The sequence below is a fragment of the Collinsella sp. An2 genome, assembly GCF_002160065.1.
Taxonomy (GTDB): domain Bacteria; phylum Actinomycetota; class Coriobacteriia; order Coriobacteriales; family Coriobacteriaceae; genus Limicola.
On record NZ_NFJW01000009.1, the window covers coordinates 57,672 to 112,868 of the forward strand.

General features: G+C 58.7%; 46 protein-coding genes, 1 tRNA gene and 1 pseudogene (1 of these 48 cut by a window edge). 35 read left to right on the top strand and 13 right to left on the bottom strand.

Annotation, left to right across the window (positions count from 1 at the left end):
* Positions 1-1,287: the 3' portion of a phosphoenolpyruvate carboxykinase (ATP) gene (pckA, locus tag B5F33_RS07000; RefSeq protein ID WP_087411096.1), read on the top strand. The gene continues 306 nt to the left of window position 1, outside the view; only the last 1,287 of its 1,593 coding nucleotides appear in the window; its start codon lies off the left edge, out of view; its stop codon occupies positions 1,285-1,287.
* Positions 1,288-1,614: 327 nt separating this feature from the next.
* Positions 1,615-2,340 (top strand): B3/4 domain-containing protein, encoded by a 726-nt coding sequence (locus B5F33_RS07005; RefSeq protein WP_087411097.1) that lies wholly within the window; start codon positions 1,615-1,617, stop codon positions 2,338-2,340.
* Between the two features lie 80 nt (positions 2,341-2,420).
* Here the strand turns inward: B5F33_RS07005 and B5F33_RS07010 are convergent, their stop codons facing one another.
* The 6 genes from B5F33_RS07010 to treR all read right to left on the bottom strand — a co-directional run bounded on the left by B5F33_RS07010 (position 2,421) and on the right by treR (position 8,516).
* A complete protein-coding gene (locus tag B5F33_RS07010) occupies positions 2,421-2,639 on the bottom strand; it encodes a DUF6485 family protein (protein WP_087411098.1) in 219 nt (72 codons plus the stop codon).
* 66 nt (positions 2,640-2,705) lie between these two features.
* A complete protein-coding gene (locus tag B5F33_RS07015; protein WP_087411099.1) occupies positions 2,706-3,026 on the bottom strand; it encodes an MGMT family protein in 321 nt (106 codons plus the stop codon).
* 655 nt (positions 3,027-3,681) lie between these two features.
* Complete coding sequence (locus B5F33_RS07020; RefSeq protein WP_239284917.1) at positions 3,682-4,521, bottom strand: HAD family hydrolase; 840 nt, start codon at positions 4,519-4,521, stop codon at positions 3,682-3,684.
* Between the two features lie 135 nt (positions 4,522-4,656).
* Positions 4,657-5,706: a tryptophan--tRNA ligase gene (gene trpS / locus B5F33_RS07025; protein ID WP_087411138.1), complete on the bottom strand. Its 1,050-nt coding sequence runs from the start codon at positions 5,704-5,706 to the stop codon at positions 4,657-4,659.
* A gap of 112 nt (positions 5,707-5,818) precedes the next feature.
* A complete protein-coding gene (locus tag B5F33_RS07030; protein ID WP_087411100.1) occupies positions 5,819-7,060 on the bottom strand; it encodes an MraY family glycosyltransferase in 1,242 nt (413 codons plus the stop codon).
* Between the two features lie 733 nt (positions 7,061-7,793).
* Positions 7,794-8,516 carry a trehalose operon repressor gene (gene treR, locus B5F33_RS07035; RefSeq protein ID WP_087411101.1) on the bottom strand — a complete coding sequence of 241 codons (723 nt, stop codon included), beginning with the start codon at positions 8,514-8,516 and terminating at the stop codon, positions 7,794-7,796.
* A 334-nt stretch (positions 8,517-8,850) separates the two neighbouring features.
* Between treR and treP the strand changes: the two genes are divergently transcribed.
* Positions 8,851-10,851, top strand: coding sequence for a PTS system trehalose-specific EIIBC component (gene treP / locus B5F33_RS07040; protein WP_087411102.1), 2,001 nt, complete (start codon positions 8,851-8,853; stop codon positions 10,849-10,851).
* A gap of 206 nt (positions 10,852-11,057) precedes the next feature.
* A complete protein-coding gene (locus B5F33_RS07045) occupies positions 11,058-12,800 on the top strand; it encodes an alpha,alpha-phosphotrehalase (protein WP_239284919.1) in 1,743 nt (580 codons plus the stop codon).
* 307 nt (positions 12,801-13,107) lie between these two features.
* Here B5F33_RS07045 and B5F33_RS07050 read toward each other — a convergent pair.
* Positions 13,108-13,183 (bottom strand) — tRNA-Ala (locus B5F33_RS07050).
* Positions 13,184-13,458: 275 nt separating this feature from the next.
* Here B5F33_RS07050 and B5F33_RS07055 point away from each other — a divergent pair.
* From B5F33_RS07055 to B5F33_RS07065, 3 genes are read left to right on the top strand one after another with little or no spacing between them, the layout of a single operon-like run.
* Positions 13,459-13,986: a GNAT family N-acetyltransferase gene (locus B5F33_RS07055; protein WP_158095333.1), complete on the top strand. Its 528-nt coding sequence runs from the start codon at positions 13,459-13,461 to the stop codon at positions 13,984-13,986.
* Positions 13,986-14,990 (top strand): radical SAM protein, encoded by a 1,005-nt coding sequence (locus B5F33_RS07060; protein ID WP_087411104.1) that lies wholly within the window; start codon positions 13,986-13,988, stop codon positions 14,988-14,990. The genes B5F33_RS07055 and B5F33_RS07060 overlap by 1 nt, the downstream gene beginning before the upstream one ends.
* Positions 14,987-15,907, top strand: coding sequence for an ROK family protein (locus B5F33_RS07065; RefSeq protein WP_087411105.1), 921 nt, complete (start codon positions 14,987-14,989; stop codon positions 15,905-15,907). Before B5F33_RS07060 ends, B5F33_RS07065 begins: the two co-directional genes overlap by 4 nt.
* Positions 15,908-16,488: 581 nt before the next feature.
* Here B5F33_RS07065 and B5F33_RS07070 read toward each other — a convergent pair.
* The gene (locus tag B5F33_RS07070) at positions 16,489-17,580 is read right to left on the bottom strand and encodes a MupG family TIM beta-alpha barrel fold protein (RefSeq protein ID WP_087411106.1); all 1,092 of its coding nucleotides are present in this window, start codon (positions 17,578-17,580) and stop codon (positions 16,489-16,491) included.
* A 395-nt stretch (positions 17,581-17,975) separates the two neighbouring features.
* Between B5F33_RS07070 and B5F33_RS07075 the strand changes: the two genes are divergently transcribed.
* The 3 genes from B5F33_RS07075 (at position 17,976) to proB (ending at position 21,433) form a co-directional block, all read left to right on the top strand.
* Positions 17,976-18,479, top strand: coding sequence for a hypothetical protein (locus tag B5F33_RS07075; protein WP_087411107.1), 504 nt, complete (start codon positions 17,976-17,978; stop codon positions 18,477-18,479).
* A 104-nt stretch (positions 18,480-18,583) separates the two neighbouring features.
* Positions 18,584-20,104, top strand: coding sequence for a nicotinate phosphoribosyltransferase (locus tag B5F33_RS07080; protein ID WP_087411108.1), 1,521 nt, complete (start codon positions 18,584-18,586; stop codon positions 20,102-20,104).
* 165 nt (positions 20,105-20,269) lie between these two features.
* Positions 20,270-21,433, top strand: coding sequence for a glutamate 5-kinase (gene proB / locus B5F33_RS07085; RefSeq protein ID WP_087411109.1), 1,164 nt, complete (start codon positions 20,270-20,272; stop codon positions 21,431-21,433).
* Between the two features lie 279 nt (positions 21,434-21,712).
* Here the strand turns inward: proB and B5F33_RS10830 are convergent, their stop codons facing one another.
* Positions 21,713-22,072, bottom strand: a complete 360-nt coding sequence (locus B5F33_RS10830; RefSeq protein ID WP_143757960.1) for a hypothetical protein — start codon at positions 22,070-22,072, stop codon at positions 21,713-21,715.
* Positions 22,073-22,078: 6 nt separating this feature from the next.
* A complete protein-coding gene (locus B5F33_RS07090; protein ID WP_087411110.1) occupies positions 22,079-23,515 on the bottom strand; it encodes an alpha/beta fold hydrolase in 1,437 nt (478 codons plus the stop codon).
* Positions 23,516-23,853: 338 nt separating this feature from the next.
* Here B5F33_RS07090 and B5F33_RS07095 point away from each other — a divergent pair, with 338 nt between their 5' ends.
* Positions 23,854-25,149 (top strand): glutamate-5-semialdehyde dehydrogenase, encoded by a 1,296-nt coding sequence (locus tag B5F33_RS07095; RefSeq protein WP_087411111.1) that lies wholly within the window; start codon positions 23,854-23,856, stop codon positions 25,147-25,149.
* A gap of 140 nt (positions 25,150-25,289) precedes the next feature.
* Here B5F33_RS07095 and B5F33_RS07100 read toward each other — a convergent pair whose 3' ends face one another.
* From B5F33_RS07100 to B5F33_RS07110, 3 genes are all read right to left on the bottom strand, one after another.
* Positions 25,290-25,898, bottom strand: a complete 609-nt coding sequence (locus B5F33_RS07100; protein WP_087411140.1) for an HD domain-containing protein — start codon at positions 25,896-25,898, stop codon at positions 25,290-25,292.
* 109 nt (positions 25,899-26,007) lie between these two features.
* Positions 26,008-28,644 (bottom strand): S-layer homology domain-containing protein, encoded by a 2,637-nt coding sequence (locus B5F33_RS07105; protein WP_087411112.1) that lies wholly within the window; start codon positions 28,642-28,644, stop codon positions 26,008-26,010.
* Positions 28,645-28,902: 258 nt separating this feature from the next.
* On the bottom strand, positions 28,903-29,397 hold the full coding sequence (locus tag B5F33_RS07110) for a CarD family transcriptional regulator (RefSeq protein WP_087411113.1): 495 nt from the start codon (positions 29,395-29,397) through the stop codon (positions 28,903-28,905).
* A gap of 343 nt (positions 29,398-29,740) precedes the next feature.
* On the opposite strand from B5F33_RS07110, the gene B5F33_RS07115 reads away from it, so the two are divergent.
* From B5F33_RS07115 to B5F33_RS07220, 24 genes and pseudogenes are all read left to right on the top strand, one after another.
* Positions 29,741-30,394: a Wzz/FepE/Etk N-terminal domain-containing protein gene (locus tag B5F33_RS07115; protein ID WP_087411114.1), complete on the top strand. Its 654-nt coding sequence runs from the start codon at positions 29,741-29,743 to the stop codon at positions 30,392-30,394.
* 3 nt (positions 30,395-30,397) lie between these two features.
* The gene (locus B5F33_RS07120; protein ID WP_087411115.1) at positions 30,398-31,306 is read left to right on the top strand and encodes a CpsD/CapB family tyrosine-protein kinase; all 909 of its coding nucleotides are present in this window, start codon (positions 30,398-30,400) and stop codon (positions 31,304-31,306) included.
* A 109-nt stretch (positions 31,307-31,415) separates the two neighbouring features.
* Complete coding sequence (locus B5F33_RS07125) at positions 31,416-32,060, top strand: CpsB/CapC family capsule biosynthesis tyrosine phosphatase (protein WP_087411116.1); 645 nt, start codon at positions 31,416-31,418, stop codon at positions 32,058-32,060.
* 407 nt (positions 32,061-32,467) lie between these two features.
* Positions 32,468-33,028, top strand: coding sequence for an antiterminator LoaP (loaP, locus tag B5F33_RS07130; RefSeq protein ID WP_087411117.1), 561 nt, complete (start codon positions 32,468-32,470; stop codon positions 33,026-33,028).
* 150 nt (positions 33,029-33,178) lie between these two features.
* Complete coding sequence (locus B5F33_RS07135) at positions 33,179-33,868, top strand: sugar transferase (protein ID WP_204214453.1); 690 nt, start codon at positions 33,179-33,181, stop codon at positions 33,866-33,868.
* 4 nt (positions 33,869-33,872) lie between these two features.
* Positions 33,873-34,991: a glycosyltransferase family 4 protein gene (locus B5F33_RS07140; RefSeq protein WP_087411119.1), complete on the top strand. Its 1,119-nt coding sequence runs from the start codon at positions 33,873-33,875 to the stop codon at positions 34,989-34,991.
* Positions 34,992-36,272: a glycosyltransferase gene (locus B5F33_RS07145; RefSeq protein ID WP_087411120.1), complete on the top strand. Its 1,281-nt coding sequence runs from the start codon at positions 34,992-34,994 to the stop codon at positions 36,270-36,272.
* A gap of 3 nt (positions 36,273-36,275) precedes the next feature.
* Positions 36,276-37,421, top strand: a complete 1,146-nt coding sequence (locus B5F33_RS07150; protein ID WP_087411121.1) for a radical SAM protein — start codon at positions 36,276-36,278, stop codon at positions 37,419-37,421.
* Positions 37,422-37,461: 40 nt separating this feature from the next.
* On the top strand, positions 37,462-38,499 hold the full coding sequence (locus B5F33_RS07155; RefSeq protein ID WP_087411122.1) for an acyltransferase: 1,038 nt from the start codon (positions 37,462-37,464) through the stop codon (positions 38,497-38,499).
* Positions 38,500-38,512: 13 nt separating this feature from the next.
* The gene (locus B5F33_RS07160) at positions 38,513-39,628 is read left to right on the top strand and encodes a glycosyltransferase (RefSeq protein WP_239284922.1); all 1,116 of its coding nucleotides are present in this window, start codon (positions 38,513-38,515) and stop codon (positions 39,626-39,628) included.
* Positions 39,629-39,647: 19 nt separating this feature from the next.
* Positions 39,648-40,616 (top strand): DUF6625 family protein, encoded by a 969-nt coding sequence (locus B5F33_RS07165; RefSeq protein ID WP_087411124.1) that lies wholly within the window; start codon positions 39,648-39,650, stop codon positions 40,614-40,616.
* 6 nt (positions 40,617-40,622) lie between these two features.
* The gene (locus B5F33_RS11100; protein ID WP_087411125.1) at positions 40,623-41,204 is read left to right on the top strand and encodes an acyltransferase; all 582 of its coding nucleotides are present in this window, start codon (positions 40,623-40,625) and stop codon (positions 41,202-41,204) included.
* A 7-nt stretch (positions 41,205-41,211) separates the two neighbouring features.
* Positions 41,212-42,249 (top strand): acyltransferase, encoded by a 1,038-nt coding sequence (locus tag B5F33_RS07175; RefSeq protein ID WP_158095334.1) that lies wholly within the window; start codon positions 41,212-41,214, stop codon positions 42,247-42,249.
* Complete coding sequence (locus B5F33_RS07180) at positions 42,242-43,171, top strand: capsular polysaccharide synthesis protein (protein ID WP_087411127.1); 930 nt, start codon at positions 42,242-42,244, stop codon at positions 43,169-43,171. The genes B5F33_RS07175 and B5F33_RS07180 overlap by 8 nt, the downstream gene beginning before the upstream one ends.
* A 374-nt stretch (positions 43,172-43,545) precedes the next feature.
* Positions 43,546-44,415, top strand: coding sequence for an O-antigen ligase family protein (locus B5F33_RS07185; RefSeq protein WP_158095335.1), 870 nt, complete (start codon positions 43,546-43,548; stop codon positions 44,413-44,415).
* 105 nt (positions 44,416-44,520) lie between these two features.
* A complete protein-coding gene (locus B5F33_RS07190) occupies positions 44,521-45,927 on the top strand; it encodes a polysaccharide biosynthesis C-terminal domain-containing protein (protein ID WP_204214455.1) in 1,407 nt (468 codons plus the stop codon).
* Between the two features lie 68 nt (positions 45,928-45,995).
* Positions 45,996-47,012: a glycosyltransferase gene (locus B5F33_RS07195; RefSeq protein ID WP_087411130.1), complete on the top strand. Its 1,017-nt coding sequence runs from the start codon at positions 45,996-45,998 to the stop codon at positions 47,010-47,012.
* A 25-nt stretch (positions 47,013-47,037) separates the two neighbouring features.
* Positions 47,038-48,189 carry a polysaccharide pyruvyl transferase family protein gene (locus B5F33_RS07200; RefSeq protein ID WP_087411131.1) on the top strand — a complete coding sequence of 384 codons (1,152 nt, stop codon included), beginning with the start codon at positions 47,038-47,040 and terminating at the stop codon, positions 48,187-48,189.
* A gap of 17 nt (positions 48,190-48,206) precedes the next feature.
* Positions 48,207-48,353, top strand: a pseudogene (locus B5F33_RS11105) (4Fe-4S dicluster domain-containing protein); the annotation flags it as partial.
* A gap of 45 nt (positions 48,354-48,398) precedes the next feature.
* Positions 48,399-49,367, top strand: a complete 969-nt coding sequence (locus B5F33_RS07205) for a Coenzyme F420 hydrogenase/dehydrogenase, beta subunit C-terminal domain (protein ID WP_239284924.1) — start codon at positions 48,399-48,401, stop codon at positions 49,365-49,367.
* 169 nt (positions 49,368-49,536) lie between these two features.
* Positions 49,537-49,983, top strand: a complete 447-nt coding sequence (locus B5F33_RS11110) for a sugar phosphate nucleotidyltransferase (protein ID WP_343215923.1) — start codon at positions 49,537-49,539, stop codon at positions 49,981-49,983.
* Between the two features lie 9 nt (positions 49,984-49,992).
* Positions 49,993-50,451: a hypothetical protein gene (locus tag B5F33_RS11115; RefSeq protein WP_343215924.1), complete on the top strand. Its 459-nt coding sequence runs from the start codon at positions 49,993-49,995 to the stop codon at positions 50,449-50,451.
* 195 nt (positions 50,452-50,646) lie between these two features.
* On the top strand, positions 50,647-53,736 hold the full coding sequence (locus B5F33_RS07215; RefSeq protein WP_087411133.1) for a hypothetical protein: 3,090 nt from the start codon (positions 50,647-50,649) through the stop codon (positions 53,734-53,736).
* A gap of 150 nt (positions 53,737-53,886) precedes the next feature.
* Positions 53,887-54,471, top strand: a complete 585-nt coding sequence (locus B5F33_RS07220; RefSeq protein ID WP_158095336.1) for a GNAT family N-acetyltransferase — start codon at positions 53,887-53,889, stop codon at positions 54,469-54,471.
* The last annotated feature ends 726 nt before the right edge of the window (positions 54,472-55,197 follow it).

A 55,197-nucleotide genomic window follows, 5' to 3' on the forward strand; every position in this document is an offset into this window, starting at 1 on the left:
CACCTGTTCGTGGTGCGTGGCTTCGCGGGCGCCGACCGCCAGTTTGCCCGCAAGGTCATGGTCGTGTGCGAGCGCGCGCATCAGGCGCTGTTCATCTCGCAGATGCTCGTGCGCCCCTCGGCCGATGAGCTCGAGGTCTTCGGCCGCCCGGACATCATGGTCTTCGCCGCGCCCACCTATGTGTGCTCGCGCGACCGCGACGGCGTGGAGCCTGCGGCCGTCATCCTGGACATGGAGGGCAAGAAGATCGTCGTCGCCGGCACCGGCTATTGCGGCGAGATCAAGAAGGCCATCTTCACCATGATGAACTACCTGCTGCCCATCGAGGACGGCGTGCTGCCCATGCACTGCTCGGCCAACATGGATCCGCGCACCGGCAAGACGGCCATCCTCTTCGGCCTGTCGGGCACCGGCAAGACCACGCTCTCGGCCGATCCCGAGCGTCTGCTCATCGGTGACGACGAGCACGGCTGGAGCCCGCGCGGCGTCTTCAACATCGAGGGCGGCTGCTACGCCAAGACCATCGACCTCACGCGCGAGCGCGAGCCCGACATCTATGATGCCATCCGCTTTGGCAGCGTGTCCGAGAACGTGAAGCTCAACCGCAAGACGCGCGAGCCCATCTACTCCGATAGCTCTATCACCGAGAACGGCCGTGCCGCCTATCCGCTGAGCCACATCCAGCGCGTGGTCGAGTCGGGCACCGGCGAGACGCCGTCGGTGGTGCTCTTCCTTACTGCCGACGCCTACGGAGTGCTGCCGCCCATCTCCAAGCTCGATCGCGAGCAGGCCATGTTCCATTTCCTGACCGGCTACACCGCCAAGGTCGCCGGCACGGAGCTGGGCATCAAGGAGCCGCAGCCCACGTTCTCGGCGCTGTTTGGCGAGCCGTTCATGCCGCTTGACCATATGGTCTATGCCTACCTGCTGGGCGAGAAGATCACGCAGAACAAGACGCGCGTGTATCTGGTCAACACCGGCTGGACCGGCGGTCCCTATGGCGTCGGTCACCGCATCGCGCTCTATCATACCCGTGCGCTTGTGAAGGCTGCCATGAACGGCGAGCTCGATGTGGCCGGGTATCGCCATGACGACGTGTTCGACGTCGATGTGCCGCTCGATTGCCCCAACGTTCCGGCGAAGATTCTGAACCCGCGCGACACTTGGGAGGATGGCGAGGCCTACGACAAGGCCGCGGCCGACCTCGCGCGCAAGTTCAAGGAGAACTTCGACAAGCGGTATCCGGGCGTCGACCTGAACAGCATGACCCGTCCGCGCCATCGCTGATCGGCGGTTTAGGCGACGTTTGTAGGGCGTTCGGTCGCCGCCGACAGGACGGTTCTGCCGCTTCAGACTGGGCGGCGACGTTGTGTTGTGTTCTGTGAAGGGCGGCCCTTCGGGGTCGCCCGTTTCTTGACACCGGAATCACGCCGGGTATGATGAACCTAACATTTTTGCCCCCTTCCCCGGATGGGGGCGGCGCACGCGCGCACGTGCCGACACCGTAGGGCATTGAAGGTGGTCGGCATGTGGGCGCGTTTTTCGTAAGGGTCTAAACGGCGGTGCGGGGGTCTGCGTCGTCGCAGCCTCCGGATACGAAGGGACGGTTGGCACATGAAGAAGTTCGTGGCAGAGGATTCGTTTTGGCAGCTCTTTCCGCAGGCGGCAATTGGCATCGTGGTCGCCGAGGGCATGAAGCCGGCAAGCGAGGTGCCTGCCGAGGACTCCGCCCAGATTGAGAAGCTGCTCGATCGCGCGAACGTGCTTGCTGAGCGCCATCTCACAAGCGATACGATTTCCGAGAACGCGCCCGTGAAGGCGTGGCGCGAGGCCTATCGCGCCTTCAAGACCAAGAAGGGCGCCCGTTGCTCTATCGAGAATCTGCTGAAGCGTGTCCTCAAGGGCAAGCCGGTGGGAACCATCACCCCGTCGGTCGACATCTACAACGCCATCTCGCTCAAATACGCGCTGCCCGTGGGCGGCGAGGACATCGATGCGTTCCAGGGCGACCTGCGCCTGGGGATCACCGAGGGCGGCGACGCGTTCTTGCCGCTTGGCGAGCAGGAGACCGACGACCCCACGCTTCCAGGCGAGCTGTGCTATCGCGACGACGCCGGCGCCGTGTGCCGCTGCTGGAACTGGCGAGATGGTGTGCGCACCGCCCTTACCGACGACTCGCGCAACGCGTTTTTGGCCATCGAATGCGTCGAGCCCGAGCGGGTGGGGGATTGCCAGGCTGCCATCGATGAGCTTGCCGAGCTCGTGGAGCGCTACCTGGGCGCGTCCATTGCGGTGAAGCAGCTGGTGACCTCCGACAATCGCGAGATCGAGATCGCCTAGGCGTTGGAAGTCGGGCGGCCCTGTGCAACACGTGCGCGGGCCGCCCGACTTTGATACTTCGTGTTTGTTGTTGGCGCGTTCTAGCGCTCCTTGAGCACGTGTGCGGCAAAGCCTTGGTACGTCCAGTCCTGCTCGTCTCCGGGCAGGAGGTCCGCCTCCGAGACGTCGCGGAAGAAGCAGGTGGGAATCTCGTGCTCCTTCAGGCATTTCGCTACGCAGAGCGTGCAGCCCTTGTCGTGGTTGACCGGATTGAACGGGCAGTCGTGGTCGGTGCAGGTGCAAAACGGTGCAGTTGCCATACGTTCCTCTTTTCGGCTCGTAGGGGATAGGGGTGTGCGGGGCGTGCTTCGCCGGGTGTGTTCGCGCTAGAGCCCGGCGGGCCAGCGGCAGGCTGCTAGGTCCACGTGGGTATCGTCCACAAAGGGGACACCCTCGTTTTCCAGAAGGGTGCGCTGGGCTTCGGATCCGCCGAAGGCAAACCCGTCCGTGATGCGACCATCGGCAAATACGACGCGGTGACAGGGCACGATGCCGGGTCGGGGGTTGCTATGCAGGGCGAATCCGACGAAACGCGCCTTGCGTGGCTCACCTACAAGGCGCGCCACCTGGCCGTAGGTCGCAACCATTCCTTCGGGAATCTGTTCGACCACGTCGTAGACGCGTTCAAAGAATCCGGTATTCTTCATGGGCCCCTCCTCGTAGCTCTCATTGTAGCAAGGCGTATTGAACGGGCAGGCGGTCTTGTATGTGCGGCGTCGTGTTTTATGGTGGCTCTGGTTCTCTAGCTGCCGTATTGCTATCGGATGGCCGCTGCCCACGATGGGCGCCTTGTGTCCCGTACGATCTTCAACGGGCCTCAAAGTGGTAAGCCAAGGCTAACTTATGGAGGAGCTATGGAGGGGTCAATTCTCGTCGCCGATAGCGTGGTTGTTTACTATAGTTAACTCAGCGACGGAGAAGACTCCAGGCGATGAAATAAGTCGACTCCGCCGAGTTTGATTCGCATCCCTCCCCTCTGTGCGATCAACGGTGCTATCAAGGAAGCGGCCCGTCACCTGTGTGGCGGGTCGCTTCCTGTTGCGACGAAACTGAGCGTTGGCGATTGCGTATTTCGCCGAAGCTCAGTTTTGCTTCAAAATCGAGGCCTATTCTGGGGCATTACTGAGCGTTGACGATGCGTCGGTGAGTATTCGCGAGGAAGATGGCCGGACGGAGGCAGGTCTGGGGGAGAAGGACCGGACGGAGACGGGTCTGGGGGAGGCAGCCCGGACGAAGGCCCGTCGAGACACGCGTTCTGTCCTGCAGGGGATGCGTATGGCAGGGGATGCGTATGGCCGAAACCTATGCCGTGTGCTGGGGCTCTATGACGCGGCGGACCAGCTCGGGGAAGGCGCCGTCGCGGCCCGAGGTTTCAAGCACCAGGTCGCAGAGGGGGCGCACGTCGTCGGTGACGTTGGCCACGCCTACGCCGAGTCCGGCCATCTCGATCATGGCCTGGTCGTTGGCGGAATCTCCCACGCCGATCGTATCGGCGACGTCGATGCCAAGCAGCTGTGCCAGGTGCACAAGACCGGTGCCCTTGTTGACGCCGGCAGGGACGAATTCGACGTAGCGCTGTGAGGAATAGGTGATATCCACCAAGGCGGGGTCAAGCTGCGGGCGCAGATCGGCGCCCAGTCGCTTCACGGCTTCGAAGTCGCTGTTCATATAGAGGATTTTCACCAGCTCCTCGTCGCCCACGAAATCGAGGCTGCTGGTCGAGTCGTCGAGCTGAATCACGCCGGTGATGTTGCGCACATAGGTGGCCTCTTCGGGCGGCAGGAACTGTGTGAAGATCTTTCCGCTTGGGGTGTAGATGTGCATGGCCAGGCGATGCTCCACGCCATAGCGGTACAGGAACTCGACCGAGTCGCGGTCCATCGTGGTGCTGAGCACGGGATTAGGGTCGCCATAGCGGTTGATGAAGCCTCCGTTGTACGAGATGACATAGGAACCTTCCAGAAGCGACTGGTCGATGTCCGCAAAGTTGGACATGATGGACTGGTACGGACGCCCCGAGCTGGGCACGAAGAGTACGCCGAGCTCGCGCATGCGGCGCAGCGCCTCCACGTTGGCCGCGGGGATGAGATGGTCGTCGTCGAGGAACGTCTCGTCCATGTCGCTAGCAACAAGCTTATACACGGCAATCCTTTCAACGTGGCGGGCGGCAACGGAGTTCTGCGCACTGCCTGTTGCCGCCCGGTGGTTTCACCTTGGGAGCGATACTGCCTGCAACCTATGGGAGCAGGCTGCTGTTCCGGTAGGGCTATCGAAGCGCTAGTACACCATGCCCATGGCCTCGCGCACTTCGGAGAGCGTCTTCTCGGCGATCTCGTTGGCGCGGCGATTGCCCTCGTGGAGCACGTCCTTCACGTAGTCGAGGTCCTGCTCAAACTGGTGACGACGCTCGCGGATGGGCTCGAAGTAGCTGTTTACGGCCTCGGTTACGTACTTCTTGAGCTGTCCGGAGCCGCCCATGCCGATCTCCTCGGCGATCTCCTCGGGCGCGCGGCCGGTGCAGATGGCGGCCGTAGACAGCAGGCCCGACACGCCGGGGCGGTTCTCGGGGTCGAACGTGATCATGCGCTCGGAGTCGGTCTGGCTCTTCTTGATGCGCTTGGCGGTCTCCTCGGCGGTCATGGAAATCGAGATGGCGTTGCCGTAGCTCTTGCTCATCTTGCGGCCGTCAAGGCCCGGCAGCAGCGGGGTCTCGGACAAAAGGGCGTCGACCTCGGGGAACACCTTGCCGTAGCGGTTGTTGAAGCGACGGGCGATGAGGCGCGTGAGTTCGATATGCGGCAGCTGGTCGCGGCCCACAGGCACCACGTTGCCCTTGCAGAAGAGGATGTCGCAGGCCTGGTGCACCGGATAGGTGAGCAGAAGCCCGGTGAGCTCGTGGCCGGATGCCTCCATCTCGGCCTTCACCGTGGGGTTGCGCTGCAGCTCGGCCTCGCTCACGAGTGAGAGGAACGGCAGCATGAGCTGGTTGCACGCGGGCACCGCGGAGTGCGCGTAGATCATGGTCTTGTCCGGGTCGATGCCGCAGGCCAGGTAGTCCATGACCATGTTGTAGACGTTGTCCTGGATGTGCTCGGTGGTGTCGCGGTCGGTGATGACCTGGTAGTCGGCGATGAGGATATTGGTGTTGACGCCCATGTCTTGAAGCTCGACGCGTCCCTTGATCGTGCCGAAGTAGTGACCCAGGTGCAAGCGCCCCGTGGGGCGGTCGCCGGTGAGCATGGTGTAGTTCTCGGGGTGCTGCGCAAGGTCGGCGCGAATCTGGTCGCTGCGCTTCTGGGCGGTCTCATAGCTGCGTTCGTTCGGCATGGAACTCTCCTTGGTCGTCGCTGTCGGGAAATGGATGAAGATGGTGTCGCGCACGTGCGCGGCGAAAAGCTCAAGAGGACGGGGGGTCACGAAGCTCCCCTCCGGCATCGCGTCACTTCTTCAGATGGCGCGGCGTGTGGCCGTCTTTGGCATGGGGGTGGGGGAGATGCTCGCGACGCCATCGCTCATGCTCCTGGCGGTCCTCCTCGACTGCCTCGATGAAGCCCGTGTCGTCGGGCGTGACGATCTCGTCCTCGTGCGTCTTGGGATTGTAGTGATGACGCAGCACCGGCTCGAAGAGGTGCAAGCGAATGGCGAAGGCCGCCGAGCAGGCAAGCAGCACCAGGAAGATCACCACGCGCAGCTCGATGCCCACCTGGTTGATGGCGGCGGCGCCGAGCGATAGCAGGATGCACCATGCATAGATGAGCAACACCGCCTGGCGCTGGTCGTAGCCCTCCTGGATAAGGCGGTGATGGATATGCCCCTTGTCCGCCTGGCCGATGCTCACGTGGGCGCGCATGCGGCGGATGATGGCCGAGAACGTGTCGATGATGGGCACGCCGGCCACGATGAGCGGGATGATGAGCGAGGTGAGGGCCGCCGTACGCGAGACGTTGAGCAGCGAAATGGTGGCAAGCGCGAAGCCAAGCAGCAGCGCTCCCGAGTCGCCGAGGAAAATCGATGCCGGGTGAAAGTTGTAGCGCAGAAACGCCAGGCAGCAGCCTACAAGCGCAATGGCGAGCGCGGCGGCGTCAACCCGGCCGGCCAGGATGGCGAAGGAGAACATCGAGATCGCGGCGATGGCGGAGATACCGGTTGCAAGGCCGTCGAGACCGTCCACGAGGTTGATGATGTTGCTGTACGCCACCAGATAGAGGACCGTGATGGGGTAGGCCGCCCAGCCAAGCTGGATATAGCCGGAATCAAAGGGGTCGACGATGTTGTGGATCACCATGCCGCTCGCGACGGCGCAGATGGCGGCGACGATTTGACCGGCAAGTTTCGCCTTCGGTCGCAGCTGCACCACGTCGTCGATTGCGCCGGTGAGGAAGATGAGCAGGAACGACACGCCAAGCAGGGGATAGTTGATGGTCATGCTGGGGTGGGGAACAAGCACCGGCGGCCAACCCCAGTACCAGGTGCCCAGAAGCTGGACGATGAGCGCCACGGCGAGTCCTGCCAGGACCGCGACGCCTCCCATGCGCGGGATGGGCTTGGTGTTGATGCGGCGCTTCGAAGGGTAGTCGACCGCGTCGAGCTTGATGGCCAGAAGCCTCACCGGGGGGACCAGGATATAGGTGGTCACAAAGGCGGCAAGCGCGATACATATGTAAGGCAGATAGTGCTGCATGTGTAAGAACCGCCGTCTAGGGTCGAGGACATCGTGGAGTCGTCTGCCGCCCAGAACATGAGGGCGCGGCATACGACGCATACATCATACTCGACCGGCCTGCTTCGGCGGAGCGCATCCACCCGTCACCACCCGGACACCACGGTCTGCGGATGTGCGGCATGCGTTCTCGGCAAGGGGCAAAGCATCTGCCCGATAGGAAAAACATATTGATTTACATGCGGAAACTGTCAAAAGGCAAAGTCACGTGTACGCGTTCATCATCCGACAGGCTTCGGCATAAGTCAAGACTGGTAAATGAATTCGCGCGGTTTATGATAAAGATGTTCCGCCCCCTGCGGAGCAACTGGGTGAACCGTCGCGTTTTTCTAGGGAGCCCACACAGTCGCGTTCAGTACAGGTATCCTTCGTTGTTAAGGACGCTGGAAGAGGCGATGAGGGCACCCACCTTGTAGAGGTGGGTTCATTTACGTGAAGCAGGGGGCGGTTTTTCTATGCGCAGGCTCCGTTGCGCAAGCTGAGCGGATTCCTGCGCATGGTCCTTTGACCTCAACGAAATATGCCTGGCCGTCGCGCGTGCTTGAGCGTCGCGCAAATCTCGGCGCACGCGGGTCCGGCCCGTCCGCAAATCTCGGCGCACGCGGGTCCGGCCCGACGCACAGGGCGCTCTCGGAAAGGGCGCTTGTGACCTTGCCCCACGCATCCGCCGTGCGCGGGGTCATGATCGGCGCTGCTAAACGGCGCTGCGCACAGCGGTGTCGTGGAAGCAGAAGGTGTCGGGCCGGTGCCTCGACGTGGTGTATTCGAACATGAGCCCCTTGCTGTCGAAGGTCTGGCTCGTCATGACGGCCAGATAGTCAAAGCCATCGATGTCCAGCAGCTCGCGGTCATGCTCGCAGGCCCGCTCGACGGTGATGGTGCGCTTGCTTGTGGCGACGACGATGCCTAGCTCGCCCTCCAGATAGTCGTAGATGGAGCCCTCGGCGATCTCTTTGGTAAGCCCCGGCACGCTTTGCGCCAAAAAGTAGCTTCTATCCAGGATGAGGGCGCGTCCGTCCAGCACACGCACGCGCTCGACGGTGATGAGGTCCGCACCGAGGGGGTGGCCCGTCGCAAGGGAGATGCGCTCGTCGGCGACGATGTGGCCGAAGTCGGTGACGCGGGTCTGCGCGGAAAGGTGGTTGCGCTCCGCCGTCTCACGGAACGATTCGATGCCGCCCACCTCGAAGGTCGCGCGCTCCCTTGGGCGCCAGATGACGCGCACGCCTTTGCCGTGAACGGGCTGGACGTAGCCTTTCTCCTTCAGGATGGAGAGCGCCCGGCGGATGGTGTTGTGCGAGCAGTCAAACGCCTGCGTGAGGACGCTCTCAGAGGGGAGCAGCGACTGATACGGGTAGACCCCGTTTTCGATATTTGAGCGAATGTCTTGGTAGATGCTATCGTAGCGGGCCTTCATAGAACTCCTTGTCGTCATGTCGGGCAACGCGCGCGGCAGGCGCTGGAAGGCCTAGATTCGCCGTGCCGGCGGACGCGCCCCGTATCTGTGTGCTGGTATGTATGTACCACAGGTATTATGAATCTAGAACAACTTATTTGAATAAGTTACCGTTTAGCGGCGTTTCCCGACCGTTCGGCGGGCGCCCGTGGGTTCAGCAACTTATTTGAATAAGTTTGAGCCATACTATGGGCAACTTATTCAAATAAGTTGCCCGGACGACGACGCGGGGGTCATCGCGGACGTGGGACGGCCTCCGTCCGGGCACAGGTGGCTACATAAGGAGGTAGCTGGCATGGCAAAGTACACGGAGGACGCGGGCAAGCTCCTCGACCTCGTGGGCGGCAAGGAGAACATCTCCGCAGTCACCCACTGCATGACGCGCATGCGCTTCGTGCTGGTCGATGAGAGCAAGGCCGACGTCAAGGCCATCGAGGACCTTCCCAGCGCGAAGGGCACCTTCACGCAGGCCGGTCAGTTTCAGGTGATCATCGGCAACGACGTCGCCGACTTCTATCAGGAGTTCACCAAGGTCTCCGGCATTGAGGGTGTCTCCAAGGAGGCCGCGAAGGCCGCGGCGGGCGCCAACCAGAACCCGCTACAGCGCGCCATGGGCGTGCTGGGCGAGATCTTCGCCCCGCTCATCCCCGCGCTCATCTGCGGCGGCTTGATCCTGGGCTTCCGCAACATCATCGGCGAGGTCAACTTCTTCGACGCCTCGGGCGCCTTCGACCTTGAGCACGGCACCCAGTCCATCGCCGACATGTGGACGTTCTGGAACGGCATGTACAACTTCCTGTGGGTCATCGGCGAGGCCGTGTTCCACATGCTGCCCGTGGGTATCTGCTGGTCGGTCACCCGCAAGATGGGCACCACGCCTATCCTGGGCATCATCCTGGGCCTGACGCTCGTCTCGCCGCAGCTGCTCAACGGCTTCAGCGTCGCTACGGCCACGCCGGAGGATATCGCCGCGCACACCTACGACTTCGGCTTCTACTCGTTTGTGGGCACGGGCTACCAGGGCCAGGTCATCGCCGCCCTCATGGCTGCCTTCGTGCTCGTGTGGCTCGAGAAGTTCTTCACCAAGGTCACGCCCGAGGTCGTGCGCATGATCGTGGTGCCGTTCATGTCCCTCGTGCCGGCCGTCTTCATCGCACACCTCGTCGTCGGTCCCATCGGTTGGGCCATCGGCAACGCCATCGCCGATGTGGTGAACTGGGGTCTCTCGTCCGACTTCCGCGTGGTCTTTGCCGCCCTGTTCGGCGCACTCTACGCTCCGCTCGTCATGACCGGCCTGCATCACATGACCAACGCCATCGACACCCAGCTGGTGAACAACCTCGGCTACACCACCCTGTGGCCCATGATCGCGCTCTCCAACATCGCTCAGGGCTCTGCCGTGCTTGCCATGATCGTGCTCCAGAAGAAAAACGAGCGCGCACAGCAGGTCAACATCCCCGCATGCGTGTCGTGCTACCTGGGCGTTACCGAGCCTGCGCTCTTCGGTGTGAATCTGAAGTACAAGTTCCCGCTGCTCTGTGGCATGGTGGGGTCCGCGGTCGCGGCCATGGTCTGCACCGGGCTTTCCGTCAAGGCGCTGTCCATCGGCGTGGGCGGTATTCCCGGCATCCTGTCGATCATGTTCAACTACTGGGGCATCTTCGCCGTGTGCATGCTCATCGCCATCGTGATCCCCTTCGTGCTGACCCTCTTTGTGGGCGGCCGCCAGCTCTCCGCCGAGGACCGCGGCCTGGTCGCGCTTGAGGCCGCTGGCTCCACGTCCGCTGCCGCCTCCACCGCTCAGGCCTCCGCGCCTGCCGCCGCTGCCGCTGGCCCGGGCGAGCTCGTTTCGCCGGTCACCGGCGCCGTGAAGCCCATCGATGAGATGCCCGACCCAGTCTTCTCCAGCAAGTGCATGGGCGATGGCCTCTGCATAGAGCCTGCCCCCGAGGCCGATACCGTGGTCGCGCCGGCCGACGCCACCGTGACCGTGACCATGCCTGCCTCCAACCACGCCGTGGGCCTCACGCTCGACAACGGCATGGAGCTGCTGATCCACGTGGGCATCGACACCGTGGACATGGGCGGAGACGGCTTTGCCTGCTACGTGAGCCAGGGCGAGCGCGTCAAGGCCGGCCAGAAGCTGCTGAGCTTCTCGCAGGATAAGATCCTCGCTGCCGGGCACCCCACCGCCACCGCCTTCGTGGTGTCTGCCACGGGTAGCGCGTCGGATGTGAGCTTCTCGAGCGGTATGGACGCTCAGGCTGGCTCCACCACGGTGGTCTCTTATAAGTAAGGTTTGGCCCGGGCGCCCGCGTCCTTGAGTCGCGGGCACCCGGCACGCCGTGTCCCGGCGGCACCGACGATACCGGCGGACTCTGTGCCGGCGGGCTATGCTGTACTTTGACGTGTATTTCAACGCGCGCCGCGGCGTCGCCGACACGGGGGCGGCGTCGTGGCGACATCGCATATTCCACCAATCTCGAAAGGAAGCGAGAAACGATGTCCCAGACCATGACCAGGCACGACCTTGGATCCGCCGTGGTCTATCAGATCTACATCAAGAGTTTCTGCGACAGTGACGGCGACGGCATCGGAGACCTGCGTGGTATCGAGAGCAAGCTCGACTATCTGCAGCGTCTGGGTGTGGACTACCTCTGGATCACCCCGTTTTTCCCCTCGCCGCAGCGCGACAACGGCTATGACGTTTCCGACTACTGCGCCATCGATTCGGTGTATGGCACGATGGACGATTTCGACCGGCTCGTGGCCAAGGCGGATGCGCGCGGCATGGGAATCATGCTGGACATGGTGCTCTGCCATACCTCTCGCGACCATGCGTGGTTCCAGCGGGCACTTGCCGGCGACGAGCGTTACCAGCGCTATTACATTCTGCGCGACGGACGGGGCAGCACGGGCGCCGGCGACCCCGGAGAGCCGCCCACCAACTGGCAGTGTGCCTTCGGAGGCAGCGCCTGGGAGTGGGAGCCGCGTCTGGGCAAGTGGTACCTGCATCTGCACGATGTGAGCCAGCCCGACCTCGATTGGACCAACCCCGAGGTGCGCGAGCAGTTGGCGAACGTCGTGCGCTTCTGGAAGGACCGCGGCGTGCGCGGCTTCCGCTTCGATGTCATCAACCTCATCTCGAAGCCTGAGGTGTTCGAGGACGACACGGAGGGCTTGGGACGCCGTCTGTTTGCCGACGGTCCCCATGTGCACGAGTACCTGCGCGAGCTTGTGGATCGCGCGGGTATCGACGGCATGATCACGGTGGGCGAGATGGCCTCGACCGACCTTGCCAACTGCGTGCGCTACACGCGCCCCGACGACCACGAGCTTGCCATGGCGTTCAGCTTCCACCATCTGAAGGTGGACTATCGCAACGGGAACAAGTGGGAGCTTGCCGACCCTGACATCCCACGGCTTCGGCAGATCTTCCGCGAGTGGCAGGAGGGCATGCAGGCCGGCGGAGGCTGGAACGCGCTCTTCTGGAACAACCACGACCAGCCGCGCGCCATCTCGCGCTTTGGCGGCCGCGGTGGCGCCGGGCTGCCGGACAGCAGCTGGGAGAAGGTGGGCAAGATGCTTGGCATCTGCACCCACTTCATGCAGGGCACGCCCTATATCTATCAGGGCGAGGAGCTGGGCATGACGAATCCCGGCTACGCATCGATCGATGAATACCGCGACGTCGAGAGCAAGAACTACTACCGCATCATGCTCGATGCGGGCAAGAGCCCTGCCGAGGCGTTGCGCGTGGTAAACGAGCGCTCGCGCGACGACGGCCGAACGCCCATGCAGTGGGGCTCGGCGGCTCACGGCGGCTTCACCACCGGCGAGCCCTGGATCGGCGTGGCGCCCAACTACACGCGCGTGAACGCCGAGGTCGAAGAGGGCGTCGAGGGGTCGATGCTCGAGTTCTATCGCAAGCTGGTGCGTTTGCGCAAGCAGCTGCTGGCGGTGTCCGACGGCGCAGTCCGTTTTGTCGAGGTGGGGGAGGGCGCACCGAAGGTGATTGCCTACTTGCGCGAGCTTGAGGATGCTCCCGAGGGCCAGCCGCGGCGTCTGCTGGTGCTGTGCTCCTTCGATGACGAGCCGTGCCGGGTCTGCCTTTCCGGTGCGGACGTGAGCCTGGAAGATGCGGAGCGGTTGCTGGGCAACTACGATGACGCGCCGACGGTCGACGCGGCTTCGGGTGCGGTGGCCCTGCGGCCCTTCGAGGCGCTGGTGGTCGCGCTTGCATAGGCGTGCGCGCGCGTGGGGGCGGACGAGCCACGCCGCCGCCACCGAGTTTACGGGCTCGAACGCTCCACGTGCCGTCCCTGCGCGACCTGCGCGTAAAGAAACCCTGCGCACGGCCTGCGCGTAAAGAAACTGAGCCTCGGCGACTGTATGTTTCGCAGAGGCTCAGTTTTGTTTCAGAATAGGGGCCGATTCCGGGGAATTACTGAGCGTTGACAAAGCGTCAGCCGACGGCCTCCCATGTTCCCCATGTAGCATCATTACCAAAAACGGGTCCGCAGCAATGCTGCAGACCCGTCACGGATGCTTGTGGTGGAGACGAAGGGAATCGAACCCTCGGCCTCTGCCATGCGACGGCAGCGCTCTCCCAGCTGAGCTACGTCCCCAAGCAGAGATACATATTACCAGCCCACGAACGCCTGTCAACGGAAAATCTTTTCACTCGCGACTTAGCCACAAACGCTGGCACCCCATGTAGAATGGGCGACAGGCGGGTGACTCCCTGAACGCAGGGCGCTGCCCATGTCCAGCCTAAAGATGCGTGATACGTGCTCGCAGGGTGCGTTTGTTGATAGGGGATTGCTGCTTCATGTTGATTTGTCCGGTATCGCCAGATTGCCTTGTGCACATAGAGGCGCTGTATCGAAGCGTCGCTGAGGAGATGCGTGGCACGGCACACGACGTGTGGTGGGAGTTTGGCGTGCATCCGACGCACGATGGTTTGACGGCATCGCTGCAGGCAGGAAATCTCTTCGTGGCGTATGAGGACGATCGTGGGACATCCTCGCGCGGCGCGGGTTCGCAGCCCGGTGATGCGGCGGCGTCCGCATCGCGGCCCATAGGCGCTTTTGTACTCGACGGGCGCCAGGGAAAGGACTATGCGGTCGCGCCGTGGGGCGTTGATGCTCCCTCGGAACACGTCGCCGTGCTGCATCTGCTTGCGGTTGCCCCCTATGCCCGGGGTCGCGGCGTGGCGCGCGCCCTTCTAAGCGCGGCTGCAGCGGAGGCACGCGTCCGCGGGGCTTGGACGCTCAGGCTCGATGTGTTTGACAACAACGCTCCGGCAATCGCGAGCTATACGGCTTTCGGTTTTGCCGACCGAGGCGTGTTTGACATCGAGGTGGGAGGCGGCCTCAGGCACGCGTCGCATCTCATGGAGCTTGACCTGCGTGAAGGGGAAGACGCTTGATGGAAACTCGAACTAAGCGGGAGGCGGGCGCGCTGCTCTCTCCGTCATCGCTGGGGTCGTGCGAGCTGTGCCCGCGCCGCTGCCGTGCGGATCGCCTGGCAGGGGCTCGCGGCATCTGCGGTGCCGACGGAACGCTTCGTCTGGCGCGCGCCGCGCTGCACTTCTGGGAGGAGCCGCCCATCTCGGGCGAGGCGGGGTCGGGCACCATATTCTTCTCAGGATGCCCACTCAAGTGTGTGTACTGCCAGAACCACGAGATCTCGACGGGAAACTTCGGTATCGAGGTTCCGCCGGAGCGCCTCGTAGAGATCATGCTGGAGCTGCAGGACCAGGGGGCACTCAATATCAATCTGGTCACGGCGACTCACTATGCGCATCTGCTGCCGCAGGCACTCGACGACGCCCGCCGGCGCGGGCTGAGCATTCCGATCGTCTACAACACGAGCGGCTACGAGCGCGTCGAGGCGGTCCGAGAGCTCGGCGACCTCGTGGACATTTGGCTCACCGACTTCAAATACGGCGACGCCGCACTTGGCCGCGCGCTTTCCCATGTGCCCGACTATCCCGAGGTCGCGGAGTCGACGCTTGTAGAGATGTCGCGGCAGCTCGCGCGACGGGGCGGCCCGGCGTCGCGCCCCGATGGCACATGGACGCGCGGCATCATCGTGCGCCATCTGGTGCTGCCCGGTCATGTCGACGATTCGTGCCGGGTGCTCGACCGAATTTGGAACGCGGTGGGCGATGTCCCCATCTCGGTCATGAACCAGTACACGCCAAACGCGCGGATGCGCACCCAGGGCGGCGAGCTCGCCCGCGCGATTACGGACGAGGAGTACGAGCAGGTTCTCGACCACGCGGACGACCTGGGTTTCACCCAGATGTTCTGGCAGGAAGGCGGGGCCGTGGACGAGAGTTTTACCCCGCCCTTTGATACGACCGGCGTGCTGGTGCGCGCGGATGCCTGCAGCAACGCTGCCGGCGTGCGGGAAGGAGGGCTGCAATGAGGCTTGCGGTCTTTGATGTTGGCGGTACGGCCATCAAACATGCTGTCATGGAAGGCGCGGGTGCTCCCGAGGATCTATCACAGCTGGGCGAGGTCCCTACGCCCAACGGGCTGACGGAGAGTCAGGAGGCCTTCCTGGGCGTGCTCGAGGGCATCCTGGCACAGATGGGTCCGGTCGAGGGCATCGCGTTCTCGCTTCCCGGGGTCATCGATGTGGAGCGCAAGTACCTGCATACCGGTGGCGCCCTCATGTACAACTACGACGTTGACGCAACGGTATGGGAGCAGCGTTTTGGGCTTCCCATCGAGGTCGAGAACGATGCGCGCTGCTCGACCATGGCGGAGCTTACCGTGGGAAACCTCCAAGGTGTGACCAACGGCGTCGTGCTTACTTTTGGAACGGGCATCGGTGGCGGGGCGGTCGTGAACGGGGAGGTCTTCAAGGGGTCTCATCTCTATGCCGGCGAGGCCTCCCTCATGTATTCGCGCATGCCGCACAAGGACAGTCCTCTGCGCGACGACGGTGCGTTTTCGACCGACTGCTCGACGCACGGGCTGTGCCGTCGCGTTGCCGATGCAAAGGGCATTGAGAGCTGCAACGGACGCGAGGTCTTCGCGTTGATCGAGCAGGGCGATACGGTTGCCACCGACGTCTTTCGCGATGTGTGCGACGGCATTGCCATGCAGATCCATAACATTCAGTGCTGGATTGACCCGGAGCGCATTTGCCTGGGAGGCGGCGTGAGCAAGAATCCGCTGTTCGTCGAGGGTGTTCGCGCGGCGATTAAGCGCTTTAATGCCGAGCTCAACTACCCGTTTCCCTCCGTTGAGATCTTGCCGTGCCGCTTCTTCAACGAGGCCAACCTCATCGGCGCCTGTCAGCACTACTTGCACATGCAGCGGCGGCGTGCGGCGTAGGGGATGATGGGACACGGACGCTGGCGTCGTGTTGTTTCGGGCGGCGGAGGTAGCGTGCTACTCGGGCGATGATTGCTGCTTCTGTCCGTCGTGTTTCGGGTGCCGGCTTCATTGCTTGTTGGTTGTCGCTCTGCTCCGCCGCGTGCCGGGTGCTGACTGTCGTCCCGCTCCGCCGCGTGCCGTGTGCTGGCTGTTGTCCCGCTCCGCCGTGTGCCGTTCGACGGCCGGCGTCCTGCTCTGCCGCGCGCCGGGCCGTTGCCGCCTTTTCGTTCCGCCGCGTGCCGCGCTGTTGCCGAGCGATTTTAGTCCAGCAACTACCATTGACTATGTTTAGGCCCAAAATCGGCGCTTATCTTAGTCAAAAGTAGTTGCTAGACACAGTTTCGGTGGAGCCGGTCGAGGCGAGTGGGATAACGGGGCGAGCGAGACGGTCAAAGCGGACAAGCTGGCTATATCAGGCGGGCCGGCCGAGGTGAGCGAGGCAGGCTGGCCGAGGCGATCGAGGCAGCCGTGTCGAGCGAGCCGGTCACGCAGGCTCGGGGCTTGCCGAACGCCACCAGCTCGTCCGCTCGCGCATGGTCCTAGGGCCGGATAAACCCGAAAGGATGCTCCGGCGCAATGTAGTCCAGCAGGAAGAGCTCCTCGGCGGGAATACGCCCGACCACGTTGCGGGTCCCGTCGTTTTCGAAGTCGCGCAGCGCCACCTCGAGCTCGCCGCGGTAATGGGCCATGTTGTCGTTGGGAATCAGGACATCGCCCCGATGGAAGACCGTGTCAGGCCAAGGGCGCGGCGCGATGCTGCGCTCCTTGAATGCCAGCCGCGACCACGAGGAACGCAGCATGTATGCCGAGGCATCGCCGCGCGTGGTGTGGTCAAAGCCCCAGATAACCTCGCGCTCGATATCGGTGACGTCGGGCACAAGGTCGATGCGCATGGTCACGCGCGTGGTGTCGACGGCCGCAAGCGCCGCGAGCTCGTCGTCGCTTGCAAAGCAGTTGCCCACGATGACATCGTCGACAAGTCCCGATGCGAGCAGGTGGCGGGCCTGCAGGTCGATCGGTCGCCTGCGGTCATCCTCGCACGTGGGCAGGCCGGCGAAGACGGGCCACGGGCCAAAGGTATTCTCTTCGCGGCTGGACACAAACGCTGCCAGCGTGAGGCCGAGGCGCTTGTATTGGGCATTGCGGGCCTGGAACACCTCCTCCGAGAGGCCTGTATAGGGCTCGGGGAAGAAGTTGTGGCAGACGGTCATGGCGCGCGGGTCGGCTCCGCGCTCGATTAGCAGGTCAAGTGCCAGGTTGCAGCTCGCATTGAACTCGACCTGGATGCCCTGGGGGTTTCGGGTGATTATGATGTCGCCCTGGTCGCCGAAGTGCCCGTCCAGCCGGATGATGTCCACGCCCATATGCGCGAAGGGGGAGAGGTCGAACGGCGTGGCTCCTAGACGCTCAAAGACGTCTTCGTTGGTGTCGACGGCAACGGTAAATCCCAGGTCATGGGCCGTGCTAACAAACGATCCAAACTCCTCGATCGTCTCGTCGGCGTTTCGCTTTACCGAAAGCAGGCAGGTGAAGATGCGGCTGAAGCCGTGCTGCGCCGCGCGCTCCATGTATGCTCGGTCCTGTTGGGGGTTGGAGTGCTCGGGGTACAGCGAGATTCCCAGCCGGTGCATATGACGTCCTTTCGTTGTCATGGTGCCGATTGCCGCGTGAATCTTTTGAGCCTGCTTGTTGGTTCGCGCGGATAAAGTCGGCGTGTTATTTGGCTGTTCCCATTCTCGCACGGCAGACGAGGGGTCGGCATATAAAAGCGCGATACATTTCTATAAAGACATGGATTATGAGAAATCAAAACCGGGATGCATTTCATCACGCCTTCGCGCCGTACGGCTGGCGCGCCGGCTGTAGGGCCGCGTGTGCATGGCCTCGCTTGCCGCAAAGTCGTGACGGCCCGCGCGCCGCCGTCCACGAAGCCAAGCGGGACGGGCGGCCAGCAAGAGTTGCGGGTATACTGCAAAGAACGCCATGACGCGGCCGATGCCGCTTGGATCGAAAAGAGGTTCCCATCGTGGCAGATCAAGATACTCCGCTCACGGAGGCCGAGCGCGCCGAGCTCGAACAGCTGCGCGCCGAGAAGGCCCGTCGTGAGCGTGCGGAGCTCGAGCAGCTGCGCGCCGAGCAAGCCGAGTCCGATGCGGCGAAGGCCGCGACCATCGATGATTCGCGTTCGACCCCCGCGGCTCCTGCGCCTACGTCTTCCGAGGCGACTGCCGACAAGTCGGCGACAACCCAAGCGGACGCTTCGAGCGTGCAGGCCGAAACGCCCGCTCGCCCGTCGGCGAGCGAAGCCACTCGCCCCGCGTCGCAGCCTTCGGCATCTTCCGCTCAGGCCGCCGGCACGCAGGAGCGGCCGCGCACGTTTGGCGAGCGCATGGTGCTTTCGGAGGGCGAGGACGAAGACGGCGTGCCTTCGATGCCGCCCGCCCAGAAGCTCATCATCGCCATCGCGCTGCTGGCGTTTGTTTGCGGCGCCGTCTACGTCGCGCTGGTCAACACCGGCGTGCTTGGATAACGGGACGCGCCGAGCCGATGCCATAGCGGCTCGGAACACCCCGCGAGGTCGGGGCCTTGGTGACCGACCTCGATGCGATGCTCGCATGCGAAAGGAAGGTTTACATGGCACTGACAGACCCCACGCGCCCCACCGACGTGGCGCTTTTGACCGACCTCTACGAGCTCACCATGGCTCAGGGCCTTTGGGAAAACGGCAAGCTTGATGAGATGGACTGCTTTACGGCGTTCTACCGCGACCATCCCTTCGGAAGCGCCTTTGCGGTCATGTGCGGCACCGCCGACCTTGCCGACCTCGTTGAGAACCTGCGGTTTGAGGACGAGGACATCGACTACCTGGCCTCGCTCGAGGCGCCTGCAGGTGGCGCCATGTTCAAGCCGGGCTTTCTTGAGTACCTGCGCAAGTTCCGCGCACACGTGAACATCGACGCCGTGCCCGAGGGCGAGCTCGTCTTCCCGCGCGAGCCCATGGTGCGCGTGACCGGACCCGCGCTTGAGTGCCAGATGCTCGAGACGGCGCTTCTCAACACCATCGGCTTCCAAACGCTCGTCGCCACAAAGACCGCGCGCGTGGTCCAGGCAGCAGAAGGTCGGCCCGTCGCAGAGTTCGGCCTGCGCCGCGCACAGGGGCCCGACGGCGGCATGGCCGTTGCCCGCGCGAGCTATGTGGCAGGCTGCTCGTCGACCTCCAACGTGCTGGCGGGGCGCAAGTACGGCATCCCGGTCTTTGGCACGCATGCGCACAGCTGGGTCATGAGCTTCGACTCGGAACTCGAGGCGTTTCGTGCGTTTGCGCGCAGCATGCCCAACAACTGCACGCTGCTCATCGACACCTACGATGTGCGCGAGGGCGTGGAGAACGCCATCACGGTGGCACACGAGATGGAGGCGCGCGGCGAGCGGCTTGCGGCCATTCGTATCGATTCCGGCGACCTGGCGAAGCTCTCGGCCTACGTGCGCGCCCGGTTTGACGAGGAGAATCTGCCGTACGTGAAGATCTCGGTGTCGAATGACCTGGACGAATACACCATTCAGTCGCTGCTGGACCAGGGCGCGCCGATCGATTCCTTTGGCGTGGGCACCAAGCTTGCCACCTGCTACGATCAGCCGGCGCTGGGCTGCGTGTACAAGCTCGCTGCACGGCGCGACCCCGGCGATGAAGCCTGGACACCCGTGGTGAAGCTTTCCGAGCAGCCCTATAAGCGCACGATTCCCGGCGTGCAGCAGGTGCGCCGCTATATGGACGACGCCGGCAGCCCCGTGTGCGACATGATCTACGACGAGGCGTATCTTGAGGGCGAGGGAGGAGAGCGCGGCGGCACGCTTGTTGCGGTGAACGACGCCGCTCTGGTAACGAGCGTGTCCGGCATGGCCTATCGCGAGTTGCTTGAGCCCGTGGTACGCGATGGCGCCGCTGTCGCCCCACGCGAGCCGCTCGAGCAGGCGCGGGCGCGCTGCAGCGCCGCCCTGTCGGCGCTCGATCCCGAGTACAAGCGCTTCCTGTATCCGCAGTCCTACGTGGTTGGCATGGAGAGCGGCCTTGCCCATGTGCGCGACGAGCTCGTGCGCGAGCGCATGGTGGCGACGGGTTCGAGCATGCCTTGGAAGGCCCCGCGCAAGCGGTAGGGTTGCACACATTGCCGGAGTCGCACCCGGGAGCTCCTACATACAGGAAACGACATCGCACATCGCCGTCCGTGCACCCCGTTGCACGGACGGCGATGGGGTATGATGGGGCGGCACGTTTTCGCCCGGCAATTCGTCGGGCGAGTCGATTATTCAGGAGACCGCATGCCCGCCGAGTTCGCTACCTCTGCCACGACGTCCACCGCCACCACACCGACCAAGACCATGGTCGTGAAGATTGGGTCGTCGACGCTTGTGGGCGCTGACGGCGCACTTCGCCGCCAGTTTATAGCGGACCTCGCACGCCAGGCCGCCGAGTTGCGCCGGCTGGGTTGGAACTTGGTTGTGGTGAGCTCGGGCGCCATCGCTTGCGGGGCGCCGCTGTTGGGATTCGAGCGCCGTCCGCAGGATATGCCGAGCCTACAGGCGTGTGCCTCGGTGGGGCAGTGCGTTCTCTCGGCCGTCTACGACGAGGAGTTTCGTGCGGCCGACCTGCTTACCTCGCTGGTGCTGCTTACCCGGCACGATACGGCGCGCCGCAATTCCTACCTTCACGCACGCGACGCCCTGACGCGCCTTGTGAGCCTGGGCGTGGTGCCGGTGGTAAACGAAAACGACACGGTAACGGTTGACGAGATCCGCTTCGGCGATAACGATACCTTGGCCGCGCTTGTGGCCTGCTTGGTGTCTGCCGACCTGTGCGTAACGCTTTCCGACATCGATGGCCTGTATACCGCCAATCCCGCGCTGGACCCCGAGGCCCAGTTCATTCCGCGCGTGGATAAGATCGATGCATCGATCATTGGCGCGGCAGGGGATTCCACCACGGCCGTGGGCACGGGCGGCATGATTACCAAGATCCGCGCGAGTCGCATCCTCATGACCGCGGGTATCGAGAGCGTGATTTGCTCGGGCGAAGCTGAGACTCCGCTGGTGCGTTTGGCGCGCGGCGAACAGGTGGGCACGTGTTTCGTGCCGCCTGCGGACCGGTTGGACATCGCTCCGCGCAAGCTCTGGATCGCGCTCGGCGACGCGGCGCGTGGACGTCTGGTGGTCGACGAGGGGGCCGCACGGGCGATTGTGCGGCATGGTTCGTCGTTGCTGCCCGTTGGCGTTGCGTCTGTGGACGGGGACTTTGTCACAGGGGACATCCTGGATATCTGTGACCCTTCCGGCTTTGTAATTGCTCGCGGTCAGGCCGAGGCGCCAAGCGACGAGCTCAAGCTTGCTGCAGGGCGTCACCAGGATGAGATTGCGCAAAACCGTCTGCTGGCAGCGCTTGCCGGTAAGCCCGCGGTGCATCGGGACAACATGATCGTGTTTGCGTAAGGGCCTTTGCGGGCGGCCGTGATTCTGGTTGGGCCGAATCAGTTGCGTCGCATGGCGTTGAGCCGTGTTGTGCGAGCGGAATCCCGTTGCTCGGGCCTGCCTGTGCGGCTGGCCGGTGCGGTGGCGGCCGTTACGCATGGCGCGGTTGTCGTTTGGCGGTGCAAATGAGGGGTTGCTTATACTTAAAAATCATCGTGGTGGTCAAAAAGGTCACTGAGGTAGTTTTTTCGACGGCTATACATTGCCTCGGAGAGCAGTTTGAAGGTATTTGAGGCGCTTTTACAGCCTGTTTGGAGGCAAAAGGAAGGTCTGTAAAAGCTCCAATACCGTTCGGGAAGCTCGTTTTGACTTTTCAAAAACTACCTCAGTGGCCTTTTTGACCACCGCTTTGAAAATCAACGTTTGAGCGCCCTGAAACAGTGTATAAAACTGGCTGTTTCGAAGCTGAAATTGCATACTCCATTGTTGATGTGTCAGCCGGCATTCAAAAGTGCAATAGAGCAATTGATTCGACTGCCGCAGCGCTTGATTTTCGCTTGTGCTGTCGCCGCCAACGGCTGTAGAGGGCTCACGGCCTCGTCGGACCATGCCTGACGAGGCCGTGAGCTGTGGGGATTGCTGGATGCGGCGTTGCTCCAAGCTCCCTTACTGCCTTAGCGTCAGCTCCAGGTCGCCGCGGTTTAGAGCCTCCTCGAAAAGATGACGGAACACGACGTCGCCATGCAGGCCGTCGTGCTCAAACTCATTGGTGACCCACGCATGGCTCGCGCCGACGCGACTCAGGGTGTCAAGCTGCAGACCGGAGTCGACATACATATCGTCGAAATAGACTGCGGCCTGGAGCGGAACCTCGTTTGTTGCCAGGCGCGCCGGGTCGTAGACAGGGTCGAATTCGGTGTCCTCCATAAGCAGATTGACGGCTGCGGAGAAGGGTTTGAGTTCGGGCATCTGCTCAAACATCCAGGGGAAACAGGCCTCACCGGTAAACATGGGCGGGCGCGCGGAGGTGTCGAAGTCTGGACGGGAGGCCTTTTCGCGTTCGGCCGCCCACCGGATGGGGCGCGTTGTGCCGTCGGCGTAGATGAACTCCTGGAGCGTCCAATAGAGCGGATTCTGGGCTGTGGTCGTGCGCTCGAGCACGCTCATGAGGAAACCGTCCGAAAGCTCGCATCCGGCGGTGTCGTCCGCCGGCACCAATCCATCGTTCAACTCGAAAGCGTGGTCGAAGAGCCAGTGCATGCGCTCGAAGCTTGGCTTCATGCCAAAGTCGCTGCCCAAGAGCTGCAGGCGCTCCACGGTCATGGGGCTACCATCGGGGAGGGACACGTCACCTGCGGCAAGGCGGTCGGCGACGGCGGCCACGCGCTCCACATCGCCGGGATAGCGGCGGTAGTACTGCTGCGTTTTGGTCACCATGCGCGGAAACGTGTGCGCATAGACCTCGTCGGCGCTGGCGGGTACGTGAGGGATGCCTCCCGTGGTAAACGATGCCGCCACACCTGTGGGATAGCTCGACAGGTACGAGAGCGTCAGGAATCCGCCGTAGCTCTGTCCCAGCGTGACCCACGGCTTGCCGCCGAACTCCGTCAGGCGCAGGTATTCGAAGTCGCGCACGATGGACGGGGCAAGGAAGCGCTTAAGATAGTCCGCTTGTGCACGTGCCACATCCACGCCGGCAGCTTTGGCGGCCTGTGCAAGTGTGGTCATGGTCTTGCCGCTTACCCGGCTTGAGCGGCCGGTGCCGCGCTGATCGGGCAAGACCACGCGGAAGTGTTTGATAGTCTCGGCCACCCAGCCGTCACTTGTGGAGGAGGTGAGACGCGGGCCTTCGCCACCGGGTCCGCCCTGCAGAAAGACGAGCAGCGGCAGGTCGTCGTGCACGCGCTCGGGTGCACACACGACGCGGTAGAAGAGCTTGATGGACTCCGACACGCCGGGCAGGGGGTCGGGGAACGCGCCACGGCGCATATTCATCCCGAGCGCCAAAAGCGCCGGCTCGAGCCCGCGCCAGTCCAGCGGGACGTCGATCGAGTGGTCCTCAACGTAGAGACCGGGAACGTAATAGCTGGCAAGTTTGGTCATGAGTCCTCCTTCGGCTCCGCCCTGTGTGGTGCGTTGCAGATTGATTGCAGTCTACAGAGTACACTCACTTCGAGGTTATGTTGGTGAACGGGGCCTTGATGCCAGTCCTTAAGCATGTTCTTCGGGATTATTGTGAGGATGTTCCGAGAGGTCGGATGGCTCGGGGGAACAGCAGCGTTTCGTTGTCGCGCCCCATGTGTGACAGTTTCCCAGGCGCCGCTGTCATGTTCTGCCGCTCACGACGGTGAACAGTCGAGGACACACGCGCTGCGCCGGCTCTTTCGTGGACGTTCGTATACTATATCGATAACCATGAGAGCGCACCGAAGGGAAGCACCATGCCTCGCGATATCCAAGACATCCAGCAGTACGTAACCGAGCTTGCGCAGGCGGCAAAGGAGGCCTCGCGTCCTTTGGGGTTTGCGAGCAACGAGGAGCGCGTGGGCGCCGTGCGTGCCATGGCCCAGGCGCTGCGTGCGCATGCGGACGAAATCGTAGCGGCCAACGCCGAGGACATGGATGCGGCGCGCGAGAAAGGCACGAGCGAGGGCCTGCTCGATCGCCTGCTGCTTACGCCTGAGCGTGTCGAGGGTATGGCTTCTGGGCTCGAGGCACTTTGTGACTTGCCCGACCCGGTGGGGCGCGTGCTGGAGCGCAGGACCATCGACTGCGGGCTCGACCTACAGAAGGTGAGCGTGCCGCTTGGCCTGGTTGCCATGGTGTACGAGGCGAGGCCCAATGTGACCTCCGACGCTGCGGGCATCTGCATCCGGACGGGCAACGCCTGCATTCTGCGCGGCGGGTCTATGGCCCAGCGCTCGTGCGTGGCGATTGCGCATGTGCTCTCCCAAGCGGTCGCTTCCTGCGGGTTCCCACCCGAGGCCGTGACCATCATCGAGACCACGGACCGCGCCGCGACGGGCGCACTCATGAGCCTGCGAGGCATCGTCGACGTGCTGATTCCGCGTGGCGGCGCCGGGCTCATCCAGCGTTGCGTGCGCGAGGCACAGGTCCCTGTGATCGAGACGGGCACCGGCAACTGCCACATCTATGTGCATGAGAGCGCGGACTTCGACAAGGCGGAGCCGATCATCATCAACGCCAAGACGCAGCGCGTGGGCGTGTGCAACGCGGCGGAATCGCTGCTGGTTGATCAGTCGGTGGCTCCGGCGTTGTTGGCGAGGATTCTGCCCGTGCTTCATGAACATGGCGTGCTCGTGCACGGCGACGCCACGACGTGTGAGGTTGCTGCTGCTTCTGGGCTCGCTGCGGGAACCGATGTTATTCCTGCCACCGAAGAGGACTGGGGCCGCGAGTATCTGGCCCTCGAGATGAGCGTGAAGTGCGTCTCGGGCCTGGACGAGGCGATCGCGCATATCAACCACTACGGCACGGGACATTCCGAGGCCATCGTCGCCGAGGACAAAGAGGCGTGCGAGCGCTTCCTGCGCGAGGTCGATGCTTCGGCCGTGTATGCCAACGCGAGCACGCGCTTCACCGATGGCGGAGAGTTTGGCCTGGGCGCAGAGATCGGCATTTCCACGCAGAAGCTGCATGCCCGTGGGCCCTTCGCTGCAGAGGCGCTGACCACCTACAAGTACGAGATTCGCGGCGAAGGTCAGGTGCGCCCCTAAACAGCCGGAAGCACAGCATCCGCAAGCACGACATGAGGCCGCCACACGGTTCACGCACGAACCGTGTGGCGGCCTTGCTGGTTTAGGGTCGCAGCGGATTGCTCCAATTCGCCGCGGTTGTGGGCTGTAGCGAGAAAGCCCTATGCCTCGTCTTTTCCAAAGGTGTCACGATCGGGGGCGAAAGACTGCATGGCCTCGATGGTGCGAGCAAACAGCTCGTCGAGCTCCCAGCCGAGCATCTCGGCTCCCTTGCGAATGACGTCGCGATTCACGCCGGCAGCGAAGCGCTTGTCCTTGAATTTCTTTTTGAGCGACTTCACGTTGAAGTCCATGACGCTCTTGGAGGGGCGCATGACCACGGCGGCGCCGATGAGCCCGGTGAGCTCCTCGGTGGCGAAGAGGATCTTTTCCATCTGCAGCTCGGGCTTGGGCAGCTCGGGATTGAAGTCGCTCGTGTGACTCTGAATGGCACGGATGAGCTCGGGCGTTCCGCCGGCCTCCTCGATAAGCGGGGCGGCGTAGATGGTGTGGTTTGCAGGATCGTCGGAATGCTCTTCCCAGTCCAGGTCGTGCAGCAGGCCCACGATGCCCCAGAATTCCTCGTTCTCGGGGTCGAATTCGCGAGCGAAATACCTCATGACCTGCTCGACGGTCTCGCCATGCTCAATATGGAACGGGTCTTTGTTGTGCGCGGTCAGAAGTTCGAAGGCTGCCTCGCGCGTCATGCCGGCGGAAAGGGTGTCTGCCATGATGTTCTCCCTCGGGGTCGCTGCGGATACATAGAAGGCTGTGCCGCAGCCTTGGAGCCACGGCACAGCGGTGTTCGTTTTATGATACCCAGATGTCGGTGTTCGGCATCTACGAGATGCGCATGAGCACCGTTGCCGCCTGGGCACGAGTGAGGCCCTGCAGCGGCATGAGCTCGCCCGTCTGGTCGTTGCCCATGAACACGCCGGCCTCGACTGCCCATTGCATGGCGCTTGTCGCCCAGGAGTCCGTCTCAAGACCGTCCGGGAAGGTGCTCAAATCGCCGGTGCCGGCAGGCTCGCCCTGCATGCGCCACAGTACGACGGCCATCTGCTCGCGGGAAATGGTCACGTCGGGGGCGAAGAGCGCCTGCCCGTCATAGCCCGAGAAGATGCCCTGGTCCGTGGCCCATGCGACTGCCTTGGCATACCAGGCGCCCTTGTCGCAGTCGGTATAGCGGTCGAGGGCGTCGGTGCTCCAGTCCGGCTCTCCCGCCATCTTGTAGAAGACGGCGGCAACCTGTGCGCGGCTGAGCGGGTCGTCGGGGCCAAACGTGGGCTGGGCGGTATGGTCGTACCCGGTCATATAGCCCTGGCCGATCGCCCAGTCGACGGGGTCGTGATACCACAGCGCCGTGTTGACGTCCCAATAGGCGTGGCTGGGGCAGAGCTCACCTCCGTTGCAGGAGACCTTGTAGTGGCCGGTCTCTTCGTCAAGCGTGGCCTTGAGGCCTTCCGCCAGGTTGGAGTGGTCGATGGAGTCGTCTTCGGCAACGATGTACTCGCCGGCATAGAGGTTGCGCTTGAGCATGACCGAGTAGGTGCCGTCGTTGACCTTCACGACGAAGGTCTTTGGCACAAAATCGATGGGACTCGCGGTGTAGGTGCCGCCGTAGACGCGCAGGTAGGCGCTTGCCGCGGCGCCGTCGGCCTGGGCGAAGGGCGCGGCGTCGCCGGTACGGAAGTAGCCATTGTTCACCTGGACGGTGCCAGCGCGACCGCTCCAGACGGCGTGTGCGCCGCCCGAGAACGTGCCGCGCTCGATGAGAAGGTACGCCGGTGCCCGTGTGGAGCCGCTATCGTTTTCAATCAGGTTGGCCGAGGCGTCGGCAAGCGTGATTGCGGCGTTGGTGCCGATGGTGAGCTCACCCTTGTTTTCGATGAGGGGCTCGGCGTTGCTGGGCGCGGTGCCGGTCGCGGCGGCGCGGGTTATGGTTCCGCCGTCGAAGGCGATGATGCCGGTACCCTCGTTGACGATCGCGGCATGCCCCGCGTTCGGGGAGACGATCGATCCAACGCGGCCGCTGTCGGTAATGGAGAGTGCGCCACGGTTGGTGATTGTGGTGCCCGTCTGCCCTGTGATGCTGTGGCCCGCAAGGTCGAGGTCGAGGACCGCGCCGGCGGGAACCGTGACGTCCTCGGTGACGTCGGTGGTCAGCGCTACGGAGTCGCCGTCGGATTCGGCGGCGGCGTTGCTCACCGAGTAGTAGTAGCGGTCGTGCTCGCCTTTGGCGGGAGCGCCCTTGAGAGGCGTGGCCACGCTTTCGGCGAAGGTGTTGTTGCGCGCGGTAAGGGCACCGCATGTGGGCGCTACAAGCTCGATGCCCACATTGGAGGCAAAGGAGAGGCCGTCGACCGTAACGGTGCCGTTGGGGCGCGCATCGGTGTCGCCCAGACGAACGCCTGCCTGGCCGGCGACGGTTGCCGCGGCGCCGGTGGCCTTGGAGATAGTGACGCCTGTCGCGTTGGTAACGCGTACGCCGACGATGTTCGAGGTCGCGGCGTCGAGACCCGCCGCGTTCGCGACGGTCATGGCGCTGATGGAAAGACCGTTGACGCCCTGGCCGCCGCCTGCAGACGCATCTCCCGTAACGTCGACGAGGCGGTAGGCATAGCGTTGGGCCTCAGCCCCTGCCGTCGCGGCGCCGGAAGCCGCCTCAACCGAAAGCGTGCACGAGGACACGGTGAGGTCGTTGACCACCTGGGAGCCGCCCATCACCTGAATGCCGGTCCAGGTATAGGCCTGGCCCGTCGAAGCATCTGCGCTGGTAAGAGCAGACATATGGAACGTGGTGTTCGACACGGAGACGCGATCGGAGTCGCCCTCGACGCGAATGCCCGTACGCGCCTCGGCGTTGCTGGGATAGGACGTGCCGTCCGACGCTCCGCCCGTGAACGTGAAGGTGCAGCCGGAAACCTTTACGTTGGAAGAGTCCTTTACGACCAGGCTGGTGAACGCGGCCTGAGCGGTGTCTCCGGCCTGGCCCTGGCGCACGAAGGCGATGCCGCTGATCGAGCTGCCGTCGGCGTCGTTGAGCGTGAACGTGCCCGCTAGCGTGGCGGGAGCCTGGGCGTCCGACTCGAACGCGAGGGCCTTGCCGGATACGGTGATGTTTTCGGTATTGGGGGAGGACGAGCCGACGATTACGATCGTGTCGCCGTTTTTGGCCGCATCAACGGCGGCCTGCACCGTTTCGTACGCCGTGCCGTTCAGACGCGCGGCGACGGCAGCGGGTTGAGGATCGCTGGGGGCATCGGTGTCGCCCGGCGTTTGGTCTGCCGGCGCGCTGGGAGCCTCGGCGCTGCCCGTCGAGCCCGATGCGTCTGCCTGCTCGCTGTCCTCTGCCGCCGTCTCGATGCGTGCGTCTGCAACATCGTTCAGCGCGAACGCCGCCGGCGTGCCCAGGGCCAGGGTAGAGGTAGCCAGGGCAAGTGCCACGGTCCTCCAAGGAGCCTTTCTCAATCTCATCGAAGCACCTCTCAATCCGTCCCTCGCGGGACACGACCGAGGCGGTAAAAGACATCACGCCCCGGCCGGGAACCAGCTCTTTCACTGATGACTATTGTATATGTGCGCGCGGACACAGACGCTCTCGCTGTGCCGTGAAATGCAAAAGGCCGGCGCACATGCACCGGCCTTGCTGTCATTGGTGTCGAGGGGCTCCCGTTAGGCGCTTCCATGGCTTCCGGGTATCAGCTCTATCTGTGGAGCCCGAACCCTTGAGGGTTAGTTCTCGCTTATACCGTTCGCTTCGGCGAAGATCTTCTCGACGTCCTCTTCGCTGACCTCGAGTGCGACGGCAAGCTCCTCCACCGAACGGCGATGCGCTTCTTTGAGAACGCGGCTGTAATAGCTGCTGGGCTTCTTGTCGTGGGCCTGGGCCTCGGCGATGCGATGGCGCATGGTCTTTGCCACGCGCACGGTTTCGGGGACACCCTGCTTGAGCTGCTGCTTAAAATACGATTCCTCAAGCGAGCTGTTGCGCTCTGTAAACGGGTCGCACTCTATGGCGTCGTAATGATCGATGACATCCTGCGCAACTTCGCGCGACACGGTGGGATGCAGCCGGCTGGACTGCGAAACGGGGTACATCATGCGCGTTTTGGCATGCCCCTGCTTACATTCAAGAACGATCATGGGCGCGGGGCCGTTGTCATCGTATCCGGTGACGGTGCAAACTCCCTGCCCGGGATGGATTACGTGCTCTCCAATTTCAAACATGCTATCTCCCAACTCATAAGCCATGTATGTAAGAATACCACGATTACGTGGTGTTTTGTTGGCTTGTCAACAAAAAATGACCACGTGAGGACACATTTAGGAAGGCTGTTTTGGGGCCTTGTGGCGCGAAGGCTGCTGGCCGAGAACGAACTTGCGCCGTCCTCTGTGGGTAAATAGCGTGGACGCGCTCGCAGTTAGAAATAATGTCGTAGGGGGGATATAATGGCGCGTGGATTCATTGAGATGCGATGGCCGGCTGCTTCCATAGGGGAGCGCGAGCAGTCTCGAGTTTCGCGCTTGGGCTGATTAACGCGCCGTCGCCGTGTGGTACGGGGGATTCTGCATGACGCTCCTAGAGCTGCTCGATTTGCTGAAGCATCACCTCAAGCTGGTCGTGTTTCTGCCCATCTTCTTCGCGCTTGCCGTCGGCGCCTATGCCTATCTCTTTATGGCGAACACCTATACCGCAAGCGTCAGCATGTACGTGCTCACGCCGCTTGCGGGCGATAACAACTCGCTCAACACCGAGCTTTCCGCGAGCCAGCTGCTTGCCAACGACGTCGCCACGCTCATTCAGAGCGAGCGCGTCACCGCGGATGCCGCCCACTCGCTGGGGCTCGACAGCCTAGATGGGTTCAATATCTCGGTTACAAGTGAGACCACGACGCGTGTCATCACCTGCTCTGTCACGGGCACGGACCCTCGCGCCGCGGCGGACGTCGCCAACGCCATTGCCGCCTCGGTGTCCGACGTGGCACAGGAGGTCATGGACGTGCAGAGCGTCAACGTGATCGACGAGGCCGCGGTGCCTGCGGCTCCCAGCGGTCCCAACCGCCCGCTCTATGTGGCAGTGGGCCTTATGGCGGGGCTGTTCGCCGCGGTAGCCATCGTGGTGCTGCGCGACATGCTCGATACGCGCGTGCGTCCCGACGAGCTGCAGGACCTGCTGGGCGTGCCGGTCATCGGCCGCATTCCGCTCATCAAGGAAGGAAAGTAAGCCATGCCGCGCAAACGCAACCACAGAAACGACGAGGTGGCGCTGCAGAACGCCGTGAAGACGCTGCTGGCCAACATCCGGTTTGCCAGTGTGGATGAGCCGGTCTCGTCCATTGTGGTCACCTCTTCGGTGCCAAACGAAGGCAAGACCACGGTGTCGATCAGCCTTGCGAAGGCGATTGCCACGAGCGGGCGCGACGTGCTGCTGGTGGAGGCCGACATGCGCCGTCGCTCGCTTGGAGGCAAGTTGGGCGTGCATTCTCGTCAGGGACTCTATGCGGTGTTGGCGGGGGACTGTTCGCTCGAAGCCGCCGTTGCAGACACGGACGTGCCCGACATGTATTTTCTGGACGCCGAGCCGAATATTCCCAACCCGGCCGACATCTTGGCCTCGCACCGCTTCCGGCGGTTTGTAAAAGAGGTCAACTCTCGATACGACTACGTGATCTTCGATACGCCGCCGGTGGGAACGTTTGTGGACGCCGCGGTGATTGCCGCCGTGGCAGACGCGACGATTCTGGTGGTGCGCGAGCGCTATGTGAAGCGCAACGAGCTGCTCGGTGCCTTCGAGCAGCTTCAAAAAGCCGAGGCGAACGTGATCGGAACCGTGGTGAACGGCTGCGAGCCCGCTTCCGGCGACTACTACTATGCGTACTACAACGACAACGGCGAGCGCGTGGATGTGAAGAGCGAGCAGGCCATGACAAGTCGTGTGCCTGCGGCGAAGGCGTCGCCTCGTCCTGCTGGGGTGCGCGCTCAGTCTGTTCATGGCGCGCAGGCGCCGAGCCCGGCGACGGGAGGTGCTGCCGGGGTGGCTCCGACCGCTCCGGCGGGTCGCTCCGGGGTCATTCCACCCGATACCACGGCTGCTATGATCAGCGGCTTCCGCTCGGGCGGGGTCAGGACGGAGTAGGCACGGCTTGTGGGCGGTGTCCGTCATCCAGCCCGGGCTTGACTCTCGCGACGGTGGGTTGCGCTCGACCGCGTGGCCAGCTGCCGGGCATCAGAAATCGAGGTGAGTTATGCGCGACATGCACTGCCATATTCTTCCCGGGGTAGACGATGGCGCGCGGAACATCACCGAGAGCTGCCAGATGCTTTTCGCTGCGCGGCAGGCTGGAGTGACCGAGGTGGTGTGCACGCCGCATTGCCGTGACCCGTACTTCGACTTCGACCGCATGTGGCAGGCATACTATGAACTCAAGCAACATGCGCGCGACGTTTCTGTGCGTATGGGTTTCGAGGTCAACCATACCAAGCTTATGGAGCTGGGAATGGATTGGGCCGACCGGCTGCATTTTGAGGGTTCCAACGAGTTTTTGCTTGAGCTATCGTCGCGCTGTACGCGCGATGACTTTCAGACCTACGAGCGCACGATCTTCGAGCTGCAGGGACGCGGGTTCGAGGTGATCATTGCGCACCCTGAGCGATACCGTGCGATTCAGAAGGACCCAAGCATTGCCGAAGATTTGGTGCGCATGGGCTGCAGGCTGCAGGCATCGGCAGATTTTGTAGCCGGGGGACGGCTGGGCAAGGAGAAGCGCCCCGCCAAGCGCCTCTTTGCCAGAGGGCTCTATAGCTACATTGCAAGCGATGCGCATCGGGTGCAGCACTATGACTATCTGGAGCGTGCCGTGCGCCTGTATGGGCGTGACTTGGAGGGATAGCTGGCCTGCGAGCGGTTCTGTCAGGCGCCCTGCATCAGCGAATTGTTGTGAGAATGAAAACGATTGTGTCCCCCATGCAAGATATGTGTGGGGGACAACTTTATTTTGAATCACTGAGCTATAATTGCATTCGCTGTGGGAGGGGGTACATAACCTAACCTCTGTAGTTAGCGCTGTATGAGGCAGGTGCTTTCCCTTTCGACGGCGTCGCTCGCCTTGAACTATGCGGGACGAGCGAGAACATACCTTCGATTGCAAGGCAGCGCCACGTGTGAGTCTTGATGTGTTGGAGGGAATGCATACGCCCTTGTTCGCGGTCCCTGGCGAAGCCATGGACCGATTCCGTTCGGGGGCGGTGCGATGTTCCCACAACCATAGGCAAGACGTTCAAAGGGTGGTGATGCGGCATGTGGTATGTGATCCAGGTCCAGGCAGGGCGCGAGCCCCGTATGGAAGAGCTCATCTCGCGGGTCGCGTCCCAGCAGATGGACGAGTGTTTTTATCCCCAATACGAGACGCAGATCAAGGTGCGGGGCCGTTGGGTTTCGTGCGTGAAGCCGCTTTTTCCGGGGTACCTCATCGCGGTCACGAATAGGCCTGAGGAACTGGAGCACAAGCTGCTTGAGCTGCCGGAGTTTGCCCGCGTGCTTTCGCAGGGCGGGGCCTTTGTACCGCTTGCGCGCGAGGAGACCGAGCTTATTGGCAGCTTCACGAGCAAGGGCAAGCGTGTGGTGCCCATGTCGTTTGGCGTCAAAGAGGGCGACCGCGTGGTGGTGACGCGCGGGCCGCTCGTGGGACACGAAGGCATGATTCGCGACATCAACCGGCGCAAGAGTATCGCGAACCTAGAGATTAATCTGTGCGGCCGCAGGGTGGCTGTGCGGGTTGGTCTGGGCATTGTGACCAGCGGTGATGGCGCCGTGGCGCGCGCTGCCGTGGCTCGGCGCAAGGCGGAGCTGGCGGGGTAGTGCTGAGGGGCCGCGGTTGAGCGACTTCTTTTTGTTGGCATTCCAGCGATAGATGCAGTTCAGGATTGCTCAGTAACTTTGAATAGCCAAATGACACAATCCCATACTCCTAGCGGCCTGCGTCAACCTCAGCGCGTTGTGAGCAACGGCGTGGTTGTTGAGGTGTCGGACGTCACGGCTGGCACCGAGGACGCTTTGACACTTTTGGCTGCTACCCGTTTGCGTGAAGGCCGCTATGGATATCGCATCGTAAAGCGAACGTTTGATATTTGCTTCAGCCTTGCAGTGCTTGTTTGTTTTAGCTGGCTTTTTGCGCTTGTTGCCGTGGCGATTAAGCTGGATGACCCCAAGGGGCCCGTCATATTTCGTCAAGCGCGCGTCGGGTTCGACGGACGCGAATTTGTAATGTATAAGTTCCGGTCTATGTGTGTCGACGCCGAAAAGCGCCTCACCGAACTGACCAAACTCAACGAAAAGACCGGTCCGGTTTTCAAAATCAAAGAGGATCCGCGCGTGACTCGCGTTGGGCGGGTGCTACGGAAGCTGTCGATCGATGAGCTTCCGCAATTCGTGAATGTTCTTAAGGGTGATATCTCCGTCGTGGGGCCGCGCCCTGCGCTGCCTAAAGAGGTGGCAGAGTATACGCCGCGACAGCGACAAAGGCTGTCTGCGCCACAAGGCATTACCTGCATCTGGCAGACGAGGCGCAACCGGGATTCCATCACGTTCGATGAGTGGGTTGACCTCGATTTGATTTATATCCAGAAGGCGGGCCTGTGGACCGATTTTAAGATCATCATCCAGACCGTGGGCTGCGTGCTCACCGCGCAGGGAGAGTGAGTTCGTGCGCATCGCGATGATCGGCCAGAAGCGCACCGGCTCCCGCGAAGGCGGCGTGGAGGTTGTGGTGACGGAGCTCGCCCGCCGCATGGCGGCGCTCGGCCACGAGGTGACCTGCTACGACCGCAGCGGTACCGACGTGAACGGTGAGCCCACGCCGACTGAGCCCTATGACCTTGACGGCGTTCGCGTGGTGCCGGTGCCAACGGTCAACAAGAAGGGCCTCGCCGCGCTCACGTCCTCCTTCGCCGCCACGAGGGCGGCCCTGCGCGACGGCGCGGACGTGATTCACTACCACGCCGAGGGGCCGTGCGTGCCGCTCGCGTGGGCGTCGCGCTCCGGCGCGCGCACCGTGGCGACCATCCACGGCCTCGACTGGCAACGCGCCAAGTGGGGCGGCCTCGCGAGCCGCTACATCAAGCTGGGCGAGAAGACCGCCGCGCGCCGCGCCGACGAGCTCATCGTCCTCTCGCGCGGGGTGCGCGACTACTTCCGCGAGGAGTACGGCCGCGACGCCCGGCTCATCCCCAACGGCGTCGACGTCCCCGAGTCCGCGCCCGCCCGGCTCATCACGGAGCGCTGGGGGCTCGCGAAGGGCTCCTACGTGCTCTTCCTCGGCCGCATCGTGCCCGAGAAGCGCCCGGAGCTGCTTCTGGAGGCGTTCCGCGGGCTCAAGACCGACAAGCGCCTGGTGATCGCCGGCGGCTCGTCGGACACGTCCGAGTACCTCGAGCAGGTGAGTGAGGCCGCCGCGCGCGACCCGCGCGTCATTATGGCGGGCTTCGTGGAGGGGCAGGTGCTCATCGAGCTCTACTCCAACGCGTACGCCTACGTGCTGCCCTCCGACGTGGAGGGCATGCCGATGAGCCTGCTGGAGGCCATGTCCTACGGCTGCTGCTGCGTCACGAGTGACCTGCCCGAGTGCGCCGACGTGACGGGCTCTGCTGGCCTGACCTTTCCGCGGGGTGACGCGGCCGCGCTGTGCGACGTGCTCGCGTCCGTGATGGCCGACCCGCGCGAGGTTGCTGCCCTCGGTGAAGCAGCGCGCGAGCGTGTTCGAGAGAATTACAACTGGGACTTCGTTGTCCAGCGGACCCTCGACGTTTACAAAGGAATCAAATAGATGCGAGTCGTCCTCGTCAACAAGTTCCACTACCGCAAGGGCGGATCGGAGACCTATTACTTCGCCGTTGCCGACGCCTTGCGCGAGATGGGCCACGAGGTCCACTTCTTTGCCATGGAGGACGAGAAGAACCTCCCGTGCACGGACGCGGACCTGTTCGTTCCCAACCGGGACTATAACGGACCGAGCTCGCCGGTCGCGAAGGCGTCGGCGGCCCTCTCCATCGTCTACTCGGGGGAGGCCAAGCGGCGCTTCCAGACCCTCTGTGAGCGGGTGCGCCCGGACGTCGTGCACATGAACCTCGTCCACCGGCAGATTACGCTCTCCATCCTGGACGCGCCCTACCTCAGAGAGCATCACGTCCCCGTCGTTTGGACCGCGCACGACTACATCGCCGTGTGTCCCTCCTACACGATGCTCGACGGTGCGGGCGAGGTCTGCGAGGCGTGTCTCGGCGAACACTTTTCGAACTGTCTCAAGCGGAAGTGCATCAAGGGCTCCGCTGCCAAGAGCGGCCTGGCGATGCTGGAGGCGGGGTTTCTTAGGCGCACGCATGCCTACCGGAAGATTGACCGCATCATCTGCCCCTCGCAGTTCCTGGAGAGCAAGATGGCCGAGGGCGGCTTCTCCACGGGACAGCTCGTCTGGATGCCGAACTTCCTGCCTGGGGACGCCCTCGCGACGGTTGGCGACCGGGCGGTGTCCGGGAAAGAGCCCTATTTTCTTTACCTCGGGCGCCTCTCGAAGGAGAAGGGTGTCGATGTCCTCATCGAGTCTTTCGCCCGTGCGTGGGGGGAGGGCAAGACCCCGGGATGGCGGCTGGTAATCGCCGGGGATGGTCCCGAGCGGGACCGGCTCGAGCGGCTCGCCGCGGCGAGGGGGCTCGGCGGGACAGTGCGTTTCGCGGGCTACGTTGCCGGCACGGCACGCGATGGATTGCTCTACGATGCCCGCTACGCATGCGTCCCGTCGGTCTGGAACGAGAACGCTCCATACTCGGTGCTCGAGGCGATGGCCGCTGGCGTCCCGGTCATCGGAAGTCGGATTGGGGGAATCCCCGAGCTCGTCCACGACCGGGTGACCGGCCTGCTCTTCAGGCCGGGGGACACGGGCTCGCTCGCCGGGTTGATAGGGCGTGCCGCTTCGATGGATACGGAAGCATACGAGGCGATGTCGCGTGGATGCCGTGCGTTTGCTGCGTCAGAGTGCTCCGAAAAAAAGTATATGGAAGACCTCGTCATGCTGTACGGGGAACTTATCGCTGAGAAGAGGGGCAACTAACCTATGGCAGAGAAGAAGCTCAACGGCACCGTCATCGTCACGTACCGGTGCAATGCGCGGTGCAACATGTGCAGCCGCTACAAGGCGCCGAGCCGCCCGGAGGAGGAGCTCTCGCTCGAGACGATCAAGAAGCTCCCACGCATGTACTTCACTAACATCACGGGCGGCGAGCCCTTCATCCGGACAGACCTCAAGGACATCGTGCGCGAGCTCTACAAGAAGAGCGACCGCATCGTGATCTCCACGAACGGCTTCTTCACGGACCGCATCATCGACCTCTGCGAGGAGTTCCCCGAGGTGGGCATCCGCGTGTCCATCGAGGGCCTGGAGGATACCAACAACGAGATCCGGGGGCTGCCGAACGGTTTCCAGCGCGGGTACCAGACCTTGAAGAAGCTCGTAGAGATGGGCCACCCCGACGTGGGCTTCGGCATGACGGTGCAGGACAGGAACGCCAAGGATCTGGTGTCGCTCTACAAGCTATCCGACGAGCTGGGCATGGAGTTCGCCACGGCGAGCCTGCATAACAGCTTCTACTTCGTGGAGGCTCACAACATCATCCACGATCGCCCGATGGTGGCTAAGAACTTCGAGAGCCTGGTGAACGAGCTGCTGCGTTCGAACAGCCCCAAGAAGTGGTTCCGCGCCTACTTCAACCACGGCCTCATCAACTACATCTACGGCCAGCCGAGGCTGCTGCCCTGTGACATGGCGTTCGACACGTTCTTCATCGACCCGTACGGCGATGTCATGCCCTGCAACGGCACCAAGGACAAGGAGGTCATGGGCAACCTCAACGAGCAGAGCTGGGACGAGCTCTGGAACTCTGAGCAGGCCGATGCCGTGCGCGCCAAAGTGCGCCACTGCGACCGCAACTGCTGGATGATCGGCTCGGTCTCCCCGGCGATGCACAAGTACATCTGGAAGCCGGCGTGCTGGGTGCTCAAGCACAAGGCGAAGGCCCTCTTCTCCAAGCACCCCTACGACATGCATGAGCTGCCCGTCGTGCGCGACTACGAGGAGGGCCGCGTGACCAAGGAGGAGCTCGACGCCCTCTCCACCTGCGACATGACCGCCACGGTCAACGACGGCCTCTCCGAGGCCAGCCGCGCCGACGCGCACGTGTACGAGACCGAGGAAGCGCTGTAGTCGTTCAGACGCTTCATTTACGTAAGTCGATAACGATCGAATGACGTTGAGCAAGAGCGCGAAGTACTATCCCGCAATTGATGGGCTCAGGGCATACGCCGCCATCGGCGTCGCTTGCATGCACATTATGACTAATGGCAGCTTCAACCTTGGACCTGTTGCCTCACATATTGTAGGGTCGCTTGGGGAATGCGTTTACCTTTTCATGGTAATAAGCGGCTTCTCTATGTGTTGCGGCTATTACGAGCGAGTTGCCACAGGAAAGATTTCGGTTGGCGATTTCTACAGCAGGCGATATAGGAAAATCCTTCCGTTTTTCGCGTTGCTCTGTCTACTTGATTTGGCCGCTTCACCCAGTCTCGATTCTCTATATGAGGTCTTTGCCAATCTCACACTCTGCTTTGGACTTCTTCCTAATCCAACGATATCGGTAATCGGGGTTGGCTGGTTTCTCGGAGTGGCATTCGTTTTCTACCTTTGCTTCCCGTTTTTCTGCTGGCTTTTGCAAGATAAAAGGCGCGCGTGGACTTCTGCCCTCGTTGCTTTGGCGATTAATCTGCTGTGCCGGACATATTTCTTCAATTTGGATTACGTCGTCACTGGATTCGACGGCCGCACCAATGTTCTGTGCTGCGCCGTCTATTTCTTTGTTGGCGGCCTGGTGTGTCTCTTCCGAGAGGAGCTCACTGAAGTGAGCGGGAATCATAGGTTACTCACATTCGCTCTCTGCTGCGGTTTTGCAGCGCTCTTCTTTGCGCATGGGGCGTCAACCCCGATTCTAATAGGCGTTTGCGCAGCGCTGCTGATCTATGCGATTGGCTACGGCGGCAATGCACCGAGCATCCTTGCCAACAAGCCCATGCGATTCTTGAGCGGCATTAGTCTTGAGGTATACCTGTCTCATATGATGATGTTTCGCGCGGTGAGTGCGCTCCATCTGGCCAACGCACTCGGCGGCGGTCCAGTTGCTTTCATTGTCGTCGCGGCGCTGACAATTTGCTGCGCCATAGTCTTCTCATTCGTCGTCAAGAAGGCATTTGCAGCATTCGGGCAAAAGCCGAGTTGCAGGCTTAGTTAATCAAATGTGAGTAATGGCAAACACCATGAACATCCTTGTGATTAATCCAATCCTATATACCTCTGAGAGTGGCGAGATTGAGCGTACCTCTTCAATAAAGGATTGCATGATATACGACTTATGCATTGGTTTTTTGGAGCTAGGCCATCGCGTCACGCTTATCGGTGGAGAGCCTTTCAAACCTTATAACAACGAAGAATATCCTTTTGAGGTTAAATGGCTTAGTTGCGTGGCACCGAGAGTGTTTAAACCAAATTGTCTGCCATTTATGCCAGGTGTGTATCGTTTTGTGAGAGACAATGTGGAGCATTTCGATTTGATCATTTCAAGTGAAGTGTTCTCTTTGAATTCGCTGGCAGCATATTGTGCCGCACCTGATAAGGTCATCATTTGGCATGAACTGGCGAAGCACAACGCCATTATGAAGCAGCTTCCTTCCAAAATATGGTATGGGGTTATAGCTCGCCTGCTAATGAAAAATGCTTTGGTTGTGGCGCGCTCGTCAGAGGCGAGGCAGTTCATCAGCCGCTACTGCGGGCGTGTCGGGAAGGAAGTCATCGACCATGGTGTAAACCTGAGGCTATTCAAGCCGGTTCTTAATAAACAGGATTACTTTGTTGTTTGCTCTCAACTTATCAAGAGAAAACGAATCGACGGAATCATCGCCAAATTCGCCCAGTATTTGAAGAGGTACGACTCTACTTGCCATCTATACATAATCGGTAAGGGCGAGCTCGAAGATGCGCTAAAGGCACAAGTAAACAGTTTTCATATGGAAAAGAACGTCACATTTACGGGAAAATTGAGCCACGGACAGCTTATTCCGCTTCTTTCACAGGCCATGGCTTTACTGGTAAACACAGAAAAAGATAACAACATGGTGTCGATTGTGGAGTCAATTGCTACGGCAACACCTGTTGTGACCACGGAGGTTCCTCTCAACGCTTCGTATATTAAGAAAAATCAGCTGGGAATTGCCAAGAACGAATGGAATGAGAGGGACTTGCGAGAGGTTGTTGTAAATGGCCAGCGGTTTATAAACAACTGCTTGCTATACCGTGAAAGCCTCTCGACAAACAGGCGAGCGGAGCAGTTTGTTCGCGTGGCGCGACGCAACCATCTAGTGTAGAGACTGCCAAAGGATTGAAATGCACTCAATAGCATATGTGGTTCCGTATTTTGGAAAGTTTCCCAAGGGATTCCAGTTTTGGCTAATGAGCTGCGCCTGCAACCCAACCATCGACTGGCTCATTTTCACAGATGATCGAACGGAATACGACTACCCGGAGAATGTGAAAGTCACTTATTGGTCCTTTGAGGACATGAAGAAAAGGGCTCAAAGCATTTTCGATTTTCCCATTTCATTGGAGCGTCCCTACAAGCTTTGCGATTATAAACCGGCTTATGGCGAAATGTTCGCCAAAGAGCTCGCGGGTTATGATTTCTGGGGCGATTGCGACATCGATTTGGTTTGGGGCAATATCCGGAAGTTCTATACCGATGACTTGCTCAATGCGTATGAAAAGATCGGTTTCAACGGGCATTCGATGCTGTTTAGAAATACTCCGGAGGTCTCAGCTCGATATAGAACCTGCTTGGATGGTCTGCTGAACTACAAGGAAGTCTACTCACACGACAAGAGCTATCAATTTGATGAACCGGGCATGGACGCCATTTACGAGGGGCTTGGCGTCCCTGTCTACAAAGGAATCGATTTTGCCAACCTGCTCAAATATGACTATGGGTTTTACCTTGATTGGCAAACGGATACTGATCGTGAGAAGAATGAAGCCCAGGTATTCACTTGGCAGAACGGGACAATAACGCGCCACTATTTATATCGCGGGGAGATACGGACTCAGGAATATATGTACTTGCACTACTGGTGTCGCCCTACAACGTTTAGGATTAGAGAATATGACCCAAGTAAGCAATACCTTATTTATCCTGACACCACGACGGATCGATATTATCCGATAACTGAAAGCCTGATTCGGCGTAAGAGCCATCGGAGCGCTTTGCGGTATTACGTCAAAAGTATCTGGTTTAACAGGAAAAAGATTACACCAGAGCGGATTCTGTTCAATATCCAAGGCATGCTTGCCTACAAGAAATGAGATTAAATGAGTCCATACAAGGTTTTCGATAAATTCAGAAGATATTGGCGTCAAATCCGGCTGCTTTCCATTAGGGATGGCTGGAAAAAGATGGCATATATTAAGAAGCACCGCATTTTTGCGGAGGTTGGTAAGGACTGCTATTACCAATCAAACATCCTGCCCGCTGAGCCATTCCTGGTCTATTTTCATGATAACGTTGCAGTTTCGGCTGGGGCTCGCATCGTTACCCACTCCGCACTTAATACCGTTTTTAACCACGAAGAACATACCGATCAGTATTTAACGAGGTTCGGTAAGGTTGAAGTTGGGAGTAACGTTTACATCGGTGCTGATGCAATTATCAACTATGGGGTGACCATTGGAGACAATTGCATCGTTGCTGCGGGAGCGATTGTTACCAAGGACGTTCCGAGCGGAAGCGTTGTCGCAGGTGTGCCTGCTAAAGTAATCGGCAGTTACGAGGCTTCAAAACAGAAACTTAGAGACTTTAGTGAACCGTACTTAAAGATGGGATTACGAGAGCCCTGTACGGTTGAGGAAATGGCGCGCTGCGCTGAAGTGAATGAAATCAACGCGGAAAGATAAATGGTCTATGGGAGCACAAGCGAACAGTAGGGTGCAATGGGTTGACGCAATGAAGCTGTTTGCCTGCGTTCTGGTCGTCCTCGGGCATCTTTATATGTCTTTTATGGCCGCAGGCTGGATTTCTGAGAGCTCCATCTACTATTGCCTTCCCATTCAGACAGTCTATACGTTTCACGTACCGCTCTTCTTTGTTTGCAGTGGGTTTCTCTATCAGCGAAAGCGTACAGAGTACGGTATTCAGGCTCAGGTAACTTCGATAAAGGAGAAAGCTGTTAGTCTGGGCGTGCCTTACGTTGTATTTACATCCATCACCCTTGGGCTTAAGACGCTGTTTTCTGATGTAGTAAATAGCCAGGCGACTCCGTTCCTGCAAACGCTCTTCTTTGAGCCAATCGCTCCATATTGGTACCTATATACCTTATTCTTGTTGTTCTGTGTGATTCCCAGGCAACGGACTCAGACTAGCCTTGTCCGGCTGTTTGCAATTTGCTTCATCTTCAAGACGGTGTATGTATTCGTTCCCTTGTCCTGGAGCGTCCCAGATGCAGTTGGAAAGGTTCTTACGAACGCAGTTTGGTTTGCATGGGGCATGCTGCTCTCAGATCAATCCGTAAGGGAAAGATTCCTTAAGATTAGAGCGGCGATTATTGTTATTGCGTTAGCAATCGTACTGTCGATGCTCGTCTACTCAAAACCGGACACTTCGAAAGTGACCCAGTTTTTCATTGCAAGCTTGTATGTGTATGCGCTTACCAGCGTGTTCGTCTTGCTTACAGGCCCTGGGGTAGGGAAATGGGCAGCATCCTTAAGCAAGTATTTCCTACCTGTGTATGTCCTGCATACGATTGCGGCTGCTGGAATCCGATCGGTTGCAATAAGGCTGGGGATTGTGGGTCTTCCAGCCCATATTATTCTTGGCGTGCTAGCGAGTTTCATAATACCCGTCGTCGTATACGAAATTGCCTGTAGGCGCTGGTGGCTTCTTTTCTGGTTTGAGCCGAAAAATGCACTTCGATTGCGTGATATGGAGAAGACACATGTCTGACATGAAACGGCTGATAGCCAAGAGCGTGAGGTCCCATACTTTGTTTTCAGACGCTGCGAGTTACGGTCTCATCAAGTTGGGATTTGCTGATAAGTATCTTGCGGGTCTTGTGAGTATGTATAGGTCTTACCACTGGCTCTGCAAACGATTCAGCTCTGAGTGCGACGAGCTTGTGGCTTCAAGCCAAAAGGCAAAGCAAGCAGTGAAAAATGCAGGTAGCATAAACAATCAGGCATGGGTTTGCTGGCTCCAGGGAATGGAAAAAGCGCCCGAAATAGTTCAGATCTGCTATGAATCTATCTGCTATTGGCTCGAGGGTTGGGACATTGTTGTCATCACAAGCGATAACTACTCTGATTATGCAGATCTCCCTGAGCATGTAGTAGAAAAGTGGAAGCAAGGTGTCATCACTAACACTCATTTTTCGGACATTCTACGACTCGATCTGCTTGTGCGTCATGGTGGACTATGGCTTGACGCTACGACGCTTTTAACGGGACCGCTTCCAGGATACATCACCAATAACGAGCTGTTCGTATATCGAAATGGGTGGATGGACACGGATATGATCCAGATGGCCAGCTGGCTCATATACACCAGTAGTCCGAAAAACATTGTGCTGCAGACCACGAGAGATCTATTATTCGAATACTGGTGTCATTACAGCTATCTCAAGAACTATTTTCTTATGCATATGTTCTTCCGCATGGTGAGCGACCGATGCCCGGACGAGTGGTCAAAGGTGTCTTACATCAATCAAGTAGACAACCACTTACTCATGAGCGAGCTTGAGAAGCCTTATGATGCGGTAAGAATTGACGAAATAAAACGTTTAACAACAGTGCACAAGCTCACATATAAGTTGTCAGAAAAACTAGAAACAGGCTGTACAGCCTATCAGCTTGCTGCGATATTCCGATAGCGATATCTGCGTAATATCTAAATACCGAGAGGCGAAAGAGGGCCTTGGTGAAATCAAAAAAGAAGCTTAGCGGGAACTATATTGGAAACTGGATAATGTATGTCATTATCCAGTTTCCAATATCATCCATGCTGAAAGTGTTTCTTCCTCCGTTGAACATACTTCTTACCGGATTAACGGCTCTATTATTCTTAGCTTATTACATTCGAAACAAGTTTTATCTTGAGCAATTTCTAACTGGAATTTATATCGCATTTACATTGCTTTATAACATATGGAATTGGGGATTTAGCTATTACGAAGACAACATGCTCTTCTATTTCCCATTTCTACTCCTTTACTTCTGTTTCATTAGACTAAATATGGGTTTCGCGATGGATTTCATCGCGAAACATAAAACATATGTTGATGTTGTCTTGTTGGCCTGGAATGTAATGGTTTTTATCTCGTTCTTCTTATCTAGCTCATATGTTTATGAAGGGGAGACACAAGGGTTTGTGTCCTTTGCGGGAACGACGTTCTTGCTTTCACCGATGGCTATATTTGCGTTTGTTATTGCAGCGATTCAGTATTACATGCATAGAGGTTTCGTGTATGTTCTCGGTCTGATAATACCGAGTCTATGTATTTTTATGGGCACAACACGAACCTATCTTATCGTTCTGTTGTGTGCGTGGTTGGTTTTCATTTATGTAATGCTGGATGATAAGAGGAAAGCAATCCCGGTTTTTTTACTGATTGGAATGACCTTTGTTCTCATTGTGACCGTCTCGCCAATTAGCGAAAAGTTTATTAATGCCATGGACAGGAGCTCCACACTCAGCATGGATCCTCTAGAAGCGTTTACTAGTGGTAGGTCCGTTTTCTGGTCTTACGATACAGCAGCTATCTTTCGCGATAGTCCTTTCAATATCATTTTCGGACATGGTGTAAATTGGATTTTTAACTTAAACCGCGCACAGTTTGGAAATCCGCTTTGGGCTCATAATGATTTCATTCAGATTCTGAGCGATTATGGAATACTGGGTCTTGGGATAAATCTATGGGCAATATATGCCTTGTTCAAGGATGTCTTTAGGAACCAAAGAATACATCCCCTTATCATCCTCGTATTATTCTGCATGTGGGCATTCAATGCATTTTTTAATATGTTTTATACATATTTTTGCGCAGCGCTTTCGTATCCGTTTTATCTGCTTCTCGTGAGATACGATTATGCCTTCAAGAAGTTGGAAAACGGATAAATCGCTTCGAGCATCAGTGTTGTGGGCGTCAGGGCTGGTGAAAAGGTCTGTCCTTACTGCGGTAATTGTAGCTTGTAGGAATCTAGTGACTAGGAGCGATGTAGCTTGGAAGGCAAGTATAGATATCTGCTAAAAAACATGGGTCTTATGACGCTAAACAATTTTTCTAGCAAAATACTGTCATTTCTGCTTGTTCCTCTGTATACGTCAGTTTTGACAACGGGCGAATATGGAACGTACGATTTGTATACAACAACGGCCTTTTTATTGATTCCTGTTTTGTCTACGTGCATCTCGGATGGCGTTTTGAGGTATACATTAGATTCTGAGAATAATCCCTCGGATGTTCTGGCAATAGGAATAAGAGTTTCTTTACGTGCCTGCTTTCTTGCTTTCATCTTGGTTATTGTGAATAGTGCAGTTAAGTTACTTCCCGTCTTTAATGAATACCCTCTGATGTTTCTCCTATATTTCGTAACATGCTTGATGTCCGATGTATTGACTCAATTTGCCCGGGGTCTTGAACGTATTTTTGATGTTGCAATAGCAGGGATTTTGAGCTCCTTGGCGACCGTCTCGCTGAATATCCTGTTGCTGGTGGTATTTGATTTTGGAATACGAGGGTACTTTATTGCAGGTTGTTCAGCTTTTGCAATCACCATTATCTACCTAACCTTTCGACTAAGACTTTGGCGTTATATTAACGTTCGCGTTTCGAGCGCTCTTTCGATTGAGATTCAGAAATACAGTGCGCCTCTTATTCTCAATCAAATTAGCTGGTGGATTAATAACGCATCTGATCGATATATAGTGACGTTTTTTTGCGGGGCTGCTGTCAATGGAGTATATTCAGTTGCATATAAAATACCTTCATTGCTCTCGGTTTTTCAGACCATCTTCAATCAGGCCTGGACTATATCTGCGGTTAAAGAGTTAGGGGATGAAGGCGGTGACTTTGTCACTAGCATCTATCGTTTATATAACTGCGGTATGGTCGTCCTTTGCTCAATGCTTATCATGTTTGATAAACCAATTGCATCTATCCTATTTGCAAAAGACTTTTATGATGCTTGGGAGTATGCTCCGTTTCTCCTCCTTTCAGTCGTATTCGGTTCTTTATCTACGCTATTGGGAGGCTTGTTTACCGCTTTAAAAGACTCTAAGCTTATTGCGAAAACAACCGCCCTTGGTGCAGCTTTGAATATTGTTTTCAGCTTAGGGCTAGTATATCTGTTCGGGGCAATTGGAGCCGCTATCTCAACAACGATTTCCTATGCTGTAGTCTGGTTAATTAGGCTGCGAGAAGCAAAGAAAGCAGTGCGAATTCAGGTTAGTCTCGCAAGAGACGTCTTTTCATATGTGGCTTTGCTAGTTCAATCAATCGTTCTATTTTCTGGATGGGATCAAGGAGAGCTAATAATCGAGCTAGTGATAGTTCTAATTCTCTTTTGCGCATATTTAAACGACATTAAGTGGGTCTGGTGTGCACTTAAGGCTAAGCTGCAACATTGATTTCATATTATTGAATCGGCTGATGGACTCAATAGCAGCAAATGTTCAAATAACCGAATAGTTGGAGAGTGGTTGTATTGAAGCCAATACTATCGATAATCGTTCCAGTCTATAATGCGGAGCAATATATTCAATCATGCGTAGATTCAATCATGAGCAGTTCCCTATATGACTTTGAACTGATTTGTGTCAATGACGGGAGTACCGATAATACCGGAAAGTTACTGCTTGAATATGAAGAGAAAGATCAAAGGATTATTGTCATCAATCAAGAGAACCTGGGCGTTTCGAGTGCTCGAAACACCGGACTAGAAGCTTCTCAAGGAAAATACATTGCCTTTGTTGATTCAGATGATGTTGTAGATGAGAATTGCTTTTTATCGACGGTGGAGTGTGCGGAGCACAATAAAGCTGATTTAGTAATTTGCGGATATAGTGAAATTGATTCTAGCGGAGCCATACGTAAACAGGTGCATCCTCAACAAGAGATTATCTTCGGGCGTGAATTCTTCAATTCAAGGGTCCCTACATGGGCGAGGGGATTCGTATGGGGAAGAATTTACCGGAGGGGTCTTATAGATGGCTCTAGGTTTACAGATACAATTAACGTTATGGAGGATAATCTTTTTAATATACAAATCTTCTCGCTAAATCCAAATTCAACGATAGCCTTTATCGATGACAACCTTTACCATCGCCTAAATCGCGATGGCTCATTGTCAACCTCTTTAGATGCAGCCTCCTGGGACGATTGCGCAGCGATCTTCATTAATAGCTTGCTCTGCTTATCTGACAAATATCCATTTCAGAAAAAGCAGCTGCTTATAGAGGCCTTCAAAAAAGGGCTGCGATTACGTTGGCATGTACAGTATGGCTCTTCATTACGAAGAAATAGGGCAGATGAAGTATTGAATCGGGTGTATAAAAAGCTGATGCTTGAAGGGAAATTAAGTGCAAAAGAATACGTCGAGTATTCAATCCTCTTCTTTATTCCGCATGTGTACCACGCATACCTTATTCATAGAGACCAGTCAATATTAGAAGCGGATCGAAGACGTAGGCGGAATAAGGTCATCAAGGACTAGGATTCATTAAATAGAAGGTTGTTGAATGAAACAGGTATTACTTGCGACATGGTATGAAAACCACAATTATGGGACTGCGTTACAAGCGTTTTCGCTTAAAGAGGTTATTGAGCATCCAACTGCATCGGGCATCGCATTGGGTTCTACGCATCAAAGTTGCTCATGTAAGCTATTGCCGCACAAGCCTGTCCGCCAGAAAAGGAATAGGCTGTCAAAGCTTTTATCAACTAAGACGTATTTCAATAAGATAGGTCAAATGCGTGACAAGATTATCACCATGCAAAAGAGGTCCTTGTTTAGACAGCGGGATGCACTATTTCAGAAGTTCGTTAATAGCAGCTTTACTTTTGCAGTTGATCATGATGTTCAGGAACGTTCCGAATTAAAATCGCTTGCAGACTGCTTCGATCTTGTAATCTCGGGAAGCGATCAGATTTGGAATCCTGAAGCGCTTGACCCAACGTACCTATTGGGATGGGTGGAGGCTGGCAAGAAGTGCTCGTATGGTTCTAGCTTAAGCGTCAAGTCCATCAAGGAAGAAGATGAGATAATCTACCGGGAGGCCTTGGCAGATTTCAAGGCTATTTCAATACGAGACAGTGCCTGTCGTTCTCAATTGCAGGAGATTGTTGGTAAGCCCGTAGAAACCGTTGTTGACCCCGTGATTCTTCTTGGAAAAGAGGGCCTTTTGAGTCATGCTCCAACACTTGATCTCGAACCCTCCCTATTTAGCTATTTCCTTGGCAACAATCGAAGCCATCGTGAAGTTGCTCTTACAGCTGCTAAAAAAATGGGCCTTTCGATTCACGCAGTCATCAACGCGGGTAGTGATTTTGCGGCGGATAAGCCACTTGAGCAGTTTGCGGATTGGAGCGTTGATCCATGGAAGTTTGTAAGCTACATAAACGAGTCCGAATATGTTGTTACAGACTCATTTCATGCGACAGTCATTTCGGTGCTCTGCCATACGGACTTCATCGTTCTTGAAAAGGATGTCAGTCGTCCAGAACAGAATAATCGAATTCTCGAGTTTCTCAAGGCGGTTGGTCTGATTAATCGATGGGGTGCAAGGGAACTCAGCAAGCCAATTGATCCCGAACAGTGGCGCTGTGCAGATGAGGCATTATTGCGCATGCGAAAGGATTCTTTTGAATTCTTGATGGAGGCTCTTTCTTGAAAACGGTGACCGAATGCGTGAGGCCGGAGCTATGCTATTCATGTACTGCTTGCGTAAATAGTTGCCCTACAAACTGTATCGAGATGACGCCGACGGGGCCCGTTGGATCGTTGATTCCTTCAGTCGATGCTGGGAGGTGTCTTCGTTGCGGAAGGTGCCTTCAGGTTTGCCCTGCGTTACATGATTTATCTGGCAATGAGCCGATTAGCGTGTATGCTGCGGGCAGTACAAACGAACAGTTGCGGAATCATTCCTCCTCTGGTGGCATTGCCACCGAGATTGCCCGGAACGTGATTAACGCGGGGGGCGTAGTATACGGCTCTGCCATAGTCAATCTTGAAGTAAAACATATTCGCGTGACATCGCTTCAGGGTCTGGCCAAACTCCAAGGATCAAAGTATGTGCATAGCCGAATATATGACTCGTACAGGCAGGTAAGAGATGACTTGGCTGGTGGTATGCTCACCTTGTTTATAGGGGTTCCCTGCCAAGTATCAGGACTTGTCGGATATCTGTCCAAGATTCCCGAAAACCTCATTCTTGTCGATTTGCTTTGCCATGGTGCTCCTTCACAGGATTGTTTTGAGGGAGGAATCAAACTGGAAACTGCGGAGGATGTTTCGTCTATCGCATTCCGAGAGGGAAATAGGTATTGCTTTAGAGGCTTCACAACCGATGGGGCATGTGTTTTCGAAATGCCCTATAGAGCGAGTTATTGGCTTAACGGTTTTGTTGAGGGGTCTATTTTTCGTGAGTGCTGCTACTCATGCAAATATGCCGGTATCAGGCGGTATGGGGATATAACCTTAGGAGATTTCTGGGGGTATAAGGGCGCTCTTAACGTCGATGACGGTATCAATTTCGTGTCCGTGAACACCGAAAAGGGAGCCTCTGTTTGGGCGGAGGTTAGTAAGTGCGTTAGCTGGGAGCCGAGGACTCTTGACGAGGCGGTTCCGTACAATCATTCGCTGACGGCCCCAGCATCCAGACCAGAGAACTACGAGCGATTTAAACACATTTATGCAAAGTCGGGCGGAGCAAAGGCGTTGTTGGGTGCATATCCCAGCAAAACGGTCTTCGTATTATTCAGGCGGCTGGTGCGTAAGCACCGCAGTTTGTATAGCTTCGTAACAAAACTGCCGCTTCTTGGTAAAAGGTTGATGGAATATCCAGAATAGAGATTGATGCTCCAGCGACGATGTCTTTTCAAAATCAAGGTCGAGTTATGCGCCGCTGCAGTTCAAATGTGCTGAGCGTGACAATGTACGGCGCAGTGACTCAAGGCAAACTTCAAGATGTGTTTGTGCGTCTGCAATTTGAAAAGCCAATGTGAGAAAGGAATCCTTCTTGAAAGCCATCGTCCCAGCGGCGGGCCTGGGGACCCGCTTCCTGTCCGCCACGAAGTGCACGCCCAAGGAGATGCTGCCGGTGCTCGACAAGCCGGCGATCCAGTATGTGGTCGAGGAGGCGCTCGCGCCGGCCGAGGTCGACGGGGTCATCATCGTGACCTCGCCGGGCAAGCCCGAGCTCCTCAGCTACTTCCAGCCTGACCGCTCTCTCGAGGGGCTGCTGCGCGAGCGCGGCAAGACGGCCTACGCCGAGGCCGTGGCCGAGGCAGGAGCCATGCCCGTGGACTTCCGCTACCAGTACGAGCCGCGCGGCCTGGGCCACGCGGTGCGCGCCGTGGCCGACGCGGTGGCGGGGGAGAGCTACCTCGTGCTCCTCGGCGACTACGTGGTGCCGGGCCGCTCCATCCTCCCGCGGCTCATCGAGGTCTCGCGCGGGCACGGCTGAGCCTCGGTCGTGCCCGTCGCGCCTTGCGCGCCGGAGGAGGTCTCCCGCTACGGCGTCATCGCGGGCGAGCGCGTCGGCGCGGTCGAGGGCGCGTGCCCGCAGACGGACGACGTCCCCGGCGCGGTCTGGCGCGTCGCGGGCATGGCGGGGAAGCCGGCCGTGGGCGAGGCGCCGACGAGCCTCTTCATGGTTGGCCGCTACCTGCTGAGCCCGCTCGTCATGGAGTTGCTGGGCAGCCAGGAGCCCGGCGCGGGCGGCGGGTCCAGCTCACCAACGCGTCTCCGCTCGCTCGAGCGAGGGGGCATGTACGTCGTGGTGGTCGACCCGCGCGAGAGCCTCGACACCGGCACCCCCGCGGGCTGGATCGCCGCCAACGCCGTCATGGCCTCGCACGACGGCCGCCTCGCCGCCGCCTTCGCGGACGCGGTGGAGGCGATGGGCGACATCGCGGGGCTCGAGCGGTCGTAACGGCTTCGGACTGTCCCGCGCTGCTTGCTTGCAAAGCCTTTCTGGGAGGAGTTCTCCAATGTCATTTTTGGTAGCTCGATTGTCTGCAGTAGGGCGAGTGGCTGATAGGTTGCCTGAGCCGCCATATGCCCGACGATGGGGCCTTGCGGTTTCCGCCTAAGAATTAGCAGTGTTCAAGCGCAAAGGGAGAGAACATTGAGCACAACGAAAGAACAACCCATCCCCCGCGAGAAGGCTTTGGATGCCATCGTCGGCATGCTCGGCGGTTACGTGAAAGGGGCCGGCGCTGGGGCTAAAAACGTCGTTGTCATTACCGGCTCGGGGATGAGTGGCAAGACCACGTTTCTCCTCAACGATGTCAAAGGGCTCGTTGAGTCATCCTATAAGGATAGTCTAGCGTGGTCCTACGTCACCTGCGATGCGGGTACCCCGCGCTACGCTAAGGCGTGCCTTCTTTTCGAGCTTGCGCTCTCTTTGCAGAAGGCGGGCTTCAGGACGCCGGTGCTCCGTGCTGCCCTCGTTGAATACAACAGATGCGAAAACGGCGCTCTCAGGAAGCGCTACGGAGCGGTCTGGGATTCGTGGAACGGTGCCCTGGCTCGCATCGGAGAGGTCACGGTGGTTGCCAGCGTGTTCATCAACGGACTGAACGCGTTCGTTTCTAACGTGCCCAATGTCGTTCAGATGGACCCCTATATGAGGGATTATCTCGGAATTGTCGTAGAAGGTTTGAACAACGCGTCGGAGGCTCTCGACAAGTTCACTAATATCTACGATGTAATCAGTCTTGTCTGCGGGCAGCTCGGGAAGAGGTTGAAGGATGACCCTTCATTTAAGGTCAAGGCCCACTTCGACGAGATGTTCAGGTCTCAGGGCATCGAGACGCTCGAGGCGGGGCTCGAAGCGGCGCTCGCCTTTGACATGGGCATGGGCTTGTGCGAACAAGACGGTGCTGGGAGGAAAGCTGTAGTTGCGATCGACGGTATCGAGAGACTCGTTGTCTCCGAGGGCCGGAGCGGTCGCGTTCCCTGGCTCGAGCGCTTCATCCGGCGCAGCGGGGCCTTCTTCATTCTTTCAGGCCGCACCCTGGAGCTCGGGCTTCTTGGAGATGAATATGAGGAGGTAACGCTCGACGGAATCAGCGAGGGCGAGTTCGAGACAATGCTTTCGCGCCCGTTGACGGCGGATGATCGGTCGCTTCTCGCGGTCGCGTCCGACCTCCCCGGCGTTCTCGCGGCCTATGCGGATGGCGTCTCGAGCGGGCTCTGGGACGGTTTCGAGGGCCTCGGCGATAAGCCGGAGCCCGGGAGGGTCGGACGCTTGGTGGTAGCACTCAAGCGTTTGGTTCCCCATCTGCGCAAGGGCAAGTTTGCTGGTAAGAGCCCAGACGAGCTGCTCCGTGATTTGTCTGAGCGATTCGAACGGGCGCTCAAGACCCGCGACGGCGGTCGCGACTGGCAGGTGCTCGCTCAGCTCTCCTGGATACCCGAATGGAGCGTGAACCGTGCGGTAAGCGTTCTCACGGCGCTTTCCGTTTCGTCGGAATTCATTGACAACATTCGTGGGTTCTCATTTGTTTTGCAAGTCCCCGGAGGCGAGGGGCTATACCGAATCCATCCCGTAATCGCGCCCTACTTCCGCGCCCTGACAAGGGAGGCCACCTGGGATGAGATGCTCAGGCGCCTTGAGAGGGCATTGGGCAACATGGATATCGAGGACCGTGAAGTGAAGGGGAGGATGCTCGATACGGCCATCCGGCTGAGGGTGGGCAAGTGCCACCGCGCGCTTGATGCCATTGGTAGGGGCACATATCTCGTGGATGATGAGATAGAGGATTCTATTCCCAATCTCATCGCGAGACTTGATTCTTGCAGCGGTAGAAAGCGGCTTCAAAATAAAGGCCGTGAGCAAGTGATTTGCAAGCTTGTAGAAGAACTGCTGGGCCTCGTGCGCCTGATGATCGATGCAGGCGACAACGCCCGCGCTGCAGGACCTAAGAACGCGCTCTGCTATCTGGATCTGGCAATCAACGTGCTCCAGTGGCTCATAGACAACCAGCACGATTTGGAGGTAGGCGTTTCTGGTTGCGAGAATCTGTGCCCTGAGATTGCACTGGCATTCAGCAGGGCGCATCGAGCGAAAGGAGCGGTACTTTCAGATCAGTATCGCAACGTTTCGGACATCACGTACCATCTTGGGGCGCTTGCAAATGAGATTGATTCCATTCGCGCTCTGTTGCGTATTGCCCCAGAAGAGTGGAAGAAATGCGCTCGCGGAAAATGCGGTGACGAGCTCGCCGCATGCTTCAACGCCATCGCCATTTCGACCTATCGAATCAAGCGCTATGATGTGGCGGTTCCGTTGGTGAACGTCGCGTATGCGATGTGTGAGGTGGATGGGTCCACGGTTACGAAAAAGACCAAGAGCAGGGTGCTTAACAACTATGGAGCGGTCAGGTATTCGATGGAAGAGGACCTGACGAGCCCCGGCGCGTCCCTGCCTCCTGAAGTCCACATCAAGCCCGATGGGGAAGATTCCGTTGAGTACCTGAGAGATCAGTTCGACAATGCTATTGGCGTATACGAGCGAGCATTCGAGGAAAGCAAGTCCCAAGGTCAAACGGAAAACTGGGAAAGCACCGCGAACTGGGCGTTGCTCCTATGGCGTAGCGGCAAAAGGAATCAGGCCCTAAATGTTATTAATGGGTTGAGGGATAGGATCATCGACCGAGGACAGGGTGGTTCGAACTACATGGCAAGGTGCCTCCTCGTGAGGGCGCGCATTCTGCTCGACAAGCCGGGCGGTATTGACGGAAAGATGGAAGTTGGAAAAAGCGGTGGCGAGAAGCAAGGACCCGCTCGCGATGGTGAACTTGTCGAAGCGATGCAAAATGCTATGGATGCTTGGGGCATTAAGAAGAGGCGGAAAGGCAAGGAGCACGTCGACCTTCCAAAGATTGAGGCGGTTATCATCGATGTCCTCGCTGCCATGAACGAGCTCGTGGGGAACAACGAGCCGGCGGCGATGGGCTTGGCAAATAAGGTCAACACTACGCGAGCGAAGCGGCAACCGTCGCTTCGTATGGGTGTGGAGGACTGTGAGCTCAAGGTGGTAGGCTTGGGGCGAGGGCCTTTATCCAAGAATCCGCGCCCCGCGTACGTTGTTGCCTCCTTGTTGGCTAGGGGCGACGACGTCGACATCGACGAGATCCTGGGCATATCCGACCCCGCAGAGCTGCAGCAGAAGCGGTTTGGTGAAGCGATGGACTACCGTCCTAAGAAGTAGCGGAATGGCCGCGCTGCCAGTATGTTGGGGACAGGATGCGTTTTCGCGACTTAATCAGCTGCTGCGGTCCCGCTCATGCTGCGAACAGCGGGGAAACGTTATCCTCTTGGTTGCTGGACGACGATTTGGCCGGATAGATTGGGGGAAACCGTGCAGAGGGGTGCCGATGACGTCATCCATATCGAAAAGGCCTCTCTAAAGGACGCAGAAACCATAGCGGAGCTTATGTTCATCGCGCAGGAGGCCGCGTCGTGCAAAGATTTCTACGTCGTGAGCGGCTTGAGCCGTGTCGAGTGGAAGCTGCAGAATAACTCCTTCGCCTACCTTGCAAAGGACGGGGAAAAGGTTGTAGGATTCTACATTTTCGAGATGCCCGGCCTGGATTCAAATGAGAATCTTGGGTATGACATCGGCCTCGGAGAAGACGAGCTCAAAAGGGTGCTGTGCATGGACTCGGTCGCCGTCCTGCCGGAGTACCGAGGCCTTGGTTTGCAGCGCAAAATGGCGGATTTAGGCGAGAGGGAAGGGATGCGCCGTGGATACGACATTTTTGTGGCAACGGCAGATCCGCGAAATACCCCGAGTGTCCGGAACTTCATTTTTGGCGGCTATGACATCGTGCTCGTGAAGGAGAGCTATTACAGCGAGGGGGTGCCCCGCGCGCTCTTTCTGAAGCGTGCGGACGGGAAGAAGATACAATTCCCCGCTGCTGGCGATGGAGTGGTGTTGGGCTAGCAGGGAGAGCCTTCCCTCACACTTTATAAAGCGGATCTCGCTTGTCGATATTGTGCGCTGGCTCATTATCGCCGATGGTTATTGCCGGCATAGTATCGACGAAAGTCTATTAACGGTGAGGAGATGGCGACTGCTATCATAGAGTTACCTGGATTCATGCGGGCGGGGCACGGCGCCGGTTGGCGTAGCACCCCGCCGCCCCGATGGAACCCTGGGCGAGCAAGGGCGCCGTTTAGGGTATACTCGGTAGCGAGCAGAAGGCTTAAGCCCTCCTGTGAGTTTGGTGACGGGCGACGTCAGCGCCGAATGGCCATCTCGCTGCACTAGACGGCTTTTCACATGGCGCCGGCTCCGCCCGTCGGTGTTATCCGATCACGAGGACCAGGATGACAACGAACGCCAATAAGACCGCTGCAGAGAGCAGCAGGGCGGTAAGCTTGTCCATGCGATCCCTCCCATCTACCTTGCTGGATGCGGAGGGCACCGCCTGCTCGTTGCCTTTGATTATACTGCATTAATCGAACAATTGTTTGCCATTCTAAGGAATGGAGAAGCGTTATACCTGGAAATCAAACGAAATCAAACCGCTGAGATGGCGCTGAGACGACGGTTGATTTTCAACCTCAGCGAAACGCTTTGAGCGATCAGGGCGTTTCCGCACCTAGCGCGACGGGGGCGCGCCCTTGCGGGCGGCCTTCCGGACGCGTCCCCGCAGGTGTAGGATTC

Excerpts from the sequence above, each read along its gene's own strand:
- B5F33_RS07125 (WP_087411116.1), top strand. The coding sequence starts at position 31,416 with ATGCGCGACATGCACTGCCATATTCTTCCCGGGGTAGACGATGGCGCG.
- trpS (WP_087411138.1), bottom strand. The coding sequence starts at position 5,706 with ATGCCGAACGAACGCAGCTATGAGACCGCCCAGAAGCGCAGCGACCAG.
- B5F33_RS07200 (WP_087411131.1), top strand. The coding sequence starts at position 47,038 with ATGAAACAGGTATTACTTGCGACATGGTATGAAAACCACAATTATGGG.
- B5F33_RS07010 (WP_087411098.1), bottom strand. The coding sequence starts at position 2,639 with ATGGCAACTGCACCGTTTTGCACCTGCACCGACCACGACTGCCCGTTC.
- B5F33_RS07055 (WP_158095333.1), top strand. The coding sequence starts at position 13,459 with ATGCGTGGCACGGCACACGACGTGTGGTGGGAGTTTGGCGTGCATCCG.
- treR (WP_087411101.1), bottom strand. The coding sequence starts at position 8,516 with ATGAAGGCCCGCTACGATAGCATCTACCAAGACATTCGCTCAAATATC.
- B5F33_RS07185 (WP_158095335.1), top strand. The coding sequence starts at position 43,546 with ATGGATTTCATCGCGAAACATAAAACATATGTTGATGTTGTCTTGTTG.
- B5F33_RS07180 (WP_087411127.1), top strand. The coding sequence starts at position 42,242 with ATGTCTGACATGAAACGGCTGATAGCCAAGAGCGTGAGGTCCCATACT.
- B5F33_RS11100 (WP_087411125.1), top strand. The coding sequence starts at position 40,623 with ATGAGTCCATACAAGGTTTTCGATAAATTCAGAAGATATTGGCGTCAA.
- proB (WP_087411109.1), top strand. The coding sequence starts at position 20,270 with ATGCCCGCCGAGTTCGCTACCTCTGCCACGACGTCCACCGCCACCACA.
- B5F33_RS07100 (WP_087411140.1), bottom strand. The coding sequence starts at position 25,898 with ATGGCAGACACCCTTTCCGCCGGCATGACGCGCGAGGCAGCCTTCGAA.
- B5F33_RS07115 (WP_087411114.1), top strand. The coding sequence starts at position 29,741 with ATGACGCTCCTAGAGCTGCTCGATTTGCTGAAGCATCACCTCAAGCTG.
- B5F33_RS07070 (WP_087411106.1), bottom strand. The coding sequence starts at position 17,580 with ATGCACCGGCTGGGAATCTCGCTGTACCCCGAGCACTCCAACCCCCAA.
- treP (WP_087411102.1), top strand. The coding sequence starts at position 8,851 with ATGGCAAAGTACACGGAGGACGCGGGCAAGCTCCTCGACCTCGTGGGC.
- B5F33_RS07060 (WP_087411104.1), top strand. The coding sequence starts at position 13,986 with ATGGAAACTCGAACTAAGCGGGAGGCGGGCGCGCTGCTCTCTCCGTCA.
- B5F33_RS07160 (WP_239284922.1), top strand. The coding sequence starts at position 38,513 with ATGGCAAACACCATGAACATCCTTGTGATTAATCCAATCCTATATACC.
- B5F33_RS07175 (WP_158095334.1), top strand. The coding sequence starts at position 41,212 with ATGGGAGCACAAGCGAACAGTAGGGTGCAATGGGTTGACGCAATGAAG.
- B5F33_RS07105 (WP_087411112.1), bottom strand. The coding sequence starts at position 28,644 with ATGAGATTGAGAAAGGCTCCTTGGAGGACCGTGGCACTTGCCCTGGCT.
- B5F33_RS07045 (WP_239284919.1), top strand. The coding sequence starts at position 11,058 with ATGTCCCAGACCATGACCAGGCACGACCTTGGATCCGCCGTGGTCTAT.
- B5F33_RS07030 (WP_087411100.1), bottom strand. The coding sequence starts at position 7,060 with ATGCAGCACTATCTGCCTTACATATGTATCGCGCTTGCCGCCTTTGTG.
- B5F33_RS07015 (WP_087411099.1), bottom strand. The coding sequence starts at position 3,026 with ATGAAGAATACCGGATTCTTTGAACGCGTCTACGACGTGGTCGAACAG.
- B5F33_RS07090 (WP_087411110.1), bottom strand. The coding sequence starts at position 23,515 with ATGACCAAACTTGCCAGCTATTACGTTCCCGGTCTCTACGTTGAGGAC.
- B5F33_RS07155 (WP_087411122.1), top strand. The coding sequence starts at position 37,462 with ATGACGTTGAGCAAGAGCGCGAAGTACTATCCCGCAATTGATGGGCTC.
- B5F33_RS07150 (WP_087411121.1), top strand. The coding sequence starts at position 36,276 with ATGGCAGAGAAGAAGCTCAACGGCACCGTCATCGTCACGTACCGGTGC.
- B5F33_RS07120 (WP_087411115.1), top strand. The coding sequence starts at position 30,398 with ATGCCGCGCAAACGCAACCACAGAAACGACGAGGTGGCGCTGCAGAAC.
- loaP (WP_087411117.1), top strand. The coding sequence starts at position 32,468 with ATGTGGTATGTGATCCAGGTCCAGGCAGGGCGCGAGCCCCGTATGGAA.
- B5F33_RS07080 (WP_087411108.1), top strand. The coding sequence starts at position 18,584 with ATGGCACTGACAGACCCCACGCGCCCCACCGACGTGGCGCTTTTGACC.
- B5F33_RS07065 (WP_087411105.1), top strand. The coding sequence starts at position 14,987 with ATGAGGCTTGCGGTCTTTGATGTTGGCGGTACGGCCATCAAACATGCT.
- B5F33_RS07145 (WP_087411120.1), top strand. The coding sequence starts at position 34,992 with ATGCGAGTCGTCCTCGTCAACAAGTTCCACTACCGCAAGGGCGGATCG.
- B5F33_RS07005 (WP_087411097.1), top strand. The coding sequence starts at position 1,615 with ATGAAGAAGTTCGTGGCAGAGGATTCGTTTTGGCAGCTCTTTCCGCAG.
- B5F33_RS07165 (WP_087411124.1), top strand. The coding sequence starts at position 39,648 with ATGCACTCAATAGCATATGTGGTTCCGTATTTTGGAAAGTTTCCCAAG.
- B5F33_RS07095 (WP_087411111.1), top strand. The coding sequence starts at position 23,854 with ATGCCTCGCGATATCCAAGACATCCAGCAGTACGTAACCGAGCTTGCG.
- B5F33_RS07110 (WP_087411113.1), bottom strand. The coding sequence starts at position 29,397 with ATGTTTGAAATTGGAGAGCACGTAATCCATCCCGGGCAGGGAGTTTGC.